Here is a 57,671-nt window from a genome sequence, read left to right as displayed (position 1 = left end):
TGATCCCGTGCGTTGATCCATACCGGCAGCAGCCTCTCGACGTTGCCGTCGTCACCGCGACGCACGCGGACCGACCGCCCGTCGCCGGCCGCGTGCCCGCCGATCTGTTCGTTGCGGTCGCGTCCCGTGGCGCCCTCCTCGAAGCTCGTGCCCCTGAGCACGGCGTTCCCGCCGAACTTGCTCCGAACCGCGAGCATGGCCCGCTGCACTTCGCGTTCACGCCGCCCCGCATCGGATGCCGGCGCGGCCGCGAACCCGCCATCGTCCGCATCGGTCTCGGCGCGGGTCTCGTCGAACAGGTCGGGCTGCTCATAGCGCACCGAACCCGGCCCGGATGCCGGTCGCACGTCGCCCACCTCCACGGTGACGCGGCGCACCATGAGCCGCGGATCGACGATGCGGTCGTACAACGCCATGACCGCACCGGCAATGGCACGGGCCGAAGAGGTGTGACGCCCCAGCTCCGCGCATCCGCCCGCCGGTTTGGGGACCTTACGCCCGTACCAGTCGGACACGTGCATCTCCACGTCATGCGGCCGTCGCACCTTACGGTCGTACCCCACGAACAGACCGACGCGGTTCGTCACCTTTCCCCCGCCCGTCAGCTCCATCGCCATGGCGTCCGCCATCTCGCGAACCACCACACGCGCCTTCTCATAGGGGTAGGCGCAGTGCAGCACCTGCCCCGAGCTCAGCGAACTTTCCCCGGGACGGTACGTTTTGATGTCCGCGATGGTGCACGGCTCCCGCCCCCATGCATGGTCGATGAGCAGCTCCGCGTTCACGCCGAAGAGCCTGTGCAACAGATCGGCGTTGTAGAACTCGTCCGTCCTCCCCAGCGAGCAGCGGGCAATGTCCCCCATCGTCTCCAAGCCGTAATCGGCGAGCCGCTTGGCATAGCCCCGCCCCACACGCCAGAAGTCGGTGAGGGGCCGGTGGTTCCACAGCAGCCGCCGGTACGACGCCTCGTCGAGCTCCGCGATGCGCACGCCGTCGCCGTCCGCGGGCATGTGCTTGGCGACGATGTCCATGGCCACCTTCGCCAGATACATGTTGGTGCCGATGCCGGCGGTGGCGGTGATGCCGGTCCGGTCCAGAATGTCCCCGACGATCATGCGCGCCAACTCGTGCGCCGTCCTGCCGAAATAGCGCAGATAGCGCGTGACGTCGATGAACACCTCGTCGATCGAGTAGACGTGGATGTCCTCGGGCGAGGCGTACTGCAGGTAGATGCCGTAGATGCCGGAGCTGACCTCCAGATAATGCGCCATGCGGGGCTTCACCACCAGATACGCGGCGCCCAGCTCCGGTGAGGCGCCAAGCCGGTCCGCATCCCACGACTCGCCGCGCAGCCGGCGCCCCGGCGCCCTGAGACGCCGCTGCTCGTTGACGGAACGCATGCGCTCCACCACTTCGAACAGCCTCGGCCTGCCCGGCAGACCACACGCCTTGAGCGAGGGCGAGACCGCCAGACAGATGGTCTTTTCCGTACGGCCCACATCCGCCACCACGAGATTCGTGGACAGCGGGTCCAAGCCCAGCGCGGCGCATTCCGCCGAGGCATAGAACGACTTCAGATCGATGGCCAGATAGGTGCGGGACCCCATCGTCGACCTCCTTTCGGGATCGGTGTGCGGACAGACGAAACGGCGGCACAGAAGTAGAACTTTTGTTCGACTTCTTGCCCACAACCATAGCACATCTCTCGAACATAAGTTCGACACGCGGAATTTTCCGCGGAAAACCCGGCGTGGCGGGGTCGTCTCGGCAAGGATGTATCCGCCGATTGGTAACGTGGAGCAGTATCGAAACGGCGATACTCCACACCACGCGATCAGAAGGAAGGATGCCGCTTATATGTCCGCCGAACTCGAAGACATTCATGAGGAATGCGGTATTTTCGGCGTTTGGGGTCACCCGGACGCCGCTCGTCTGACGTATTTCGGGCTCCACGCGCTGCAGCACCGCGGCCAGGAGGGCGCCGGCATCGTCTCCAACGACCACGGTCACCTCATCGGCCATCGCGGCCTCGGCCTGCTCACCCAGGTCTTCAGCGACGAGCGCGAGATCGAGCGCCTCAAGGGAGACCGCGCCATCGGCCACGTGCGCTACGCCACGTCCGGCTCCGGTTCGACCGACAACATCCAGCCGTTCATCTTCCGCTTCCACGACGGAGACATGGCCCTGTGCCACAACGGCAACCTGACCAACTGCCGCACCCTGCGCCGCAAGCTCGAGGACGAGGGCGCGATCTTCCACTCCAACTCCGACACCGAAGTGCTCATGCACCTCATCCGCCGGTCCGGCAAGCCGACCTTCATGGACAAGCTCAAGGAGGCGCTCAACACCGTCCACGGCGGCTTCGCCTACCTGCTCATGACCGAGACCGCCATGATCGGCGCGCTCGACCCCAACGGCTTCCGCCCCCTGTCCCTCGGCAGGATGAAGAACGGCGCCTACGTGCTCGCCTCCGAAACCTGCGCGCTCGACGTGGTCGGCGCCGAGCTGGTGCGCAACATCCGCCCGGGCGAGATCGTGGTGGTGAGCGACCACGGCTACAAGATCGTGCAGTACACGCACGAGACCCAGCTGGCCATCTGCTCGATGGAGTTCATCTACTTCGCCCGCCCCGATTCGGACATCTACGGCATCAACGTGCATTCCGCGCGCAAGCGCATGGGCGCGCGTCTGGCCGCCGAGGCGCCCGTGGACGCGGACATGGTCATCGGCGTGCCCAACTCCTCGCTGTCCGCCGCGTCCGGCTACGCCGAGGCCGCGGGCCTGCCCAACGAGATGGGCCTGATCAAGAACCAGTACGTGGCCCGTACGTTCATCCAGCCCACCCAGGAGCTGCGCGAGCAGGGCGTGCGCATGAAGCTGTCCGCCGTGCGCGGCGTCGTCAAGGGCAAGCGCGTCATCGTCATCGACGACTCGATCGTGCGCGGCACCACGTCCAAGCGCATCGTCCAGCTGCTGCGCGAGGCCGGCGCCGCCGAGGTGCACATGCGCATCAGCTCCCCGCCGCTCAAGTACCCGTGCTTCTACGGCATCGACATCTCCACCACCAAGGAGCTCATCGCCGCGAAGAAGTCCGTGGAGGAGATCCGCGACTACATCGGCGCCGACTCCCTCGCCTACCTGAGCCTCGACGGGCTGGTCGAGTCCATCGGCCTCAACGCCGACGCCCCCTACGGCGGCCTGTGCGTCGCCTACTTCAACGGCGACTACCCCACCGCGCTCGACGACTACGAGCAGGAATTCCTCGAGTCGCTCACGCCGGAGGACCGCGTCCGCCTGCCCAAGTTCGCGCTCGACAAGAGCCGCTACGAGGGCAACGAGTACTCCTGCCAGCAGGGGCTCAGGCCCGGCGAGTGGCATCCGGAGGAAACCCCCGCCGAATGAGCGGAACGACCGTCCGCACAGACGTCCCGACACACCGAACAGACCGCACCGCGGAACCGCAAGAAAGGAACACCAATGCCCAAAGCCTATGAAAACGCCGGAGTGAGCGTCGAAGCCGGCTATGAGGTCGTCAAGCGCATCAAGTCGCACGTCGCACGCACCAACCGTCCCGGCGTCGTGGGCGGCATCGGCGGATTCGGCGGCCTGTTCGACCTCGCCTCGCTCGGCTACAAGGAGCCGGTGCTGATCTCCGGCACCGACGGCGTCGGCACCAAGCTCGTCGTCGCCAAGATGGCGAACAAGCACGACACGATCGGCGTCGACTGCGTGGCCATGTGCGTCAACGACATCGCCGCCCAGGGCGCGCAGCCGCTGTTCTTCCTCGACTACATCGCCTGCGGCAAGAACGATCCGGCGCTGCTCGAGCAGGTCGTCTCCGGCGTGGCCGACGGCTGCGTGGAGTCCGAGGCCGGCCTCATCGGCGGCGAGACCGCCGAAATGCCCGGCATGTACGCCGAGGACGAGTACGATCTGGCCGGCTTCGCGGTCGGCGTGGCGGAGAAGTCCGCGATCGTCGACGGCTCCGGCATCACCGAGGGCGACGTGCTCATCGGCCTGCCGTCCACCGGCGTGCACTCCAACGGCTTCTCGCTGGTGCGCAAGGCCCTGTTCGAGCAGGCCGGCTACACCGTGGACACCAAGCTGGACGAGCTGGGCGGCGCCAAGCTCGGCGACGTGCTCCTCACCCCCACCAAGATCTACGTGAAGACCCTCAAGCCCCTGTTCAAGGCCGGCGTCGTCAAGGGCGTCGCGCACATCACCGGCGGCGGCTTCATCGAGAACATCCCGCGCATGATCCCCGACGGCCTCGCCGCCGACATCAAGCTCGGATCCTGGCCGGTGCTGCCGATCTTCGACGTGCTCGAGAAGGCCGGCGAGATCGACCACATGCCCATGTTCAACATCTTCAACATGGGCATCGGCATGGTGCTCGCCGTCGACGCGTCCCGCGCGGACGAGACGCTCCAGCTGCTCAAGGACAACGGCGAGACCGGCTACGTGATCGGCGGCATCGTCGCCGACGCGGACGGTTCGCGCATCGCACTGCACTGAGCGGCGCCCGATTCGGGCATCGCACCGAGACTTACAAGACTTCACAAGAAAGGACTGTGAAATGGGTCAGAAGGTTCTGGTCATCGGCTCCGGCGCGCGCGAGCACACCATCGCCTACACGCTGCTCAAGGCACCCACCGTCGACGAGGTGACCGTCATCCCCGGCAACCCCGGCATGGAGCGCGACGGCATCAAAACCTCGCAGCTGTCCGTGTCCAACCACGCGGCGCTGTGCGACTACGTCAAGGACAACGCCATCGACTGGGTGTTCGTCGGCCCCGAGGTGCCGCTCATGGAGGGCATCGTCGACGACTTCGCCGCCGCGGGCATCAAGGCGTTCGGCCCCAACCGCGCCGCCGCGCAGATCGAGGGCTCCAAGGACTTCGCCAAGCAGATCATGGAGCGATACGGCATCCCCACCGCCGCCTACCGCACCTTCGACGAGCTGGCCCCGGCCGAGCGGTACGTGCGCGAGCACGGCGCCCCGATCGTCATCAAGGCCGACGGCCTCGCCGCGGGCAAGGGCGTGACCGTCGCCATGGACGTGGACACCGCCGTCAAGGCGCTGGAGGACATCTTCGTCGACCACCGCTTCGGCGCGGCCGGCGCCAAGGTCGTCGTCGAGGACTTCCTCGAGGGTCAGGAGTTCTCCCTCATGAGCTTCGTGAACGGCGAGGATTTCTGGCCCATGCCCATCTCTCAGGACCACAAGCGCGCCTACGACAACGACGAGGGCCCCAACACCGGCGGCATGGGCGCCTACAGCCCCGTCCCGCAGATCGGCCAGGACGTGGTGGACACCGCCATCGAGACCATCGTGCGCCCGATGTGCAAGGCCATGGTCGACGAGGGCGTGCCCTTCACCGGCATCCTCTACGCCGGCCTCATCGCCACCGCCGACGGCCCGAAGGTCATCGAGTTCAACGCCCGCTTCGGCGATCCCGAAACCGAGGTCGTGCTCCCCCGCCTGACCTCCGACCTCAACGCCGGCATCACCGCCATCCTCGACGGCAAGACCCCGGAGTTCACGTGGACCGACAAGGGCGCCACCCTCGGCGTCGTGCTCGCCTCCGACGGCTACCCCGTCAACGTCGTCAAGGGCGCGCACGTCCCGGACATCCCCGTGGACGAGGACTCCCACGTCTTCTACGCCGGCGTCGCCGCGGGCGAGGAGCCGGGCTCCCTCGTCGCCAACTCCGGCCGCGTGCTCTTCGTGCAGGTCCACGCCGACGACATCAAGTCCGCTCAGGACAAGGTCTACGGCATCATCGACAAGCTCGACACGACGGGCATGTTCTACCGCCACGACATCGGCGCCAAGGCGCTGCGGTAGACGGACGAGTTCCGCGGCGGGAAGCCGCAAACAGGCAAAACGCGGCGGACACCAATACGGCACAGCACAAATGCCGTAGGCAAAACGCGTGACGTGGGGAGGCCGATCCGAAATGATCGGCCTCCCCACGTCATATCTCGGCTCAAGGCAATTCCGCTCAAGGCAATTCCATGGGATGGGCGCAATCCGCAGTACGGTCGCGCCCATCCCATTTTGTGAGCAATCGCCAAATCGCACGAATACGACGTACGCGACGTTTTATAATGATTGCAACTGCACAAAACCGATCAAAGGGGATTGCCGTGGGCGATTCGGAAAGCCTTCACGCTCAAGCCATAACGCACATCCGCATCAATGAACGCATCGAGCCGGTGGATCTGGAGCCGGGCGCGCCGGTGCGCGTGCGCTGGTGGCCCGAATCCGACGCCCGTCCGGGCAGGACCGCATGGCGGGTCGTCGTCTACGATCGCCCGGTCGAGGAAGGCACTGAAGGCACGGAAAACACGGAAGGCAACGCGGAGAACGTCCTGGGGAACGCCGGCGAACGGATGGCAGACGCCGTGGACGATATCGCACGCGACAACGCGGAAAACGCCGCTGCGTACGCCTCCGCCGCACAGACCTCCGCAGCCACGCCGATCTGGCGTTCCGAGACGACCGGCGAACCGTCGCTGGAACTCTCCGGTTTCGCGGCCGCGCCCTCCGCTCGCTACTGGCTCGTCGTGGAATCCACCGAGGACGGCGCCCGCCCCACCTTCCATCCCGCATCCGCACCCGTGACCTTCGGCACCGCCCCCGCCGCGGACGACTGGCAGGCCACGCCGATCTGGGCCGATCCCGCCACTGCGGCCAGCCCGTCGGGCCCAATCGCCAGCGCCGCCACCGCGGCCAGCCCATCGGCCGCGACCGCCAGCACCGACGACGGCACGCCCGCCCCCGTCTTCTCCCATCTCGCGCAGGAGTCCAGCGACGCCGGAGACGCGTTCTTCCAGCGCCCCACCATCAAGCAGACCGAGCACAACGGCCTCGGCTGGGCGTTCCTGCGCGGCGTGTTCGATCTGCCGGACGAGCCCGTCCGCTGGGCCACGCTCCACATGACCGCCGCCAGCGTCAAGCCCGGACGGCAGTTCGTCTACCGCGCATGGCTCAACGGCACGTTCGTCGGCCTCGGCCCCACGTTCCCCATCGGCGACGAGGCCCGCACCGACGGCTTCGACGTGACCGACCTCATCGTCCGCGGCGGGCGCAACGCCATCGGCGTGGTCGCATGGACGCTCGAGGACCAGCGGTTCCTCGCCCAGCTCGATCTGGGCCTCGCCGACGGTCGCACCCTGCACTTCGGCACCGACGGCGAACACTGGACCGGCATCGTCGGCAACGGCGCCTACCCCGACTCCCTGTCCACCGGCACGCAGTACTGCGAATCCCCCGCCGAGGACCTCGTCGCCTCCCGCTACCCGTTCGCACTCAGCGACCCGGACTGGATCCCAACCGCAACCCCGGACGGCGCAACCTCGTCTGCCGCAACCCCGGACGCAACGGTCGCAGCCGGCGCCGCGGACTGGCCCGCCGCCGTCGCCAAGCCCCCGTTCGCCAAGCTCGCCCCCACCCCCACCGACAAGGTGCAGGTCGGCTACGAGCCGGTGGACAGCGTGACTCTCACCGACGACAACCGCGTGATCATCGACTTCGGCCGCGCGTGGATGGGCGGCGTCCGCCTCGCCCCCGACGCCGAGCGCGGCGTGGCGTTCCGCATCCGCTACGGCGAGGTGCTCAATCCGGACGGCGGCGTGAAGTACCAGCTGAGCGCGTTCAACACCTACGAGGAGACGTGGCGCATCCCGGCCGGCTCCCCCGCCGTCGAATCGTGGGGGCTCAAGGTGTTCCGCTACGTGGAGATCATCGGTGCGGACGACGACGCCTCGCAGGCCGCGGTGCGCTGGATCGCCGCACACCCCGAATCGGTGGACGCCGCCGCGATCGAATACCCCTTCGACGAGTCCGCCGCCGGCTTCGAGGCCGACAACCGCACCCTCAACACGGTGTGGCGCTTCTGCCGCAACACCATCGAGGCGTTCAATGGCCCGATCTACGCCGACTCGTGGACCCGCGAACGCGCCGCGTACGAGGCCGACGCGTGGCTGCAGTGGCGCTCGCACCTGCTGCTCGACGACGCGCCGAGCCTGGGCGCGTACTCCGTCGACTACCTCATCGCGAACCGCACGTGGCCCACCGAATGGCCGCTGTACCTCATCCTCGCCGTGCACGACGGCTGGATGGCGACCGGCGACCCCACGCAGGCCCGCCGCGAGTACGACCGCCTCGTCGGGCTGCTGCCGGAGCGCTATCTGGACGCGGAATCCGGCCTGATCGTCAAGGATCCCGGCGATTCGAGCGTCATGGACGGCGATCTGGTCGACTGGCCGCCGGTGGAGCGCGACGGGTTCGCGTTCGGCCGCGTCAACACCGTGGTCAACGCGCTGGCGTCGCAGGCGTACGCGGACATGGCCGAGCTGGCCCGCGCGCTGGGACGGGACGATGACGCCGACCGGTTCGCGCGCACGGCCGGGCGCATGCGCGCCGCGATCCACGAGCGCCTGTTCGACGACTTCCAGGGCGCCTACGTGGATGGTCTGGACACGGGCGCGGACGGCAAACCCCTCGACCACGCGTCCGAGCACGCCTCCGCGTTCGCCCTGGCCTTCGCCGAGGTGCCGGCTGACCGCGTGACCCGCATCGGCCACTTCCTCGAGGCCAAGGGCATGGCGTGCAGCGTCTACACGGCCGCCGTGCTGCTCGAGGGCCTGTACCGCGCCGGCTTCGGCCGCCTCGCCAACCGTCTGGTCGCCTCGCACGACCGTCCGCGCAGCTGGTGGAACATGATCCTCGCCGGCGCCGGCGGCACGTCCGAAGGCTGGGACGTGTCGATCAAGGGCAACACCACGTATTCGCATCCATGGGCCGCCTCCCCCGCGTTCCTGCTGCCGCAGGGCATGCTCGGCATCCGCCCGCTCGAACCCGGCTACCGCACGTTCGCCGTGCGCCCGCAGCTCGAACCGAACCACGAGGCCGAGGCGCGCGTGCCCACGCCGTATGGGCCGATCGCCGTCCACGCCAGGCGGGGCGCCGGGAAGGACGACCCCACGGCACTCACGCTCACCGTGCCCGCGTTCGCCACGGCCGAGGTCACGCTGGACGCCTCCGCGGCGCCCGTCACCGTGGAGGGCCCGGCCCGGGTCACGCTGTAGCCAGGCAATACGGGCGGTAAAACGCGGACGGCGTCGCGCAGCCCGTGTTTCGCCGCCCGCGTTTCGCGTTCCACGGCTCCGCCCGACCAGCCCACGGCGGAATCATGGACCGACCCTTGAGCTTGCTTTCCCGCCCTGTTACCCTAGCCAGTTGGAAGAGTTTTTCGCCGGTCCAACCGGGTATTGAAGCGGGTATTGCATGATTTCGAAAGTTTTGACGGGCCTGCCGGGCGCCGACATGCGCAAATCGATTGCCATCGGCATACTGGCGGCCATCGGATCCCTGATCGAGGTGGCGATGGTGTTCATCGTCTGCTTCACGGCCGGAGACCTGCTGGGGATCGCGGTGCCGGCGTGGACGCTGCCGGTCACCGGGGACGTCGCCGCGGCGGTCGTCGCGCTCGTCGTCCTGCTGGCGGTCAAGTTCGCGCTCGGCTGGGTCGCCAACGCCATGTCCACGCAGGTGGCCGGCAGACTCAACGACGCCCTGGCCGACGCCATGTACATGGGCATGTTCCGGTCGGACCGCAACGAGACCGGCAACGCGCAGCGCGACGACGAGGCGAAGCCGCTGGCGAACCAGTCGCTCGCCATGCTGTCCGTCGAGGGCGTCAAGGCGATCATCAACTACTTCACCGGCTACGTGCCGAACTTCGTGCAGGTCATGATCATGATGCTCGTGGCCGCCGGCACGCTCATGCCGCTCAACTGGGGCGCGGGGCTCATCATCGTGGTCGGCATGGCCGCGCTGCCCATGGCCGCGAACGGCTCGCGCAAGAAGGACATCGCCGTGCAGACCAACCAGCTCAAGCAGTACGAGCATGTGGGCCTGCGCTTCGAGGAGGCCCTGCGCGGCCTCAACACGCTGAAGATCTTCCATGCCGACGAGCGCGAGTCCGAGCGCCTGTACAAGGACTCCGAGGGCTTCCGCCGCATCACCATGGACGTGCTCGCGGGCCAGCTGCGCTCCCTGATCGCCTCGGACCTCGTGATCTACGTCGCGGTCATCGCCGCCGCGTTCACCGCCGCCCTCACCGGCCACGACCGTCCGGACGGGCTCATGGTCGCCGCGATCGTGGTGATCGCCGGCGTGCGCCTGTTCGCCCCGGAGCGCCAGCTCGTCTACCTGACCCATCAGGCGGTCGTCGCCATGAAGCAGGGCAAGGCCATCGCCGCGTCCCTCGCCACCGGCGCCAACGCCGCCGAACCGACTGCGCCGGCCGAATCCACCGAAACCACCGAAACCACCGCGCCGCAGCAGCAGCCTCAGCCCGCCCAGCCCCTCAACATCAACGACGGCATCACGGCCAGGGGCCTCACCTTCGCGTACCCGAACGGCTTCACCGCGCTGAGCGACATCGATCTCGACCTGCCCGTCATGGGCCACGTGGCCGTGGTCGGCCCGTCCGGCTCCGGCAAGAGCACCCTCGTGGCGCTGCTGACCGGCGAGCGCCGCGACTACGAGGGCAGCCTCAAAATCGGCGGCGTGGAGCTGCGCGACGTGGACCAGCGCCAGCTCATCGACGTGGAGACCGTGGTCCGCGGCACCGACCACCTGTTCAGCGGCACGCTGCGTTACAACCTCGACCCGGCGGCCCGCGGCTACACGGCGCAGGAGTTCGACACCGTGCTGCGCGGCGTGGACCTCGACCGCGAGATCTCCGACCGCTCCGGCTACGACGCCAAGGTCGCCCCGCAGGGCGGCAACTTCTCCGGCGGCCAGAAGCAGCGCCTCATCATCGCGCGCGGCCTGCTGCGGCACACGCCCATCTACATCTTCGACGAGGCGACGAGCGCCGTGGACCGCGACCACGACGAAACGCTCGCCAACCTCATGACCATCCTCGCCCAGAACGCGCTGGTCGTCACCATCACGCACCGCCTCGCCGGCATCCGCAACGCCGACGAGATCATCGTGCTCGACCACGGCTCGGTCGCCGAGCGCGGCACGTTCGACGATCTCGTCTCGCGCGGAGGCCTGTTCGCCGCGGAATGGGAGGAGCAGGAACGCATCGAAAACACGGTTCAGGACAGCAATCAGACCAACAACGGGGAGGCGGCACGATGATCGCACGCATGTTCAGGCAGATTCGTCCGCTCGCCGGCGTGGAGCTCAGGGCGATCGTCTGCGGCTCCCTCGGCCATCTGTTCGCCGTGTACGCGGTGATGCTCGGCACCCTCGGCGCGGCACGCTGGTATCAGGGCCGGGACTTCTGGCTTCCGGTCGCGGCGGCGGTCGTCTGCGGTCTGCTGGCCGGACCGTGCGCGTACGGCGAGCAGCTCAACAACCACGAACTCGCGTTCCGCCTGCTGCGCGACATCCGCACGCAGGTGTTCGACACCATGCGCCGGCTCGCCCCCGCCAAGCTCAAGGAGCGCGGGCGCGGCAACCTCGTGACCATGCTCACCGAGGACATCGAACTGCTGGAGCTGTTCTACGCGCACACCCTCTCGCCCATCGCCATCGCGGCGGTGTGCGGCGTGGCCAACAGCGTGGTCTTCGCCGTGATCGACCCGAGGCTGGGTCTGACCGCGTTCGTCGCCTACCTGCTCGTGGGCCTTGCGCTGCCGTTCGCGTTCTCCGACGTCACGTTCCGCACGGCGTTCCAGGAGCGCGAGCGTCAGGGCCGCCTGCACACCGACCTGCTCGAGTCGCTCGACGGCCGCCGCGAGCTCATCGCGCTCGGCGCGGGCCGCAACACCCGCGAACGCCTGCTCGCGGACACGAACGCCATGACCGCCGCCCGCCGCCGCACCCGCGCGGTGACCGGCTTCAACTCGCTCGTCACCGACGCGCTCACCCTGCTGTGCATCATCGCGTTCGCCGGCGTGGTCTGGGCGCTCATCGGCGCCGGCGACCTCAACGACCCGGCCGTGGCGCTGGCCGCGCTGGGCGGGCTCCTCGTCTCCTTCCCGCCGCTCATCGCCGTCTCCCGTCTGGGCTCCGGCATCCAGCCCACGTTCGCCGCGGCCCGCCGCGTGTTCGCCCTCATGGACGAGACGCCGGCCGTGCGCGAGCACGAGGGCGACGAGGGTGTCAAGCTCGGCGGGTTCGCCGGCATAAGCGTGCGCGACGTCTCCTTCCATTACCCGGACAGCCGCGAGAACGTGCTCAGGGGCCTCGATCTGGAGATCCGCCCCGGCGACGTGATCGGCGTGCAGGGCGAGAACGGCGCCGGCAAGTCCACGCTCATCGACATCCTCATGCGCTTCCGCGACGCGACCGGCGGCAAGGTGCTCATCGGCGACGAGCCGATCGAGGACGTGAACACCGCGTCCCTGCGCGCCACGGAGACGCTGGTGAGCCAGGACACGTTCATCTTCTCCGACACGCTCGCCGGCAACATCGCCATCGCCCGCCCGGACGCCACGCGCGAGGAGATCGCCGACGCGGCCCACGCGGCCTGCTTGGACGAGGTGATCGACCAGTTCCCCGACGGGCTCGACCACATGCTGCTGCGCAACGGCTCGGAGCTGTCCGACGGGCAGAAGCAGCGCGTCGCCGTGGCCCGCGCGTTCCTGAGCCGCGCCCCGTTCATGCTGTTCGACGAACCGACGAGCAACATGGACGCGCTGACGGAGGGACAGGTGATGCGCGCGCTCATCGACCAGCAGCACGGCCGCGCCTACCTCATCGTCTCCCACCGCCCCGCTGTGCTCGCCCATGCGAGCCGCGTCCTGACCATGGAGCGCGGGCGTCTGGTCTGAGGCGCCGGTCCGGGATCCTATAGCCCCAAAAGGCGGCGGACGGTGTTTGCACATTGACCGGTCAATGTGCAAACACCGTCCGCCGCCTTTGCCATATACGTCCCCGCATTCCCATAAGCGTCCGGCCGGCGCGGGATGTGTGCTCACTGAGGATCGGAATGAGGCCATGAGACCGACGGCAACCCCTCGGCCGTGACCGTGATCAGCGCGCCCGACATCGTCCCGGGCATTGCGTCCGGCACACGCAGCACCGCCTGCGCGCGTCCGAAGTACGTGGTGCACGAGGCCGCCACGCCGTCGGCGGAGGCGAGCTCGTCCACCGTGATCGGGTTCGCGCTGGCCGCACCGAGCAGCTCCACGCCGGCCCGCCGCGCCCGGTCGGTGAGCGTCACCGTAAGGCGCCGGTCGTCGGCCACCCGCACCTCGCCCCCGCCGTCGGTCAGCGCAAGGTCCACGTACACGATCGCCCCGCCGCGGTGGCGTCCCATGCCCGCGTCGCCGCCGGCCGCCGGGCCCTCCGCGTACGGCGATTCCAGCCATTCCGCGCCCGTGACCGCGAGCCGCGCGTCCGGCCCTGCGGAGCGGATCGCATCGCGCGCGATCTCCCGACCGTCCGCGTCCAGCGCCACGGCGGTGAGCTCGCCCGGCTCGTACGGCAGCAGGAACTCCGCGCAGCACCGCCACACGGGCTGCTCCCCCACCACGCGGCCGTTGAGCAGCAACCGCACCGACTTGCCGCCCGAGAACACCTGCACCACGGCGGTCCGCTCCTCGAACCCGGGCCACGACCAGCTGCGCACGCCGTCGTGCCCGCGCTCGATGAACCGCATGGTCTTGTTCAGGCCGTGACGCCGGTCGTAGCCGCTCAGACGCAGCAGGTTGAGCGTGCCGTCCAGCAGCCGCGACGGCAGCGTGCGGCGCGACGGGTGCCGCCCGTGCAGCAGCGTCATGGGCCGGACGGTGATGACCGGACGCCGCAGCGCCCCGGTGACGACCATACGGTAGTAGGCCTGCGCGGTCGGGTGTCCGGTGATGTCGATCAGCCCGCTGGCGCCGAGCAGGGCCGGGTAGCGGCGGTAGGGCGCGGTGCGGATGCCGGAAAGCCCCAGCCGGTCACCGAACTGCGCGGCCCACCCGCGTTCGTCGCGCGCGCCCGCGTACGCCCATGCGCTCACGGACGCCTCGCCTATGTAGTCCCAGCCGGTCCATACGAAGTCGCCGATATGGTATGGCAGGCGCTTGATGGCGGGCCAGTTGTACGCGATGTCCTGCGGGTAGGTTTCGCTCGCGCAGAACACGCGGTGCGGATCCCGCCGATGGAAGTACGCCGGCCCCTGCTTGCAGTAGTTGAGCCCGGCCACGTCCACCTCGCGGAACACGCCGCGCGTCTGCCGTCCCATGATCCCGGTGCGCAGGGCGAGGGGCATGAGCCGGTCGATGAGCGTGAGCAGCGCCGGGCCGGAGGCGTGCTCCAACGTGGTGTTGAGTCCCGGCTCGCCCTCCACGCGCGGGTCGGCTTCGTCCGGTCCGGCGTTGGTGCGAGCGGCGAGCATGAGGGAGATGGTGTTCACGCAGTCGATGACGGGCCGCGTGCCGTCCAATTCCCGGATGCGCCGGACCATGCGGCGGGCCATCACGGCGGCGCGCGGCGACTTGGTGTCCGCGATCTCGTTGCCGATCGAATAGAGGACCACGCATGGGTGGTTGCGGTCCTTGCGCACCATCGCGGAGAGCTCGCGGTCCCAGTCGTCGCGGAAACGCCCTGCGAAGTCGTGGCTGGTCTTGTGCATCCACCACATGTCGAATGCCTCGTCCATCACGAGCAGGCCCACCTCGTCGCACGCGTCCAGAAACGCCTTGGACAGCGGGTTGTGGGCCGACCGGATCGCGTTGAATCCGGCGGCCTTGAGGATGCGCGCGCGGCGGAATTCCGCCTGATCCCATGTGGCCGCGCCGAGGATGCCGTTGTCGTGGTGCACGCAGCCGCCGTTGAGCGGCACGCGCACGCCGTTGATCCGCAGCCCGCGCCGGGCGTCGCACGTGAGGGTGCGGATGCCGATGCGCTCCACGTGCTCGTCCAACGCGGCGCCGATCGCCGGGTCCAGCAGGGTCAGCCGGCACAGGTACAGGTTCGGTTCGTCCGGCGACCAGAGCCGCGCGGACGGCACGGTGACGCGCAGTTCGCGGCCGGCCGGTCCCTCGGCCTCGATGGGCGTCGGCGCGGGGGCGGATGCCGATGCGACGGATACGGTGGCGTGGCGGCCGCGGTGGGCACGGTGACTTGAGGCGGACGGATCATGCGGAATGATCGTGGCCCGCAGTCTCAGTCCGCCGAGGTTCGGTTCCGTGGCCGCGTCGCCGCCCGTTCCCCGCCCGAGCACCGACGCCCGGATGCCGATCGACGCCGAGACGTTCCCGTCCCCGTCTCGTTCGACCGCGATGGTCCTCACGCGCACGTCGTCCGGTCGGATCATGCATGTTCCATTGCCCGCCACAGCGTTCCCTGCGCCGCGCCACAGCCACACCGGCCGGTACAGGCCCGCCCCGGAATACCATCGGCTGTTCGGCAGACGCGTGTTGTCCACCGCGATGGTGATCTCGTTCTCCCCCGCGTGCACCAGCGGCGCGAGGTCCACGAAGAAATTGCCGTAGCCGTAATGCTGTTCGGCGGCGGGCCTCCCGTTGACCGTCACCAACGCGCCCGGGTACGCGCCCTCGCATTCCAGCAGCATGCCGCGTTCGGCGTCGCCTTCGGCCACGGTGAACCGCCGCCGGTATTCGTAGTTGCCGCCCGGATAGTATCCGGTGTTGTAGGCGTTCGGCGTGCGCGGATCGCGGCGCTCGTGCACCATGGCGTCATGCGGCAGTATGACCGGCCGCCACGTCGATGTGGCCGTGCCGATCGTGCGAAATTCCCACCCCTGATTCCAATCGGAACGTTTCATAGCTCACAGTGTAGTGGCCCGCGGGGCGGCGGGCCACCGTTCCGCACGACGATCGGCGCGCGTCCGTCCGATCAGAAACGGACCGGGCCGAGCCAGCCCGGATCAGGCGCAGGGCACGTGCTCGCCATTGGCCAGCGCGCGCTTCAGCTCCGCCTTGAGCTCCTCCACCTCGTGCTCAAGCTGGCCGATCTGCTGCACCTGCCGGATGATGAGCAGGTCGCGCGGATCCGCGCTTTCGTCGCGGCGGGCCTTCATGAGCGTCATCACCTCGTCCGGATCCTGCAGCGGCTCCCATGCGGCGGCCTTGGCGAGTTCCTTCGCCGCGGCCTGCTCGTCCTTCCACGCGAGGACGCGGTCGGCGTTGCTCCGCCACCGGGCGAAGCAGCGTTCGATGCGCTTGCGGCCGATCAGCGCCGGCGGCAGACCCGCCTCGATGAACAGCTTCGTCGGCCCCTCGCCGCGCATGTTGCGCCTGAGGCAATCGCGCGCGAACCATTTCTCGTAATTGATGCGCGTCGGCGTCGCGGACTCCACGGCGGCCAGCCCCTCGAGATACGCGATCTCCTCGGGAGTGAATTCACGCTGCTGTGACATGGTTGGTCTCCGTATGTAATCGATGAACTGCGTTAACGCAGTTAGAGTGTACCCCCCCCGCGATTCTTTACCAACTTCGATCAGAAGCGTATCTTAAACGATCACATATTGAGCACTCAGCAGCATCCGTCATTCGCGATCGGCTTCGTGCCTCCCGCCATTCCATCCTTTTCGCCGCTCCTTTCCCCGGCCTTCCGCGCCCCGCCATCCCGAGCGAGGGCCGACGGGGCGCAGCCGAATGATCCTCCGGCTGCGGACGCGGCTTCGCTCGGCATAATGGCGGAATAGTGACGCCCGTCGGAAAACGCCCGGGCGGCGGTTCCCTCGATCAGCGCGCCGCCTCAGCGAATCGGTCGACCAGCGCGGACATCCAGTCGGTGAGGCTGGCGTATTCGGCGGGCATCTGCTCGGTGACCTCCACGATCGGCACGTTCGCGGCCTTGGCGGCGCCGGTGATCTGGTCGGTCGTGGCGTCGGCCTCCTGCGTGTTGAACACGAGCAGTCCGATCGACCCGCCGGCGAGCGCGTCCGTGTACTGCTTGAGGTCCGCGGGGCTCGGCTCGCTCTCGTTGGCGGAGGCCTGCGCGTAGCCGGACGGCGTGGCGTCCGTCATGCCGAGGTCGTCGGCGAGGTACCACGCCACGGATTCGGTGGCGGCGTACGGCTTGCCGGCGAGCTTGGCGGATGCGTCCCTGATCTTGGACTCCAGTGCGGCCTCGCGGTCCTTCCACGCCTTGTTGAGTTCCTCGAACTTGGCCTGATCGGCCGGGCGCGCGGCGACGTACGCCTTGGTGATCGCGTCCGCCGCGGCCTCGCGCGCCTTGGCGGAGAACCACACGTGCGGGTTGCCGCCCTCCCCCACGCCGGCGGATTCAGCCACGTCCACGAGCGCGGCCCTGGTGGACCCGGCGGCCTTGGACGCCCATGAATCGTAGTCGGCGCCGTTCACCACGGCCACGTCGGCGCCGTGGAATTTGGCGACGTCCTGGCTGGTGGGCTCGTAGTCGTGCGCTTCGACGTTGGTGTTGCTCATGATCGAGGTGACGTCGACCAGATCGCCGCCCAGCTCCTTGGCCACGGAGCCCCACTGGTTGATGCTGGCGACGACTTCGATCGGCTTGGTGGCGCCGGCCCCGCCTGCCTGCGCATCGGACGAGCCGGCCGCGTTGGCGCTCCCGCACGCGGCGAGGGCGAACAGAGTTCCCGCGGCGACGGCCACCGCGATGACGCGCTTGACGTTGAACATGAATGATTCCTTTCTCCATATCGCTTGCGGGCGGACGGGCGCGAGCACCAACCACCGCGCTGACTTGGTTTACCATAGCACGATATTGAAATTAATTATCATTAGCGTGTCGAGGGTGACGGCTCATGACGATGGAGGATGACAACAGAAAGGCTCGCTTTCCGGGAGATCGGGCCGTTTCGGGCGAAATGCGCGATTCCGTTGCCGGAGCATCGCCCGTCCGGCAGTCCGTCGGCGAATCTTTGGCGCCATTGTTCGGACGCGCCTTGGAGCGGCGGCCATCGGGAGCATAATCACCGTGATTTGTTGCCTGCCCCCGGACCACGGGGTTCCCGGCAAAGGATCGGACGGATTCCGCCGAGGAAAGGCATCGCTCCGCCAATCCGACGCCAAATTCCCCGGGAAATTTGCCCGCCCTCCCAAGCAGCCGGCGAAGCAAAACGACCGTCCGAGCCACGCAACGCAACAAAAACCGCCCGGCCCGCGAATTCCTCGCGAACCGGGCGGTTCGTCAATCAGACAGCAAAACCAACGGGACGGGCAGGCCGGACGGGCGGCCGGTCAATCGGCTGATTCAACCCGACCGGCCAAACCGCCAGCCGGTCAGACGAGCGGTTCCGCCAGCCGGTCAGCCCAGCGCCCTCTGGCAGTCCGGGCACAGGCCGAACACCTCCACCGTGTGGCTGGAGACGGTGAAGCCGTACTTGGCGGCCGTCTTGCGCACCCACGCCTCGCTCGGCGGCTCGATCTCCACCGTGCGCCCGCAGTTCGTGCACACCAGATGGTGGTGGTGCTCGTCGTCGCCGCACAGGCGGAACATCTGCTGACCGCCCAAGCGGATCGTGTCGGCCGAACCGGCGTCGGCGAGCGCGTTGAGCTGCCGGTACACGGTCGCGAGCCCGATGTGCAGGCCGTCGTCCTCGAGCTTGCGGTGCAGGTCCTGCGCGGAGATGAACTCCTCGCAGTGCTTGAGCGCCTCGCGGATGCTCTCCTTCTGCTTGGTCTGCCTTGCTATGCGTTCAATCGCCATGCCGGGGCCTTCAGTCCTGCTTTTTGTACTTCTTCAGGTCGTCCCAGCATCCGGTGGCCTCGAGCGCCTCCACGGTGGCGGCCGTGTCGTCCGTGAGCACGGTGATGTGGCCCATCTTGCGGTCGTGGCGCACCTGCGCCTTGCCGTAGTCGTGCACGTTCCATTCGGGGTGCGTGGCGATCTGCGCGCGCGTGGGCATCACGTGCTGGCCGAGCACATTGACCATGACGGCCGGGCTCAGCAGCTTCGGCTGGGGCAGCGGCCATCCGGCGATGCCGCGGATGTGCGCGTCGAACTGGTCGATGGAGCACGCCTCGATGGTGTAGTGCCCGGAGTTGTGCGGGCGCGGGGCGAGCTCGTTGACGATCACGCGGTTGTCCTTGGTGACGAACAGCTCGATGGCGAGCGTGCCGGCCAGCTCGAAGCCGCGGGCCAGGCGCAGGGCCAGCTCGTGGGCCTCGCGCTCGATCTCGGGACTCACCTCGGCGGGGGCGATCGTCATGTGCAGGATGTTGTTGCGGTGGTCGTTGCGCACGATCGGGAAGGTCACGAAGTCCCTGCCGTTGCCGGAGACGAGGATGGACGCCTCGAACGCGAAGTCGACGAAGCCCTCGAGGATGGAGGGCGGGAAGCCGCCGCCGCGGTCGCCGCGCGCGCGGATCTTCTCGAGGTCGGCGTCATTCCTGAGCACGTGCTGGCCGTGGCCGTCGTAGCCGCCGGAGCGGGTCTTGAGCACGCACGGGTAGTGCAGCTCGTCGATGGCGGCGTCCAGCTCGTCGAAGTTGTTGACGGCGCGCCACGGCGCGGTTTCGGTGCCGTGCTCGTTGATGAACGTCTTCTCGTTGACGCGGTCCTGCGTGACCCTGAGCAGGTCGGTGCCCTGCGGGGCGGCCACGAGGTGGCGCACCTCGTCGATGGCCTCGGCGTCCACGTTCTCGAACTCGTAGGTGAGCACGTCGGCCTTCTCGGCGAGGTCGTGGATGGCGGTCTTGTCGTCGTATTCGCCGACGACCTGGAAATCGGCCACCTGCGCGGTCGGGCAGTCGGGGGTCGGGTCGAGCACGCCGATGCGGAAGCCCATGTACTTGGCGGACAGGGCCATCATGCGGCCGAGCTGGCCGCCGCCGATGATGCCGATGGTCGCGCCGGGCTGGAGCATGGTGACGGCGCCGTTGGTTTCCTCAGACAAGCTGGGCATTGGATTCAGCCACCTTCTCCTTGAGTCCGTCGCGGTAGTCCTGCAGCGCCTTGGCGAGGCGACCGTCGTTGATGGAGAGGATCTGCACGGCGAGCAGGCCGGCGTTGGTGGCGCCGGAGTTGCCCACGGCCGTGGTGGCGACCGGGATGCCGCCGGGCATCTGCACGATGGACAGCAGCGAGTCCCAGCCGGACAGCGCGTGGGAGCGCACCGGCACGCCGATCACGGGCAGGGTGGTCTGGGCGGCGACCATGCCCGGCAGGTGGGCCGCGCCGCCCGCGCCGGCGATGATGACCTTGAAGCCGTTGCCGCGCGCGGCGTGGGCGAACTCGCCCATGAGCTCCGGCGTGCGGTGCGCGGAGATCACCTGCTTGTGGTAGGCGACGCCGAACTGGTCCAGTACGTCGCACGCGCGCTTCATTGTCTCCCAGTCGCTCGCCGATCCCATGATCACGGCGACTTCGGGCTTGGTTTCCTCTGCCATGGCAGCAATCCTCCGCTCAGTCGAGAACTTAATGAGAATAACTACCACTCTACAACGCGGGGATGCCGGAGCGGGCGGCCACGGCGGGGGCCGCGGCGGCCGGCCCCGGCGGAACCACGGCCTACAGCTCGACGACCACCTTGCCGAACACGTCGCCGGCGTCGAGCTTCGCGAATCCGGCCGGCGCCTGCGCAAGCCCGCTGAGGCGCGAGTCGATCGCCGGATGGATGTCGTTGTGCTCCACGAAGCGCAGCAGGCGGGCGAAGTCCTCGCGGCCGCCCATGGTGACGCCCTGCACGCGGATGTCCTGGAAGAACACGCGGGTGAGCTCGGCGCCGGGCTGGTCGCCGGTGGTGGCGCCGCACGTGGCGATCACGCCGCCGGGGCGCACCGAGCGCACGGAATGGCCCCACGTGGCCGCGCCCACGGAGTCGACCACCGCGTCGACCTTGCGCGGCAGGCGGGCGCCGGGCTCGAAAGCCGCGTCCGCGCCGAGCCGCAGCGCCTTGGCGCGCTTGGCCTCGGAACGGGAGGTGACGAACACCTCAAGCCCGGCCGCGTGCGCGAGCTGGACGGCCGCGGTGGACACGCCGCCGCCCGCGCCCTGGATGAGGATCGAGTCGCCGGGCAGCACGTTCGCCGCGCGGAAGACCAGCGAATAGGCCGTCAGCCAGCTGGTGCCGAGGGCCGCCGCCTCGCCGAAGTCGAGGTTCCCGGGCTTGGCGAACACGTTGGCGCTCGGCACGGAGGTCCTCTCCGCCAGCGTGCCCGGGTACTTCTCGGAGAGGATGGACCGCCGCTCCCCCGGCGCCACGCCGGCCCCGTCGGTGCCCACGAACGTGTAGAGCACCACCTCGCTGCCGGCCTTGAGCCCATGCCTGCCGGGGATGTCCTCGTCGAGCGTGCCGGCCGCGTCGGTGCCGAGGATCATCGGGGTCTGCTCGGCGGCGAGCCCCACGCCCATGAGGCTCCACAGGTCGTGGTGGTTGAGCGTGGCGGCCTTCACCGTCACCGTGGACCAGTACGGGCGCGCCTGGGGTTCGGGCCGCTCGCCCACCTCCAGCACGCCCAGGGGATCGTCGTGATTCACGCCAGCCGCGTACACCGCCTGCATATTCGCTCCTTCGCTTGTATGGCTTTCGCCTGTATGACCTATATGACCGTTATGGCCGTCCGACGCGCGTGGCCCCGCCCGGCTCCGCGCCGCCGCATGGGCCGCCGCACGCCATCGCGCCCTTCCCCACCATGTTCCCACCCGCCCGGAACAGCGGGCGGCATTCCGGTCGTCCGTCTGTCCGTCCATCCCATGCCGTCCACCCCTCCGGCCGGCGCACCGTCCACCCGTCCTGCCACTGCGCCGCCCATCCGTCCGTTTCCCGGCCCGCGTCCAATTGCCCGTCCGAGCCGCCCGCCCTTCCGCCCGCACCTATGCGACAGCCCGCATCATCGCATCATCGCATCGTCCGTCCATATTGCCCATTCGTTCCAATCTGCGGCCCCTGCGGCACGGATTGGAACGATCGGCCTCGAAATCGGCCTCGCGAAGAGCCGCTCTTCGGTCATTCGTTCCAATTTGCGCTTTCATCGGCGCACGTTGGCACGATCACGCGGATCACATGGATCACACGGATCACACGCGATTCGGCCCTTCGAGACGGCCGGCTCTCGTTCGCCCCCCGCGGCCGGCGGTTTGCCGGATGCGGTCCGGCGCGACGGTCGTGGAACGATCCCCCGATACGAAGATTTTGGGACGGTTCCGCCGCCACGGCCGCCGGCTCCCGGGTTTCGCCTACACTTTCGTGCAGTCGAGAAGTTTTGCAAGAGAAGGAGTTGCGCGCATGGCCGTCGGATTGGGATTGCTGGACACGATCGACTCCCCCGACGACGTCAAGCGCCTCGGCCCCGGGCAGCTGACCGAGCTGTGCGGCGAAATCCGCGAGACGCTGGTCCGCTACGGCCATCTGCACGGCGGTCACATCGGCTCCAACCTCGGCGTGGTGGAGGCCACGGTCGCCCTGCACGCCGTGTTCGACTCGCCGCGCGACCGGATCGTCTTCGACGTGTCCCACCAGAGCTACGTGCACAAGATGCTCACCGGCCGCCGGCTCGCCTACACCGACCCAGCGCGCTTCGCGGAAGTGACCGGGTTCACCAACCCGGAGGAAAGCGGGCACGACCAGTTCGTCCTCGGCCACACCGGCACCTCGATCTCCCTGGCGTGCGGACTGGCCAAGACCCGCGACATGACCGGCGGCGCGGGCAACGTGGTCGCCATGATCGGCGACGGCTCGCTGAGCTCGGGCGTGGCGTTCGAGGGGCTCAACAACGCGGCCGAGCAGGGCGGCAACCTCATCATCGTGTTCAACGACAACGAGATGTCCATCGCCGGCGACTTCGGCGGCATGTACGGGCCGCTCGCCCGTCTGCGCGCCTCCAACGGCACCGCGCAGCCCAACATCTTCAACGCGTTCGGCCTCGACTACCGCTATGTGGCGGACGGCAATGACGTGAACGCCCTCGTGGTCGCCTTCCGCGAGGTGAAGGACACCGACCACCCGGTGGTGGTGCACATCCACACCATGAAGGGCCTCGGCCTCGACGCCGGCTCCGGCAAGGACGCGCACGCGGGCGCCTCCAACACCTCCCATGCCGAACCGTGGCACTCCGACCACTGCAACCTGTCGGACGCGCACGCGCACGCCGGCCAGTGCGAGGCCAACCACTGGCTCAACCCGGATTCCGCGCTCGGACGCCCGGACGACCCGCGCAAGCACTACGGCAAGCTCGCCATGGCCGCGCTCGAGAAGCGCTTCCCCGCCGAGCCGGGGCTTACCGTGGTAGTGCCCGCCACGCCAGGTTCCAACGGCATCACGCATGCGTTCCGCGAGCGCGCCGGCGCGCACTACGTGGACACGGGCATCACCGAGTCGCACGCGGTGGCCTACGCGGCGGGCATCGCCAAGGCTGGCGGACGGCCGGTGGTGGCCACCACGGCGTCGTTCTTCCAGCGCGCCTACGACCAGTTCTTCCAGGAGGCGGCGCTCAACCGCACGCGCGTGACCATCCTCGACTTCCTCGGCGGGCTGTCCGGTTCGGACAACACGCATTCCGGCGCGTACGACCTCACCATGTTCGCCAACATCCCGGGGCTCACGGTGCTGCTGCCCACCTCGCGCGATGATTTCCTCGCCGACCTCGCGTGGGCCACTGCCCCCGAGGGCGCCGTGCCCGGCACGCACGCCGACGGCCCGGTGGTGATCCGCGTGCCCGGCTCGCCCATCCTCGACGCCGAGCGCGCGGGCGTGGAGCTCCCCCGTTGGTGTCCTTCGGGGCATGGGACCGCCGCCGTCTCCCCGCTCGACTGGCGCGTGACCCGCCGCGGCTCCCGCGTGGCGATTCTGGGCCTCGGCAACGCCTACCCGCTGGCCGCGCGGGTGGCCGACGCGCTGGGCGCGGAGCTCGGAGGCGACGTGACGCTCATTGACCCGCACCAGTGCTCGTCGCTGGACGAAACCGCGCTCGAGTCGCTGCGCGGCGGGCACGAACTCGTCGTGACGCTGGAGGACGGCCAGCTCGAAGGCGGCTGGGGCGAGAAGGTCACCGCCTACTACGCGAACCGGCGCGACGAGCGGGACGCCGCACGCAACCCGCGCGTGATCAACGCCGGCGCCACCAAGGAGTTCACCGACCGCGTCTCCCTGCCCGACCTGTGCGAGCGCTACGGACTCACCGAAGACGCCCTGCTCGCCCGCATCCGACGCGAGCTGGCGCGCGGATCCGATTTCTGACCTAACGGCCCCGGTACAACGCCGCATGCCGCCGTGCACGGCATCGCAAAACGGCGGAATCGCAACGGCGGAATCCGGCGAAAATGACGTCCTTGCCAGCCGATTAGGTCAGAAATCGCGTTCGTTCACCGGTGTCGCTAGTATGGTTCAGGTTTCGCCTCCATAGCTCAATGGATAGAGCATCGGCCTTCTAATCCGCAGGTTGCCGGTTCGAGTCCGGCTGGGGGCACTTGAAAACCCCGCGACCCGTTGGAAACACTGGGATCGCGGGGTTTCCTCATTGCAACCCCAATCGACCGAACCGGTTGGATCCAGCACAAACCCAGCACATTCAATGGCAAAAAGGCTTGTAGCGCGTGAGCCGGTTCGCCCGCCGCCTTGGCCGAACCCGACCGAGACGTTCAAAACCCCGCAAAGCCTTGGGAATATTGGCTTTGCGGGGTTTTACCGTATTTTCGCGAAATGGGCGGCGATCATCCCAGCCCGGCGATGGCCCGCAGCGAGGCGACGTGCGCCTCGAACGCCTCGGAACCGGCGTCGGTGAGCATGGCCCAAGTGACGTCGTGCCCGTTGCGTTGGCCGGGGCGTTTGCTGAGCGTCACGTACCCGTTGTCGGCGAGGACCTTGAGGTGCTTGGAGCACACCGCGTCACTGGCGCCGAGCATGTCGCGGATTGCGGCGAACTCCACCTCGCCGGCGCTATGCAGCATGCCGCAGATCCGCAGTCGCATCGGCGCATGGATCACCTCGTTGAATTGCGCTTCGGCCATGGCTCACAAGCCCCGCACGATCGCGTCGCGCAGCTGGCGGTCGTACATCCAGCCGAACACCGAGAACAGCACCACATAGGCCGCGCCGCCTCCGACCAGCTCCGCGACGGGCACCACGCCCGGACTCGCAAGCGCCGCGCCCGTCGAATATCCGGCAAGCCAGACGGGGATGCAGAAGGTGACCGCCATGGCAAGGGCCATCAGCCAGCAGGACATGGTGGGCGGCAGCATGTGGTCGTCCACCCTGCGGCGATGCGACTGCAGCGACACCGCGACGAACAGCGCCGCGGCGACGATCAGCAGGACCGCACACGCCACCGCCCTGACCACGGTGAATCCGCCCAGCGCGAGCGCGCATCCGGCGGCCGCCGCGCCGATCGCGGCCATGACCGCCACCGCGAAGGCCGGGTACGCCCACCGGGGCGCCACCACCCGAGCCGACGCGGCGCGGCGCTCATCTTCGGGCAGTTCGAGGAAACGGGCCATGGTCCACAGTTCGCCGTGCTTGTCGAACCGGCGCCGGCCGGAGTCAAACTGGTATTTGGTCATGGATCCGCCGGCCAGAATGTAGCGTCGCACCTCGTGGTTGGACAGACGGGAGCAGAGTAGGACCACCGCGGACATCGCGGCGGCCGCGGGCGCGGCGGCCCACCACGGCGCATGCAGGATCGGCAGCGCCGCGACGGTGCCGAGGCCGACGATCAGCGCCACGACCGCATAGGCCCAGGCCCTGAGCGTCGGCGGCCAGGCGAGCCAGTGGACGCCGCCCCGCTGCAACCGTCCGACGAGTGCGGCCAGCAGGCCCACCATGACGGCCATCAGCGCAAGGAACACGGCGTGGCTCCAAAAAACGGTGGCGAACGTGAATGGGGCGCCGACCATGCCCCACAGCAGCAGCGCCGCCAGTCCACAGAAGACTGCGGATATGGCGTCATACCACAGCGGCGTGGCGAATTTGCGAGCCACGGCCTCGCGGTCCGCGGCAAGGGAGGCAAGGGCGTCGACGGCGGACAGCTGCGGGCCGGGCGACGGGGGCTTCAGTTGCGCGTTCATGATGGTCTCGTTTCTTTGCACGGTCCGGCGGAGGACCGCAAACCTGATGATAATGATGAATCGAATTGGGAAATCGATGTTATGGAATCGATGGATGGGAAGGAGACGACCGGTCCGGAATCGTTCGCGGATTGCGCACCCCGTGATTGTTTCCGTTACGGAAAGCATAACACTTTCCCAATTGGAAAGTCAAATGGAGGGAAACAGAGGCGGTGGGGCCGAAGGGCCGGCAAGACCAACGGAACCGGCAAAGGACCGCCGACTTTTGCGACGCCCGCCGCGGAATTACGCCATTCCAACGCAAAAATCGCCCTTCCGTTGCCGATCAGGCGAATCGGCAAACGAAAGGGCGAACAAAACGGTCGATTCGTCGCCTTCCACCGTGGATTTCCCAACGACGGAAAGGCGACGGCCTTTCACCGGTGCTCGTACGGCAGCTTCTCCCCCGCGGTCACGCGCACGGGCAGGGTGTTGCCCAGCGGGGCGAGCGGGCAGGTGCAGTACGGCGAGTAGGCGCATGGCAGGTTGGTGACGCGGTTGAAGTCCACTTCGGTGATGGCGGCCGGGTCCTTGATGTTCAGGCCCAGCACGCGCGCCCCGCCGTAGGTTTCCCTGCCGGACGTGCCGTCGCGGAACAGCACGGTGCCATGGCCGTCGTCGTGGCCCTGGAACACCTGCAGCGTGTAGTTTTGGCCGCCGATGGCGACGGTGAGCTCGCCCACCGCCTGCTCGATGTGCTTGAGGAAATCGAGGGACGCGTCTACGGTCTCCTCGCGCAGCCGGTCGTACGGCTTGTATGAGGCCGGCACCACCCACGCGCGGTTCGGCTCGAAGTACGGGGTGCCCCGGAAGTTCACGATGAGCGGGGACTTCGGGTCGCGCACGCGCACGGCGTACTGCCGCTGTCCGCCAAGACGCTTGATCACCTCGGCCTGCTTGTCGCCGTAGTTGAGACGCGCCACGTTGGCGTCCTCCTGCCCGGGCACGGTGTACGACCGCGGCCCCACGATGTTGATGCCGTGCACGCGGATCACCTTGCCCGGCTCGGGCGTGTACGTGAATGTGTCGCCGTCGAGCCGGAACGTGCCGGGGAACGTGTCGAGCCGCGTGTCCACACCGTCCTCGAGCCAGTCGAGGCTCACAAGCGCGAGCATCTCGCGCGGCCCGGCGAGGATGCGGTCGCGCCTGGCGTGCCATTCATGCCACGCCTTTGCGAATTCCTCGTCGCTCACGTTCGCGGCGGACACGGACGGGTCGACGGTGGACACTGCGGGGACGGCGGGCGCCGTTGCGGTTGCGGTCATGGGTGTTGCACTCCTTGGGGTTGGGTTGATGATGGGTTGATGATGGGTTGGGGATGACGCCAGGCGCCCGGCTCAGCCCCGTCCGGGAATGGCGTCCAGCAGCTGCCGGGTGTACGCCTCGGCCGGATGGCGGAGCACGCGTTCGACGGTCCCGTATTCCACGAGCCGGCCGCGACACATCACGGCCACGTCGTCCGCGATTTCGGAGACGACGGCGAGGTTGTGGGACACGAACACGTAGGTGAGGCCGAGATCGCGCTGCAGACCGGCGAGCAACCGGAGAATCTGATCCTGCACGGACACGTCCAGCGCGGACACCGGCTCGTCCAGAAACACGAGCTGCGGTTCGACGGCCAGGGCGCGCGCGATGGCGACGCGCTGAGACTGCCCGCCGGACAGCTCCCCCGGCCGGGCCTTGAGCACGGTCTGCGGCAGCGCCACGCGGTCGACGAGCTCGCGGACGCGGACCTCGCGCCGGGCGGCCGTTCCGTATCCGAAGGCGCGCAGAGGCTCCTCAATGGATTGGCGGACGGTGAGCGACGGGTCGAGCGAGTCGAACGGGTTCTGCTGGACGAGCTGGAAGTTGCGGCGCGCCTGTCGCAGGGCTCGGCCGCGCAGGGCGCCCAGATCGTCGCCGAGCACGCGGACCGCGCCGGACGTGGGCTTGTTGAGGGCCAGCGCCATGGACAGCAGCGTGGACTTGCCGGAGCCGGATTCGCCCACGATCGCCAGCGTGCGCCCGCGGTAGGCCTTCAGGGAGACGTGGTCGACGGCGGTGAGGACGCCGTGCGGGGCGCGCTCGCTCACGGCGGCCCGGTATTCGCGGGTCACGTCGAGCCAGCTGACCGCCGTGCGCTCGTCATCCCCGTCATTGCCGTCGGTTGCCGATGCGCCGTCAGCCATGGCACCGTCACCCCCGTTCCCGTTGTCGATCTTCGGCACGAGGGCGAGCAGCCGGCGCGTGTAGTCGCGGCTCGGATGGGCCAGCAGCGTGGCGGTGTCGTTCTGCTCGATCGCCTCGCCGTGCAGCATGACCAGGATGCGGTCGGCGCGGTCGGCGGCCACGGCCAGGTCGTGGGTGATCATGACGAGCGTGATGCCGCGTCTGCGGACCAGCGACGCCAGCAGGTCGAGGACGACCTTCTGCACGGTCACGTCCAGCGCGCTGGTCGGCTCATCCGCCACGATGATGCGCGGGTCCCCGGCGAGCGCCTGCGCGATGAGCACGCGCTGCTTGAGTCCGCCGGACAGTTCGTGAGGGTATTGGCGGGCCCGGAGCCCGGGATCGTCGATGCCCACCTCGGCGAGCAGCCGCAGGGATTCCGCGCGCACGTCGCCCGCTTCGCGGCCACGGTGCAGGCGCACGATCTCCGCGATCTGGTCGCCGATGCGCATGGTCGGGTCGAGGCTCGACTGCGGGTCCTGCGGCACGAAGCCGATGAGGCCGCCGCGCACGGACAGCCAGTCGCGTTCGTCGGCATGGGTCATGTCGCGGCCCTCGAGCAGGAAGCGGCCCTCGACGTCCGTCCCCTGCGGCAGCAGTCCGAGCAGCGCGTTGACGATCGTGGACTTGCCGGAGCCGGATTCGCCCACGATCGCAAGAACGCTGCCGGCGTCCGCGCGGAAGCTCACATGCCGCACGGCCTCCACCGTGCGCCGTTTGGTGCGGTAGGTGACGGATACGTCGGCCACTTCGAGCGCCGGGGTTCCGGCGGATTCGGTTCGGTTGCCGTTCGCCGCGTTCATCGCTTGAGCTCCTTTTCGCTGCGGGCGGCCAGCACAGTGACCGCGAGGACGGTAAGCACCACCACCAAGCCGGGCAGCAGCGGCACCCACGAACTGGTCATGAGGTAGCTGCGTCCCTCGTTGATGAGCGATCCCCATTCGGCCGCCGGAGGCTTGGCGCCGAAGCCGAGGAAGCTCAGCGTGGCCACGGCCATGATCACGCGGCCGAATTCCAGCAGCGCCAGCGAGAACACGGGGCCAAACACGTTGCGCAGCACATGGCGGGCGATGATGCCCGCCGGGGTGACGCCGGAGACGATGGCCGCCTCGATGTAGGCGCTGGAGCATACGCGCAGGGTCTGGGCGCGGGCGGTGCGCGCGAACGTGGGGATGGAGGCCACGCCGATGGCGACGGCCACGGGGATGGTGCCGAAGCCGATGGCGGTGACGATGGTGATGGACAGCAGCAGACCGGGAATGGACAGCAGCACGTCCACGAGCCGCATGAGCACGGCGTCCGTCGCACCGCCCACATATCCGGCGATCACGCCGAACAGCACGCCGACCGCGATGGCGATGGACAGGGAGACCAGCGAGGCGAGGATGGTTGACTGGGCGCCGTACACCACGCGGGAATACAGGTCGCGCCCGAGCTGGTCGGTGCCGAACCAGTGTTCGGCGCTGGGCGGCTGAAGCATCTTCGCGGGCGCGGTGGCGTATGGATCCCGCCGGGTCAGGGCCGCGGGACGGATGGCGGCGAGGATGACCAATGCGACGAACACGCCGGCGATCAGCGTCCCCGGGTATCTGACGGACGCATGGAGCCAGCCGCCCACGCGGCGCAGCGCCCTGCGCACCGCGCTCGGGTCCGCGAGTTCGGCCGTGCCCGCCCGCGGTGCGGCGATGGTCGTTTCCGCAACACTCATGATCGCTCCTTTCCAGCGGTTCGGACGATGATGCGCGGGTCGAAGACCGGATAGATCATGTCCACGGCGAGGTTGATGACGACGAACGCGGCCGCGGCGAGCAGCACGCATCCCTGGACGACGGGGATGTCCTGCGCCTGCACGGACTGCTGGATGAGCATGCCCACGCCCTGGCGGGAGAACACGGTCTCCGCCACGATCGCCCCCGTGACGGTGGATCCGACGATCATGCCCAGCACGGTGAACGCCGGCAGCGAGCCGTTCTTCACCACGTGCCGCAGGACGAGCCGCCCGCGGCCCAGTCCGCGCGCGCGGGCCGCCGTGATGAACGGGGAGGCCAGCGCCTCGTCGAAGCCGTTCATGAGCATGCGGCCGAGCAGCGCGGCGGGCGGGATGGACATGGTGACCACGGGCAGCACCATGGTCTCCCAGCCGTCCGCGCCCATGGCCGGCAACCAGCCGAGCGAGAACGAGAACACCTGCATGAGCAGGAGCCCCACCCAGAAGATCGGCACGGAGATGGTCACGTTCGGCACGAACCCGAGCAGGCCGCGCAATGCGGGATGCCGGGTGTAGGCGGCCAAAAACGCGAGACCGAACGCCACGACGACGGCGAGGGCGATGGCCAGCAGGCTCACGCCCAGCGTCATGCCGAGGCGCGAGGCGATGAGTCCGGAGACGGATTCGCCCTGCATATAGGAGACGCCGAGGTCGCCGTGCAGCGCCGCAAGCATCATGGCCGCGTACTGCACGAGCACCGGCCTGTCGAGCCCGTACTGGTGCGCGAGCGCCGCGATCTCCTGCGCGGAGGCGTCGTCCTGCCCGCGCGACTGCAGAATGGTCTGCATCGGATCGGATGGCAGCAGGTGGAGGATGATGAACGTGAGCGTGTAGGACGCCCACAGCACCACGACCGCCTGAAGCAGCCGCCTGCCGAGGTATGCGAGGTTCGCTTTGGTCATGGCCGTCGTCCTCCGTCCGTCACTTGGCCAGCCAGGCGTCGTAGAAGTCCACCCAGGATTCGCCGATGAACCTCGCGCCCTGCAGCTTGGCGGAGTGGGCGTAGTCCTGGCTGCGTTCGTACAGCGGGAAGACGGCGTACTGGTCGGCGAGCAGCTGCTGGAACTGCTTGTAGTCCTCGGCCCGCTTGGCCTCGTCGGATTCCTGGCCGCCGGCGCGGTAGAGATCCTGCGCCTTGGTCCAGTTCGCCTCGTCGAGCGAGAATTCGCCCGTCTTGTAGCTGGCCTGATCGCTGTAGTAGAGGTTCAGGGCCGACGGATCGTTGCGGGTGTATGAGGCGATGCTGTTCAGGTCATAGTCGCCGGACTGGTCGCGGGACTTGGCGACGGCCGCGGTCGTCTGGTCGAACTGGAGGTCCACGCCGATCTGCTTGAGTTCGTCGATGACGAGCTCCACGCCGGTTTTCTTGGTCTTGTCCAGCCAGTGCAGGGTGAGCTTCCTGCCGTCCTTGTAGCGGTAGCCGTCGGGGCCGAGCGTCCACCCGGCCTCGTCGAGCAGCTTGCCGGCGGCCTGCGGATCGTACTTGGTGAGTTCCGGCGTCGCGATGGCGTCGCTGGTGGTGGCGCCGTAGAAGCCCTTGACCACGGTGTAGTCCTTGCGGATGGCCGTCGAGGCGTAGGTGGCGCGGTCGATGGCCAGCGAGACCGCCTGCCGCACGCGCACGTCGGACAGAATCCGCCCCTCGCGCACGTTGGGATACAGGTTGAACGCCTGACCGGGCAGGGCGCGGCTTTCGACCGTGCCGCCGGCCGCCTTGATCTGCGTGGCGGCGTTGTCGGTGATCTGCTGGTCGGAGGGCGCCACGATCGCATCGACCTGTCCGCTCACGAGGCTGCCGGTGCGCACGGATTCCTCCGGGATGTACTGGTATTCGATGGCGTCGAGGTAGGCGGGGCCGTCGTGCTTGGCGAGCGCGGAATTTGCCTTGTAGTCGGCGCGCTTCCTGAGCACGGCCTTGGTTTTGGGATCGTAGGATTCGAGCGTGAACGCGGCCGTGCCATACAGCTTGCTGCCCGTGCAGCGCTGTTCGGGCGTCTGCTTGAGCGATTCGGGCGCCAGCATGCCGAGCTTGGTGATGGACGTGGCGCTCAGGAACGACGGATTGGGCTCCTTGAACGAGATCTCCACCGTGTCGTCGTCCACGGCTCGCACCTGATCGAGCGTCGTCAGCGCGGTCGAGGCGGGCACGCCCGGGGTCGCCGCCGCAGACTGGATGTTCTTCACCACGGCGTCGGCGTTGAAGGCCTCCCCGTTGGAGAAGGTGATGCCGTGCTTGAGGTTGAAGGTGTAGGTTTTGCCGTCGGGGCTGATCGTCCAGTCGGAGGCGAGCCACGGCTTGATCTCGTTGGTTTCGGGATCCTGGTCCGTCAGGGATTCGACGAACTGGCGCACGATGTTGCGCGAGCCGCTCCACGAGGCCTGCGAGGGATCGATGCACGAGTAGATGTCCGGGATCTCCGCGACTTTGAGCGTGCCTCCGGAGACGGGGGTTCCGCCGGCCGCCGACGAGCGCGAGGCGGCGTTGGCGCTGCCGCAGCCGGACAGGACGAGGACGGCGGCGAGCCCCGCGGCGGACAGGGTGACGGACAGCGGGCGGCGGGAGCGGAATGATGAAGACGAATGCGTTGGCATGATGGTTTCCTTGGAAGTTGAGGCGCCCGGCTCAGTCGGTGGCGAAGCCCTGCCGGGCGATGGCGCGGACGATGGGACGGGGGCGGGTGACCGGGGTGCGGCCGATACCGGCCACGTAGTCGGTGAACGAGGAGATGGGGTTGTCGGGATTGCGGCGCAGGTAGTAGTCGCGGACCTCGCGGTCGAAGTCCGCGAGCGGGGCGAGCGGGTCGGGGTTGGCGGCGTCGTCCGGATAGACGTCGTCGAAGAACTGCGCCCCGCGCGGCGGCCGGGGCTTCAGTTCCGGCACCTTGGCCGGGTAGCCGAGGGCCAGACCGAGCACCGGGAAGACGTGCCGCGGCAGGTGCAGCAGGTCGATCACGCGCTCGAGATCGAACGTGATGGCGCCCAGGATCACCGCGCCGAGGCCCAGCGACTCGGCGGCGGTTTCGGCCGCGTGCACGGCGAGCACCGCGTCGTCGTACGCCTGGAAGAACAGGGCCGACGTGGAGAACGGGGTGTCCGCATCCACGCTCACGCCCTTGGCCCGGGCGATGCGCAGGTTGCGGTGCTCGTCGGCCGCGAAGACGTACAGCAGGGGCGCCCGCGCGATGCGCGCGTGGCCGCAGATCTGCGCGATGGCCTCGCGGGTGCGCGGGTCCTTGACGCGGATGGCGGACCATGCGCTCAGCGACTGGCTGGTGGCGGTCTGGCGGGCCGCGTCCTCGATCGCGGCGACCGTCTCCGGCGCCACGGGACGATCCTCGAACTTGCGGATGGTGCGGCGCGAGGCGAGGATGCCCAGCGTCGGGTTGTCGAGTTGGTCCGGAGGGGACGCCGGGAATGGATGGTCGGTCATGTGCTTGCCCTTCTTCTTGGAATGATTGCCTTGGAGCGGTTGCCGTATGCGGACTGCGGGCGGCGGCGCGCCGTTGCCGCGGGAGATCGTCGGGAGGATGAGGCACGGCCGCGGACCGGTCGGACATCCCCTTCCGAGGGGTCCGCCGCCGTGCTTGCCCCTCACCATACGGCACGGCGCGCGGTGCGCGAACGGCGCGGCTACAGGCGCTGCTTATAGGCCGCTCAAAGCGCCGGCGCCCGGTCCCGCAACGCCGCGGGTTGATAGCGCGCGCTCAATTTCCCCGATAGCCCCGCGCCGACCGCGCGCTGATACGATGCCGCTTGTCTCACCGCAATCCAGCACGAAGGGGAACGACCATGGCATCACCGACCGCACGCGACGCGCGAGCCGCGCACGACGACGACCTGCCCGAACCGCACGCCGGCGGGCTCACCGACTATCTGGGCATCACGATCACGCAGTGCACCGCCGACCACGTGGAGGCCACCATGCCCATCACCGAACACCATCTGCAGGGCTACGGGTTCCTGCACGGCGGCGCCACGTGCGCGCTGCTGGAGACGGTGGGAGGCGTGGGCATGCACTTCCGCTTCGATCCGGCCACCGAGCGCGTGTTCGGCGTGGACATCCACATCCGCCACCGCCGCAGCGGGGTCAGGGGCGTGGTCACCGGCATCGCGGACTTCGACCACGTGAACGGCAACGAGTACTACTACCGCGTCCGGGCCGTGGACGAGGACGGCTGCGTGCTGTCCGACGGCGTGGTGATGAACAAGAAGGTGAGCATCGACTACCTCAGGCGCCGGCGGGCCGAGCAGCTGCGCGAGGAGGAGCGGAAGGAACGGGAGGACGGGGAGCGGGACCGCGCCGCGCGAACGACGGATAGCCGCGTATAAAACCCTCGTATAGCCGCGCGGTTCCGCGGCCGGCCAAAACCTGTTATCGTCGCCATCAACGGCAAAGAAACGCCATCAGGCGCCATCCCCTCTTCGCTTGTCACCACACCCAATCAGACATCACGAGAAGGGAATGCCATGTCCGAACCGCAGCAAACCAACGACGCGAACCGCTACGACCCGTATGCCACCGAGCAGGTGCGCTACGAGGTCAAAGACCACATCGCCACCATCACGCTCGACCACGCGCCCGCCAACGCGTTCGGCTACGCGCAGTCCCGCCAGTTCGTCGACGCCTTCACCCGGGCCGACCGGGACGACGACGTGCGCGTCATCATCCTGAGGGCCGAGGGCCGCATCTTCTCCGGCGGCCATGACCTCAAGGAGTCCAAGAACCCGCCGGTCATCCCCGAGGGCGAGATTCCGCCCAAGGAGCTCGGCCCCAAAACGTTCCCCCAGCCGACCCTGGTCTCCAAGCCGGTGATCACGCTCGTGCAGGGCTGGGCGGTGGGCGGCGCCTTCTGCGTGGTCGCCTACTCCGACATCGTCATCGCCTCCCCCGAGGCCAAGTTCGGCGTGCCGGAGGTCAAGATCGGCGCGGTGGGCGGCACCGGGGGCGCCGCATGGGCCCTGCCGACGCACGTCGCCTCGTATCTGGCCCTGACCGGCGCGCCGATCGACGCCGAACGCGCGTACCAGGTCGGCTTCGTCAACGAGATCGTCCCCAAGGACAAGCTGGTGGAGGAGGGCGAGCGCGTGGCGCGGCTCATCCTCGCCAACCCTCCCATCACCGTCAGGTACATCAAGCAGTCCCTGCGCGACATCTACCCGCTGAGCCGCATCACCGAACCCGTGCGCATCAATGCCGCCCGCAACGACGTGGCTCTCAACACCGAGGACGCGCGCGAGGCCGTCGCCGCGTTCGTGGAGAAGCGGGCGCCGGTGTTCCACGGCCGCTGAGCCGCATCGCCGCGATCCCGTCATTCCCCATCAATCCAACCTCATCAATCCAGCCATCCGCGCAACCATCCATCCAAACCCACCGATCCCAAGGAAACCCAACCCATGACCGACTTCGCCCAGGAATACCGCGCCAAGCTGCGCACCGTCCCCCAGATCCTCGACCTCATCCACTCGCACGACACCATCGTCGCCGGCAGCTCCGGGGACGAGCCGATCCAGGTGCTGCGCGAACTGCACACCATCGCCGACCGCGTCGAGGACGTGAAGGTGCTGCTCTACGGCCTGCCCGAGCCGTTCGAGTTCGCCACGAACCCCGCCTACCGCGGCTCGTTCCGCACGGTATCCAGCTTCTCCGACCGCAACACCCGCGCCGCGCACGACGCCCGCACCATCAGCTTCGTGCCCTCGCACGGCCACGACGCCGTGGACACCGCGCGCCGCGGGCTCGCCGAGAACCCGGAGGTCTACATCGGGCAGGCGTCCGCGCCGGACAGGAACGGCTTCGTGAGCTTCGGCGGCGGCACCGGCAACTTCTGGCAGGCGCACAAGGCCAAGACGGTGATCATCGGCATCAACCCCAACATCCCGCACACCTCCGGCTACACCGAGCTGCACATTTCGGACATCGACTACTTCTACGAGGCCGAGGAGCGCCCGCTGCACTCCCTCGCCGACGTGCCGCCCGCCAACGACGTGGAACTGGCGATCGGGCGCAACGTGGCCGGGCTCATCGCCGACGGCTCGACCATCCAGCTGGGCGTGGGCAAGGCGCCGGCCGCCTCCGCGCAGTTCCTCGCGGACAAGAACGACCTCGGCATCCATTCGGAGATGATGCCGGGCAGCCTGCTGCCGCTCATCCAGTCGGGCGTGATCAACGGCAGGGCCAAGACGTTCCTGCCGTACAAGCACGTGGCCGCGTTCCCCGCGCCGTTCAAGGAGTTCTACGAGTACATCGACTACAACCCGAGCTTCCTGTTCCTGCCGATCAGCTACGTGAACTCGGCGGACGCGATCACACGCCACCGGCGCATGGTGTCCGTCAACTCGGCGCTGCAGGTCGATCTGACCGGCCAGATCGACTCGGAGACGCTCGGTTCCACGCAGTTCTCCGGCACGGGCGGCGCGGCGGACTTCGCCATCGGCGCGAGCCGCGCGCCCGAGGGCAAGTCGATCATCGCCATCCCCTCCACCGCCGGCCACGGCGAGGTTTCGCGCATCCAGCCGGTCCTGAGCCCAGGCTCGGTGGTCTCCATCTCCCGCAACGACATCGACTACGTGGTCACCGAGTACGGCGTGGCGGCCCTGCGCGGCGTGCCCGTGGACGAGCGCGTGCGCCGGCTCATCGCCATCGCCCACCCGAAGTTCCGCGACGAGCTGACCGAAGGCGCCGAGCGTTACCGCCTCTGGTAGGCCCACGTCGTGTCAGGGCGGGCCGATAGGCTCGGAGGCATGGGGAACAGCAACGATCGCACACGCACGCCGGAGCGTCCGGACGCCACCGATGGGGACGGGGACGCGCTGACGTTCGAGGCGGCGCGGGCCGCGTTCGCCACGGCCGGCGAGGCATGGGACCCGGACGCCTGCCGGGACTCGTCGACGCGGCTGGTCATGAGCGACCAGAACCCCTTCCGCCTCAAGGTGGCGGTGTACGGGGACGACCTCAAGGACGACCTCGCCGCGAGCCACGCCTTCGCCGGCTGCGTGGTCGACCAGCTCGACCGCGCGCTCGCCTACGTGGACGAAACCTCGCGGGACGCCGCCGCCCGACGCGCGCCCGACGATTCCGACGACCCCCATGCCATCGTCTCGCCCGTGCCGGAGCGCGCGCTGCGCGAGGCGCTCGTCAACGCCCTGATGCACCGCGACTACGCCGACTACCCCGGCGCGACCATCGTCAGCGTGCTGCCCTCCTCAATCGAGGTCGTCTCACTGGGCGGCCTGTACGGCGACCTCACCATCAACGACCTGCTCAACGGCGCCAGCCAGCCGCGCAACGCCGAACTGGCCGAGCTGTTCGAGCGGCTCGGCCTCGCGCGGAACGTGGGCCGCGGCATCCAGCGCATCATGGCCGCGTACGACGACGCGATCGACGCCCCGCAGCTGCGCGTGGCCCCGTCCTCCGTGGCGGTCATCCTGCCCCTGCTGCGCGTGGCGAAGCCGGACATCAAGGGCGGCACCGGCGCAAACGGAAACCCCGACGGCGGCGCATCCGGCCCGGACGCCGCGAACCGGGGCTCCGGCCGGGACGGGGCGAACCACACCGCGCGCAAGTACCGCTTCCCGTACCAGCAGGGCCGCTTCGTGCAGCGCATCGCCGACGGGGACGACGCCGATCAGATCGAACTGCGCCGCGTCCCCGTCGAAGTCCCGCCGACGCACGGCAGCGGAAACCCGCACGACGGCCGGCCCGCGCCGCTGCCACCCCTGTCCCTGCCGCTCGTCGCCCGGCCGGCGAAGCCGCTCACCGACCCGGCGCTGCGCCCCGCGACCAGCCGCCTCGACCACAGCCACGTTGAGGCGATGACGCTCGCCTTCATCATCGAGAGAGGCGTGCCGATCACGCGCGTCGAGATCCAGGAGCGGTTCAACCTGTCCAAGGCGCAGGTCAACTACGCCCTGCGCGGGCTCACGGCGGCGGGCAAGGTGCGCCGCGTCGGGAATTCGCGCGCCACCCGCTACGAGGCCGTCACCGTCTGAGTCCCGTCACTCCCTCGCTCCCCGAGCTCGACCAGCGTGACCGACCACGGCTTGAGGCTCAGCGCGAACCGCAGCGGACGCCCCTCGTCCACCGGCAGGCGCGACTCGTTCACGCGCCGCTGGATCCCCTGCGACGCCTCGCCCTCGTAGTCGAGCGCGTTCTTGGCGTGCGGACCGCCGTACAGCGTCTCCACGCGCAGCCTCAGCCGCCCCGCGTCCACCGCCGCCGCGGACGGGCGCACCTCGACGGTCGCCGACTCCGCGTCGCCGGACACGTTGACGATCTTCACGATCCTGCGGAACGGCTCGTCCTCGCCGCTCGCGCTCACGAACAGCCGCCCGTCCGCGTCCTCCCCGGCCGCGCCCGCCACGTCGGCCGCATAGGCCGTGCGCCCCACGTGCGCGGAAAACAGCCGTTCCGCCTCGGCGTTGACCGTGGGAGAGACGCGCGAGGGGCTAAACTCGATGAGGTTGTGGTTCCACACCTTGCCGCTCACCAGCGCGAGCAGCGGCGCGTACGACGTCATGCGCACCACGTCCGAATTGCGTTCGCAGCCGGTGAGGAACGCGGCCTCGGCGAGCGCGGAACGCCACTGGTTCGCGGCCCTCTCGGTCTGCGGCTGCGCGGCGAAGAACCCGTTGGCGGAGTATTCGCCGAAGTACACGCCGGCACCGTCGCGCGGGTAGTCGTCGAACCGGTGCGCCTGCCCGATGAACCATTCGGGAGAATGGTAGGAGTGCTCGTCCACCACGATCGCGTCGCCCGTGGCGCTCCCCCGCGCGGCCAGCAGCTCGCCGGTGGCGCCCGGCACGTGCCCAGCGGCGATCGCGCGGGCGTGCCTCCACGCGGGGCGCATGGGCAGAGAGAACGGGAACAGGCCGGCGCTCATCACGCACAGCATGTCCGGGTGGCGGTCGTGGACGGCGGAGCTGATCGCGTCGAACTTGGCCTGGTAGTCGGCGCCGAAGTTCTCGTTGCCCACGCCGATCATGTCGAGCCCGAACGGTCCGGGATGCCCCATCGCCGCGCGCACGGCTGCCCACCCGCCGTTCGCCGGGTCGCCGTTGGCGAAGTCGATGAGGTCGAGGTAGTCGCCGATCACCGCGCGGAACGCGTCGGACTCGATGGGCATGTGCTGCGGGTCCCGGTACGGCGACTGGCAGCTGATGCCGGCGAACAGCGTGGGCAGCGGCTTGGCGCCCAGGTCCTCGCACAGGCAGAAGTACTCGTAGAAGCCGATCTGGTAGCTCTGCGAATAGCTCGAACCGTCCGGCGTCTTGTACGCCCACATGTTCGGCTTCTGGCGGCGGGCGGGCAGAGCGCCCACCGTGTCCTTCCACCGGTACTCGTTGCCCGGCGTCACGCCCTCGGCGATGCACCCGCCGGGGAAGCGCACGAAGCTCGGCCTCAGCGCGGCGATCGCCTCGACCAGATCGCGCCGCAGCCGCCCGTGGCGCCACTTCAGGTCGCCGACGCCCCACGAGTCGGCGCGCATGAGGCTCACGCAGTCCAGATCCACCGTCAGCAGGTCGTCGTCCTCGCCGGAACCGCCGGCAGCGCCACCCTGCGAGGCTTCGCCGCACGGCTGGTCGTCCAGTACGTCGATGCGCAGGCGGCCGTACCGGCTGATCGTCCCCTCGAGCGTGCACCGCACCCGCGTCCAGCCGCTTCCCGCCTCCGGCAACGTCACCACCTCGGCCTCCACCAGCGCCACGCAGTCCTCGTCGATCACGCGCACGCCCAGCCGCCCGCGCCCGGCCACCGTCCGCACCAGCGCGCTGAACTCGTAGGTCTCCCCGGCCTCCACGGCCATCGCACACTCCCCCTCGCGTTCGCCGCCGCCGTTGTAGCCCAGGTTCTCGATGTACGACTTGTTGGTGTGCGAAAGCCTCGTGACGCGCACGTACCGGCTGTTGGCATGCACGGGCGGCGCCGGGCACTGGCGGGACGTGTCGATCCACTGGCCGCGCTCACCCTGCACGCGCGCGCCGCAGCTTTCCGCCCTGAGCCCCACGAACCGCCAGAACCGCAGCGGGTCGGACTCGCACTGCCAGCGCTCGCGCCCGTGCAGGTGCAGGCTGCGGTGGCGCAGGTAGACGCCGTCGAAGCTGTAGTTGTTCACCATGTTCGCGTTGAGCCCGCCGTCCACCGCATAGTTGATGTCCTCGAGGAACACGCCGTAGAGCCGCTCGGACATGGGGTGCAGGGCCCCGCCTATGGAAATCGTCGCCATGGCACCATCATTCCACGCCCGGCGGGCATATTTTCGATTCGTGTGGTGGTTTCCGGCGGCCATGCCACATATGGGCCGCGGGAAAACGGCGGAACCGCGTCATGCCCATCCGTTCCATCGCCCGGAAACCGCCACACGAATCGAAAATACGGGCGCCCGCGGAGGCCGGGCGCCACCGCCGCCCCTCCTCTCAGGGCTCGATGACCCAGCTCAGCGCCAGCAGCGCGGCCACGAACAGCACGTTGACGCCCGTGTACACCGCGAGGTAGCGGCCCTTGCGGTCGGGGTACTTCGCCACCGTGCCCTTGTAGGAGATGAGCGAGGCCATGGAGGCGATGAGCGTGCCCATGCCGCCCAGATTGGTGCCGATGATGAGCGGGCGCCACTGGTCGCAGAAGCCGGAGAGCAGCAGGGTGGTCGGCACGTTGCTGATGACCTGGCTGGACGCGATGGCCACCTCGAGCGGATGGTCGCCGACGAGCGAGGCGGCGAGGCCGGCGAATTCGGGCACGCGCTTCATGTTGCCGATGAACACGAAGAACGCGCAGAACGTGAGCGGCAGGCCCCAGTCGACGTAGCGGAACACGCGGCGGTCGGTCACGAGGAACGTCGCCGCGACGATCGCGCACATGGCCCACAGCGGCAGCACGTCGCCCACGGCGAGCAGGCAGACCACGAACAGGGCGGCGTACACGGGCGTCCTCCATCCGCCGTGGCCCGCGCCGTAGCCGGTCAGGCGGATCTCGTCGGGCTGGTGCTTGCCCCGCTCGGGAGCGAGCACGCCGCGCTCGATGCCGTTGCCGTCGAGCCCGCCGAGCCCCTCGCCCACCGGCGTGGAGTCGAAGGCGAGGCACACGCCGGCCACGATCAGCGCGGCGGCGAGGGCCGAATACGGCGCCATGATGCCGATGAACTCGAGCGTCGGCATGCCGGTGAGGGCCTTCAGGTACAGGTTGTGCGCGTTGCCGATGGGCGTGAGCATGCTGCCCACGTTGGCGGCGACGGTCATGAGCGTGGCCACGAGGATGGTGCGGTCCTCGAGCCCGGCCATGATGAGCACGGCGATGGCGAAGGGCACGAAGGTGACGAGCGCCACGTCGTTGGTGATGAGCATGGCGGAGAGGAACGGCAGCGCGACGAGCACGAGCACGAGTCCGCGCGCGGTGCTCACGCGGCGCAGCAGGCGCGAGCCGATGATGCGGAACAGCCCGATGCGCTGCATGCCGCACACCACGACCATGAGGCTCACGAGCTGGGCGATGGTGCTCGTGTGGATGTAGCCGGCATATTCGGCGTCCGGCGGCACGATGAAGCAGGAGACGATCGCCAGCACGGTCGCCACGATGAGTACGGTTTCACGCTTGAGTACCGTGACCAGCCAGCGGCGCATCAATTCCTCCATGAATTGTTCCGAACCGTCCCGGACCATTCCGGACCGTTCGGCGAAAGACTGTTTTTCTCTGCATGATAACGTCAACCGCGAAAAAACTACGTAGTCTACGAGTGTCGGGGCGGGTGCGGCGGCAACGGAAGCCCGATTTTTCACCGGGAACGGCTTCGCGGCGCCGGCGGCGGCCCAAAATCGCGCATTCCGTTGCCGCCGGGCGTCCGGGGGCCCGGCAACGCGAACCACACGACAACGCGAACCAGGCGACGGCGCGGGCCGCCGACGGACCGGCCCCTTCGCTATGCTGGGGCGCATGACGCTCACCAAGAAACAGACCAAGCAACTGCGCGCGCTGGCGAACGCGCTCAAGCCCCTCGTGTACATCGGCAAAAACGACATCACCGACGCCCTGACCAAGCAGGCCGACGAGACGCTCGAAAGCCACGAGCTCGTCAAGTTCCAGATTCAGGACGGCTCCGGCTACACCGCCAAGGAGGCCGCCGCGGAGCTGGCCGAGGCGCTGGGCGCCGAAGTCGTGCAGACCATCGGCAACCGCGCGGTGCTCTACCGCCGCTCCAAGCGCGACGACGTGGAGCACATCCAGCTCGTGCGCGAGTAACGACCGGCAGACGCGCGACTGCGCGCATCCGTCGATCCAACGGCCCGTCCTCCACCACGGAGGGCGGGCCGTTCGCATACCCGGGCCGGCCAAGCCGGCGATCCGCCCCCTCAACATGAACGCGACATAGCCGCCGCATGACGAACATGAACATTCGGGGCCCGCACGATGAAGCCCCGCACCCGGCCGACGAGTCCCCGGCGATCCCCTGCCATACTGGGTCACGTTCATACCGCGTCGGTCATGAGGCCGGCACGCCGTAAGGGGATGCCATCATGGCAATCACAATCAGCAATCTCAGCAAAACCTATTCCAACGGGTATCAGGCGCTCAAAAACATCAGCTTCGACATCGCGGACGGCGACCTCGTCTGCCTGCTCGGCCCCAGCGGCTGCGGCAAGTCCACCACGCTGAACATCATCGCCGGCCTGCTCGACCCGACCTCCGGCGACATCGGCATCGACGGCCATTCGATCATCCACGAGCATCCCAAGGACCGCAACATCGGCATGGTGTTCCAGGACTACGCGCTCTACCCGCACATGACCGTCCTCGAAAACGTCGAATTCCCGCTGCGCGTGGGCGACCACCGCAAGCCGAAGGCCGAGGCGGAGCGCATCGCCCACCGCTACATGGCCATGACCGGCATCGAGGAGATGGCGGACAAGAAGCCCGGGGCCATGTCCGGCGGCCAGCAGCAGCGCGTGGCCATCGCCCGCGCGCTCGTGGGCGACCCGAAGGTGCTGCTGCTCGACGAGCCGCTGAGCAACCTCGACGCCCGTCTGCGCCTGCGCATCCGCGAGGAGATCCGCCGGCTGGTCAAGTCCACCGGCATCACCACGGTGTTCGTCACGCACGATCAGGAGGAGGCGCTGTCCATCAGCGACCGCATCGCCCTGATGAACCAGGGCGTGATCCAGCAGTACGACGTACCCCAGCAGCTCTACCTCAACCCGGCGAACCTCTTCGTCGCCAAGTTCCTCGGCAGCCCCATCATCAACCTGTTCGACCTCGCCTACGACCAGTCGCGCAAGGCCCTGACCGGCCCCACGTTCGACATCCCGCTCGACCGCCTCGACCGCGGCCGCATGCGCGACGGGCTCGCCAGGGCGCTCGCGTCCGGCAAGGTGATCGCCGGCATCCGCCCGGAGCACTTTCTGGTGGCCGACGCCGGCCGGACGCCCGACTTCACCGTCACGATCGACTCGGTGGAGATGATCGGGCGCTACAGCGTGCTGCACTTCGACGCGGACGGCGTCCACGCCGCCTCCACGGTGGACGCCCGCTCCCCCATCCGCGACGGCGACCGGGTCGGCTACGTGATCGACTACGGCGACATCTTCCTGTTCGACGAGCAGGGAACGAGGCTGTACTGATGAGCGCCGCAACGACTTCCCCCGCCAAGACCGCCAAGGTCTCCACGGCCACCAAGGTCTCCACGGCAACCCGGCGCGGCCCGTTCTCCTACAGCGCCGAGCGCCAGCCCCGCGCATGGCTGTTCCTCGCCCCGGCGCTGTTCTTCATCGCCCTGTTCAACGTGTGGCCGCTGATCCGCATCTTCGTCATGGCGTTCCAGACCAACAGCCTACGCCGCCCGAAGTTCGCCGGCGCCGACAACTTCGCATTCGTGGTCGCGGACCCGGAGTTCCACACGGCCATCGCCAACACGGCCGTCTTCGCCGTGGTGGTGGTGCCGATGGGCATGGTCATCTCCATGGCCATCGCGCTCACGCTCAACGGGCGCATGAAGGGCGGGCGCTTCTTCGAGGCGCTGTTCTTCATCCCATACCTCACCAGCGTGATCGCCATCGGCATCGTGTTCCGCTACCTGCTCAACGGCGACTACGGCGTGCTTAACTTCCTGCTCGGCAAGGTGGGGATCGGCCCGTTCGACTTCCTCAACGACCCGAGGCTCAACATGGCCGCGCTGCTGATCTTCGGCGTCTGGTCGTGCCTCGCGTTCAACATCATCATCATGCTGTCGGGTCTGCGCTCGATCAACCGCAACTACTACAAGGTGGCGGACATGTACGGCGCCACCGGCTGGCAGCAGCTCCGGCGCATCACGCTGCCGCAGATGATCCCCATGCTCACGTTCCTCGCGATCGTGAACTTCATCAACAGCTTCAAGGTGTACACGGAGGTGTACGCCCTGTTCAACGGCAAGGCCGGCATCGGCAACAGCGCCACCACGGCCGTGTTCTACATCTTCAACAAGTTCTACGTGGATCACAAGTACGGTCAGGGCATGGCGGCCGGCGTGCTGCTGTTCCTGCTCATCCTCGCGTTCACGCTGCTTGAGAACGCGCTGCTCAAGAAGCTTTCCAAGTAAGTGACAGGCAAGTGATATCCATGAAGCACATCGGTTTGGCCCTGCGCTACGTCTTCATCGTGGCGATGGCCGTCATCACGCTGTTCCCGTTCGTCTACATGCTGTCCGGCAGCCTCATGACCTATCAGGAGAGCACGAGCATCCCGCCCACGCTGGTGCCCGCGCACGCCCAGTGGGGCAACTTCGCGGAGGCCATGCGACAGGCCCCGTTCGCCCGGTACTTCGTCAACACGGTCCTCGTGGCCGGCGCCTCCACGCTGGGCACCATGGTCACCACGGTGCTCGCCGGGTTCGCGCTCACCTGCCTGGACTTCCGGTTCAAGAAGGCGCTCATGGCGTGCCTCGTGGCGCTGCTCATGGTCCCGTACGAGATCGTGGTGTTCACCAACTACAGCACCATCGCGGACCTCGGCCTGCTGGACACCTATCCGGCGCTCACCCTGCCCTCGCTGGCGAGCGTGTTCTACATCTTCTACCTCACGCAGTACCTGACCGCCGTGCCGCGCACCTACTACAACGCGGCCAAGGTGCAGGGCTGCGGCGATCTGGAGTTCATCTGGAGGATCATGCTGCCCATGTGCCGGCCCGCGCTGTTCACCATGGGGCTGCTGCTGTTCATCGGCGGCTGGAACAACTTCCTGTGGCCCATTCTGGTGACCAACACCACGGACATGCGCCTGATCAGCAACGGCCTGAGCGCGTTCGCCTCGGAAAGCGGCACGGCCGTGCAGCTGCAGATGGCGGCGAGCGCCATCACGATCATCCCGATCCTCATCCTCTATGCGATCTTCCACAAGCACATCATCGAAGGAGTTGCCCAAAATGGCATCAAAGGCTGAATCCGGCGTTCCCGCCACACGCGGCGGGCGCAGGGACAAGACGCGCGTGACCTTCTACCGCGGCGTGCGCACGATAGGCGGCAATCTGATCGACGTGGAGTACGGCGACAGCCACGTCATGTTCGACTTCGGCTGCGCCTACGACCCCGGCGCGCCCGAGCAGCCGCGCGACCTCAACGACCTGGTGCGGCTGGGGCTCGTACCCTATCTGCCGGGGGTCTTCGACCGCGACATCCCGGTCGACGGCCATGAATGGCGCGCCGACGGGCACGCGCACGCGGCCGTGTTCCTCTCGCACGCGCACCTCGACCACACCAAGATGATCAACTACCTCGACCGCGACATCCCGCTGTACGCCTCCGAGGACACCAAGGCCGTGCTCGAGGCGATGAACACGCACGACGACTTCGACTTCCCGCCGTTCGCCCGCGAGCGCGGCGACGCCTCGGCGCCGCACACGCGCCCGATCACCGGACTGCCGTACGGCGGCGCGGTGCGCATCGGCTCGATCCGCGTGACCCTGCTGCAGGTGGACCACGACGCGTACGGCGCGAGCGGCTTCATCATCGACACGCCGGACCGCCGCATCGCCTACACGGGCGACATCCGCTTCCACGGGTTCCTCAGGGACAAGACCTACGCGTTCCTCGCCGCGGCCCGCCGCGCGGACATGCTCATCATGGAGGGCACGTCCCTCTCGTTCTCCGAACCCGGCGTGGGCGAGCCGCGCCCGGAGGTCACCGAGGCCGAGGTGTGCGACCAAATCGCCGCGCTCGTGGGCGACAACGCGCACCGGCAGGTCACGTTCAACTACTACCCCACCAACATCGACCGCATCCGCCATCTCATCCGCGAAGTGCCGCGCACGACGGTGCTCGCCGAGCACGAGGCGGCCGTCTACACGGCGGTGACCGGCGAGCGGGTCCACTGGTTCCGCGGCTCCGGGGACGCGGACCGCCCCCTGCCCGACGAGGCCGTGGAGCTCGACCCGGCGCTCGAGGTGCCGCTGGACGCGCTGCTGGACGACGAGGGCTCGTACTTCTGGCAGCTCGACGACGCCACCCGCGCCGCGCGGCAGCGGGACCTGAAGCGCGGCGGCCTGTACGTGCACACCGGCGCCGCCCCGCTCGGTCCCTACGACCCGTCCTACGCGCCGTTCTTCCAGAGCTTCGCGGACCTCGGCGTCGACGCCCGGCGCATCAGCTGCGACGGGCACGCGACCGTGGAGCGCGAGTTCGAGATCATCGACACGGTCCGCCCGCACGTGCTCGCCCCCGTGCACGGCGAGCATCCGGAACGCTACCGCAACGACTACGGCATGATGATCCTGCCCGAGCGCGGGCTCGTGGTGGAGCTGTAGCCGCGGCCTCGGCGGGCGATCCGAGGATTTCCATACACAAGAATTTCCAAACACAGGCATTTCCAATAACAAGAATCAAGGAAGCAGGAACAATCATGAAGCAATTCACCCAGGCAAAGGCGCTGGCCGCCGTCGCGGCGCTCGCCATGGCACTGGCCGGATGCGGCGCGGGATCCTCCGACAACGCCGACGAGGCGCCCGTCACCACGATCGACAAGGACGTGGAGATCACGTTCTGGCACGCCATGACCGGCGCGCAGCAGACCACCCTGCAGCAGCTCACCGACGCGTTCATGAAGGCCAACCCGAAGATCAAGGTGACCCTGCAGAACCAGTCCAGCTACGGCGACCTGCAGCAGAAGCTCACCGCCACCATGCAGAGCCCGAAGAACCTGCCCACCATCACGCAGGCCTACCCGGGCTGGCTCTCGCAGGGCTTCGAGGACGGCACCGTGGTGGCGCTGGACGACTACATCAAGTCCAGCGACAAGAACCTCGCGTTCGACGACTGGGACGACGTGCTGTCCGGCCTGCGCGACGGCGTGACCTTCAACGGCAAGATCTACGGCATGCCGTTCAACAAGTCCACCGAGGTGCTCTGGTACAACAAGACGCTGTTCGACAAGCTCGGCATCCAGGTGCCCAAGACCTACGACGAGCTCGTCGCGGCCTCGCAGAAGATCAAGCAGTCCGAGAACATCCCCGGCCTCGGCTTCGACTCCCTGTCGAACTTCTACATCACCTACCTCAAGAACAACGGCACGGAGTTCGACAAGTCGCTCGACGTCTCCGGCGCGCAGTCGCAGGCCGCGTTCGACTGGTACGGCAAGGGCGTCGCCGACGGCACCATGCGCATCGCCGGCACGGACAAGTACATGTCCGGCCCGTTCGGCAGCCAGAAGGTGGGCATGTACATCGGCTCCAACGCCGGCGAGTCCTTCGTCAAGCAGGGCGCCGCGGGCAAGTTCGAGTACGGCGTGGCCCCCTACCCGGCCAAGTACTCGCTGCAGCAGGGCACCGACATCTACATGTTCGACTCCGCCACGCCCGAGCAGCGCACCGCGGCCTTCATGTACGAGAAGTTCCTGACCAGCAAGGACAGCCAGATCACGTGGGCCGTGAACACCGGCTACATGCCCGTGCGCTCCAGCGCCATCAAGGACGACAAGTACACCAAGTCCGGCAGCAGCATCGCCCCGATCCTCGCCGACGCGACGAAGAACCTGTTCACCGCGCCGCTGTCGGCCGGCTCGCAGCAGGCCGTGGACGACACGGACTCCGCGCTGGAGGGCTACCTCGCCAACCCGTCGCAGAACCTCACCGACGTGCTCTCCCGCTACAAGGCCACGTTCGATTCCGACGTGAAGCAGTGATCGGCTGAGGAACACGCGGCTCCCCGGGCCCGGGCGCGATCCCGGCGGCCGGGGAGCCGTTTTTCGTCTTTGGAACCAGAACCGAGAACCACGGCTGAGAACCATGGTTGAATTGAATATCCGGAAAGGACCTTTGCCATGACCGTTTTATTCCCCGACCGCAAGGTGGTCGTCTTCGACTTCGACGGCACGGTGTGCCTCGGCGCGGCCCCGGTGTGGGCGTACGCCGACGCGGTGTTCGACCATATGACGGAGCCGGACGCGGAGCGCGCCCGCGGGGAGCTGGGACGCTTCCTCGACGACCCGTCCGCATTCCCCGGCTGCGAGGACGCCTACGACGTGGTGCAGCGCGCCGCAGCCCGGACCGGGGTGCCCGCCGAGACGAGCGGCGAGGCCTATCTCGCATCGCGCCACGCCCTGGCCCAAGGCGCGTTCGACGTGCGGGCGCCGGAGGGACTGGGGGCGTTCCTCGGCCGTCTGGCCGACGCCGGCCGCGCGTGCGTGCTGGTGACCAACTCGCCGCTCATCGGGCTCAAGGAGACGCTCGCGCGGTTCGGGGTGCTCGGCCTGTTCGACGCCATCCTTCCGGGGAGCGGCAAGCCCGGCGGCTGGCCCGAGGTGATCCGCCGGCTGATCGGAGACAAGGCCTCCGACACGGACGCCACGAACACCGCGGACGGGCGCGGCGAGCGGGCGCACCGGCTGCTGAGCATCGGCGACCACTGGGTCAACGACATCGCCCCGGTCGCCGCGGCCGGGTACGCGACCGCCTACATCCACGACCCCGTGCCGGGCCGCGAGCCGACGTTCTGCGCGCCCCGGCTCGCGGACATGACGCGGGACATCCTCGACCGCTTCTGACGGGCCGCCTTACCTGCCCGGCTTCTACTTGTCCGACATGGCGAACGCGTTGCGCATGAGGTTGCTGGACGTGTAGAGCACCTTGTCGAGCAGGTCGGAGGTCTGCGCCTTGAGGTAGTCGGCCATGCTCTGGTTGGCGAGCTCGAGGTCGCCGAACACCTCGCGCGGCTCGTCGCTGCGGGCCTCGTCGTTCACCTCGGCGTCGGCCTCGGCGGAATCCACCGCGGCGTCGGTCCGCGCGACGAGCCGGTGGCCGTACGTGAGCACGTTCTCGCGGTAGTGCTCGATGTGGTTGCGGTTCGCCCCGTAGTGCGGGTCGGCGAGCGCCGCGATGATGCGGTTGGTCCAGTAGAACGAGTCGGTGGTCACCTCGGCGGTCGTGTTGTTCAGGTACGCGGGCGTCTGCGTCACGTTCGCGTAGAACGGGGCGAGCGACGTGAACGGGTTGGAGCCGTAGGAGATCCACATGACCGACCGGTTCGCCTCGGAGACGTACGGGCGGATCTGCAGCGCCACGAGCTGGCCGTTGCGGTTGATGCCGATCGGGCGGTAGCGCCGGCGCGTCTCCTCGGTGCCCCGCGTGCCGTACGGGTCGTACGGGGTGCCCTCGAAGTGGGAGCTCATGAGGAAATCCACGTCCTCGATGCTCACCTTGCTCTCCGGCCGGCGGCACCACGGGATGTCGTCGGAGGTGGGCGTGTAGCGGGCGGAGGGCGAGTCCCAGTCGTCGCTCGGGTTGAGGTAGCGCTGCATGTACCAGGCGCGCGGCGTGTTGTAGATGTGGTCGCGGTCCGACCGGGTGCCGAACAGGCGGCGGGGGTTGAGGTGGTGCGGGTCGGCGTCCATGGACACGTCGAGGTGGTTGGACTCGATGAACTCGCGCATGTCCGCGCTGCACATGAACTCGCGCTGTTCGCCGAGCGCGTCCTCGAGGTCGAAGTCGTCCAGCCCGAGCTGGTTGGGGATGGCCGCGTAGCAGTCGTCGGGCACGCGGCGGGCGATCCAGTGGTGGCCGCCGATCGTCTCGACGTACCAGATCTCGTCCACGTCGGAGATCGCGATGCCGTTGGCCTCGTAGGTGCCGTAGCGCTCGAGCAGCGCGCCGAGCCGCGCGACGCCCTCGCGCGCGTTGTGCACGTACGGCAGGACGAGCGTGATGAAGTCCTCCTCGCCGATGCCTCCGGGCTGCTCGGCCTGATAGCCGGGCTCGCCGGGCTCCCCCACGGCGGGCACGAGGGCGACCATCGGGTCGGCGGCGAGCACGCGCTCGTTGACGGCGATCGTCTCGGTGGCGCTCATGGCCACGTTGCGCACGCTGGCGCCGGCCTCCGCGAGGATGCCGCGCCCGGGCAGCGCGTTGGGCACGATCGCGTACCGGCACGGGTCGTCGGGCAGGTCCTTGACCATGTGGCTCAGCTCGCTCACGTAGTGTCGGGGCTGGTCCTCGGGGCCCACCGCCACGAAGCGCTTGGGGTCGTACCTGCCGGAGCCGGAGTCGTCGTTGCGGGCCACGATCGTGGATCCGTCGTAGCTCGCGTCCTTGCCGATGAGAATTGTGGTGCATGACATGGCCTCCACTGTAGGAGCAACGGTAAACGTCGGCATCCGGCGGTTGGGACGCGGGCGGCGGCCCCGGAATCCCGTGCGATACGATGTGCGCGTGAACGAGACGAAGAACGCGACGCGGCTGGGCGGCCCCAAGGCCTATGCGATGTGGGGCATGGGACTGCTGGGGTACCTGTTCGCCGTGGTGTGCCGGTCCTCGATGTCCGCCGCGGGCATCGAGGCCGCGAACCACTTCCACACCACGAGCACGGCGCTTTCGGGGTTCCTGTACCTCCAGCTGTTCGTGTACGCGCTCATGCAGGTGCCGGCGGGCGTGTTGCTCGACCGGTTCGGCGCCCGCGCGCTCATCGCCTCGGGAGGGCTGCTCATGGCGGCCGGCCAGTCGATGATGGCCGTCGCGCCCGTCGCATGGATGGCCGTGGCGGGCCGCGGCGTGGTGGGTCTCGGCGACGCGCTCGTCTTCATCTCCGTGGTCCGGCTCATCTCGGCGTGGTTCCCGGCCCGTCAGGCGCCGCTGCTCACCCAGCTCACCTCGGTGACCGGCGGCCTCGGCCAGATCATCTCCCTGTACCCGTTCGCCTGGCTCCTGCGCCTGACCGGATGGCGGGCCGCGTTCCTCGTTTCGGCCGGCACCGGCGTCCTCGTCGCCGCCGCGATCCTCCTGTCCGTGCGCGACGATCCGCGCCAGTCCTCGCGCCATCACGAACGCCCGGAGGGCGGGCTCGCCGCGGCCGTGCGCGGGTTCGGCACGGCCCTGCGCTCCCCCGGCACGATCTGCGGATTCTTCGTGCACTTCAGCACGTGGTTCCCGATCAACATGATGAACCAGCTGTGGGGCCTGCCGTTCCTGCTCGCCGTGGAGGGCTGGTCGCGCGAGACGGCCACCGCGTACCTGGGCATGGGCGTGGTGATCAACATGGTGTTCGGACCGGTCATGGGCCGTCTCGCCGGCGTCCACCCGATCCACGGGCGCGCGGCCGTGGTGTATGCGTCCGTGGGCGCGCAGATCGCGCTGTGGACCGTGCTGTTCCTCACGCCCGGACCGCACCCCATGTGGTTCATGGTCCTGCTGCTCGTGGCCATGACGAGCGGCGGCCCGGCGTCGAACATCGCCATGGACTACGTGCGCGACACGAACCGCCCCGAGGTGCTGGGCGCGGCCACCGGCTTCGCGAACACCGGCGGGTTCCTCTCCTCCACCGTCATCTTCCTCGGCTTCGGCGTGCTGCTGGACGCGCAGGGGGCGACCGACCCGAGCCTGTACACCGACCATGCGATGCGCGTGGCGGCGCTCATCCAGTATCCGCTGTGGGCCGTGGGGCTCGTCGGATTCACGCTCATGCTGCGCCCCACGCTGCGCCTGATCCGCGCGCGCCGCGGCTGATTCCGCAGGCATCATCCTCATCATCGGAACCGTCAAAATCGGCTCATCCGCGCGCCGCGGCTGACCTTCCGCAGTCTTCCATTCCGCCGTTCCTCAGTCTCTCGTCCGCCTTATTTCCCTCCTGTTTTCGCCCGTTCGGCCCAACCTGCGCCCTCATCCGCGCAGCTTGGACCGATCATGCGAAAAAACGCCCCAATTCGAGGCCTGAAATCCCCCGTTCGGTCCAATCTGCGTGCGGACGGGCACAGGTTGGACCGAACGGGCGAAAGCTCGGGTAGGGTTGCGATTATGAGATTTCTCGGCAACGTATTGTGGATCGTTCTGGGCGGTCTGTTCATCGCCGTCGAGTGGGCGACGGTCGGGCTGCTACTGTGTCTCACGGTCGTGGGCATTCCGCTGGGCCTGCAGGCGTTCAAGATGGCCGGGCTGACCCTGACGCCGTTCGGCGCGACCGTGGAATACGGCGGCGGACTCGGATCCGCGCTGGCAAATCTGGTGTGGGTGGTGCTGGCCGGCTGGTGGCTCGCGCTGAGCTACGTGCTCGCCGGACTGGCCAACTGCGTCACGGTCATCGGCATCCCGTTCGGCATCCAGTCGTTCAAAATGGCCAAGCTCGCGCTGTTCCCCTTCGGCGCGGACGTGCGGTAGCGGCGGACCTTCCCGCTTCGCCGGCGGTCAGGCTCAGCCCTGACGGCTGATGCCTCCCTTGTGACCGGTGGCCTTGAACGGCATGAAGCCCCGGCCGCCGCCCTTGCCGCCGTTCCCGACGCGCCGCGGCACGCCCGCCCGTCCGACGCCGTCCTTCGAGACCGACGCGTTCGCGTCCCCGGCATCGGGCTCGCCGCGGAACCCGCGCTTGGCGGCCAGCGCGCGGCGCCATGCCTCGGTCTGCTGCAATATCCGTTGCGAAGAAGTCCGCTGCGAAGTCCGCCGTGATGCCTGTCGTGTCTGGGATGCGTTCATGCCATCAGCGTACCCGCGTCAGGGACGTGGCGGTCCGCCCCGCAACCTCCCTACAATGAAAGCGCTACCACACCAAGGAGGACAGCATGACCCATCTCGAACCACCCGCCATTCCCGTCCGCCGCGCCCATGACGGCCTCGAACTGCCCGCCATCGGCTTCGGCACCTACAAGGTCAACGGGTTCGCCGGCGTCGAGGCGATCAAGTCGGCGATCAACGTGGGCTACCGGCTCATCGATTCGGCGTTCAACTACGAGAACGAGGGCGTGGTCGGCCGCGCGATCCGCGAGTCGGACGTGCCGCGCGAGCGGATCATCGTCGCCTCGAAGCTGCCCGGCCGCCATCATCAGTACGATCAGGCGCGCGCCACGATCGAGGAGAGCGTGAGCCGCATGGGCCTCGACTGGATCGACCTGTACCTCATCCACTGGCCGAACCCCTCGCAGGGCCAGTTCGTGGAGGCGTGGCAGGCGCTGGTGGACGCGCAGCGGCAGGGCATCGTGCGGCACATCGGCGTGAGCAACTTCCTGCCCGGGCACATCGACCTGCTCATCCGCGCCACCGGCGTCACCCCGGCGGTCAACCAGGTGGAGCTGCACCCGTTCTTCCAGCAGGCCGAGCAGCGCGCCTACGACGACGCGCACGGCATCATCACCGAGGCGTGGAGCCCGCTCGGCCGCGCCAACCAGATGCTCAAGGACCCCACGGTCACGCGCATCGCGGCCAAGCACGGCGTCTCCCCGGTCGCGGCGATCCTGCGCTGGCACCTCCAGCTCGGCGACGTGGCCATTCCGAAGTCCATGCATCCGGACCGCCAGCGCGCCAACCTCGATCTGACCGGCTTCGCGCTTGACGACGAGGACATGCGCGACATCGCCGCCATGGACAACCCCGAGGGCTACACGTTCGGCCAGAACCCCCACTGGCACGAGGAGCTCTAGCGCCGGAGAGCCTGAAGATCCCGGAGGCTCCGGAGCATTGGGTGCGCCCGTCGCACGATTATGGCCGCGGCCCACACGACCGGCGCGACCATGATCGCCAGCGCGACCACGAGCGGCCACGGCGAGCCCGCCACGCCGGTCATGCTCGTCATCGCGGTGGAGACGTCGTACATGCCGTGGGCCACGATCATCGGCGTGATCATGCCGACCCTGCGGTACAGCATCACCGCGAGCACCGGCCACACGCCGATCGCGAACGCCGCCCAGCCGTAGTACAGGTGGAACGGCACGCGCAGCGCCACCGCCGCGCACGTCACAAGCCACCACGGCGAGCCCACCCATCTGAGGCCGACCACGGTGAGGCCGAGCAGCACGAGCTCCTCGGTCGGGCCGGCGAAGAACATGTTCGCCAAATACAGCAAGGCCGCGAACCCGTTCTCGTACCGCGTGCCGAACGGGTATGAGTGGAATGTGGTGCGCAGCAGGGCCGAGGTCGCGTCGATCGACGCGAATCCGGCCATCATGCAGAACACGTAGGCGAATCCGGCGTTCCACCAGCGAGCCCATGCGGCGCGGAAAACGCCGTTCGTGCGGTCGTCCCCGTCGCGGCCCATACCGCGATCCATGCCGCGGCCCGGCCGCACGACCGCGTATCCGCACGCCAGCCGGCGGACGACGCAGAACGCCGCCGCCCCCGCGCACGTGAGCAGCGCGTTGTCCAGCAGACGCCACGCCTGTCCGCGCACGGTGACCGTGCCGGACGTGTTCGCGCCCGAGTCGGCCACGAGCGCGCGCAGGGCCGCCCCGACGCCGTCGCCCCATCCCCACCAGTACAGCGCCGCCAGGCACGCCAGCACCGCGACGGCCGCGGGCGCGCGATGGCGTTCGAGGGGACGGATCGCCGCGTCGAGCGGGCCGGCGGTCATCGCGCCCCGGCCTCCTTCACGAAGGTCTCCAGCAGCATCCGGCTCGCCACGTCGGTCCGCCACGCGTGCTCGGGATGCCACTGCACGCCCCACACGAAGCGCTTGCCCGGCATCCACGCCGCCTCGACCAGTCCGTCCTCGCTCACCGCCATCACGTTGAGCGACTGCGCGAGCCGGCGCACCGCCTGATGGTGGCGGCTGTTCACGCCGAGCGAGCGCACGCCCAGCAGTTCGTGCAGCGGCGTGCCCTCGACGATGTCCACCCGGTGCTGGGGTTCATCGTAGGGCGGCTGCATGTCGTGGTTCACCGGCTTGGGGCGCTGGGTGGGAAGATCCTGGTACAGCGTGCCGCCGAGCGCCGCGTTCATGAGCTGCAAGCCGCGGCACACGCCCAGCACGGGCATGTCGCGGTTGACGGCGATGTCCAGCAGCGCGCGCTCCATCGCGTCGCGCTCGGGGCAGGTCCGCCCGCACTGCGCGATCGGCTCCTCGCCGTACATGGAGGGGTCCACGTCGTGCCCGCCGGAGAACAGCAGGCCGTCGCACATCACCGCCGCCTGGCTCAGCAGCGCGGGGTCGCTCGTGAGCGGCAGCATCACGGGCAGGCCGCCCGCCTCCTCGATGCCGGTCATGTACCCGGGAAGCATCCAGTAGCTGTCGCGTTCGATGTCCATCAGCGGCGTGATGCCGATCACCGGCCGCACGTCCGTCACTCGTTCGTTCATGCCGTGCACTGTAATCCGCGTTCGAGACGAGCGGGCCGGGCGACCGCACGGCCCTACTCGGCCTTCCGAGGGCGGATTACGTCCCGCGCGGACATCTATCCTCCCTTCCTAGGGCAGCCGGACCATGCGTCAAGTCACCGGAAACGGCGAAACGCCAAGCAAACGGCTTGGGAAAACGCCGTTTGCGGGATCGATGCGGAATGCCGGATGCCCTCGGAAGGGCAGGTAGATGTCCGCAAAGCGCGAAATCCGCCCTCGGAAGGCTGAGTGGCGCCGCCCGTCACACGAACACGAGCTGCACGAGCACCATGTAGAGCACGGTTCCGCCGGCGATGGACAGGAGCATGCTGCGCCGCCACCAGTGCAGCAGGATGATCGCCGCGATCGAGATGGCCTCGGGAACACCGTGTGCGCCGGACGCGAGCGACACGTCCTTGAGCGAATAGACCACGAGCAGACCGGTCATCGCGTACGGCAGCACCTTGCCGAGGTACTCCACGAGGCGCGGCGGGCGCTTGGAGTCCGGAAACACGAGGAACGGCAGGAAGCGCGTGAGGATGGTGCCGAGCGCCACCACGGCGACGGTCGCCACCCCCTGCCAGACGGTCATGGCCATCATCGCGCCGCCTCCTTGTCCTCGCCGCCCTCGTCCCCCGAGCCTACGGTCTCCGAGCCCACGCTCCCCGGATCCGTGCCATCCGCCGGCCCGTCGAGGTACGGGCGCAGCGCCAGAAACAGCACGAGCATGAGCGCCATCGAGGGGACCATGAACCGGTCCGGCCCCAACGCGATCAGGCATGCGAGCGAGGCCAGCACGCCGACCGCCGCGGGCAGGTGCCGCCCGGCGTACCGCTTCAGCCGCGCGACCGCCTCGTCGCGCGCGGCCCGCCCGGCATGTCCGCCGAACCGCCCGCGCGCGTTCCTCACCAGCCGCTTGCCGCCCATCCACTGGTCGAGGAAGATCGTCAGGAACAGCGCGGTCAGCACGAACTCGATGCCCTTGGTGCTGAACGGCAGCACGCCGCCGATCAGCCAGCCGAGCGCCGCGCCGACGATCCAGTACCAGCGGTTGAGCACGGACACGAACAGCATGAACCAGCCGCGGTCCACGCCGTCCGGGATCCGCGCGCTCGAATTGATGGCGAACGTCTCGTCGCACATGGCGAAGATGAGGTACGGCTTCTTCCACCCGATGCCGCGGAACTTGCCGAGCATGGACAGCCCGTAGAACAGGTGGCGGGCGTTGACCATGAGCGCGAGCAGGAACGCGGCGACGGGGTTGAACGCGGAGAGCAGCAGGTTCACGGTCACGAACTCCATGGACCCGGCGAAGATGAAGAACGCCATGCACACCGGCCACCAGAAGCCGAAGCCCTGCGAATGCATGAGCAGGCCGTACGAGCTGCCGAGGAACAGGAACCCCGTGGCGATGGGCACGGTGAGCGGGAACGCCGCCTTGAACGCCCGTCCGATCACGCCCTTGCGCATGCCGCACGTCCTTTCCCTCGGATTGTTCGTCGAACCCGAAACATGATAGGACGCGCGGCGGGCCGCGCCGGGCCGGATACTACCCTATGAGACGCACGAGCATCGGCAGCGCGGGCATGAGCACGGCGGCGCCGAAGATCACCATGAGCGTGCCGAGGAAGATGAACGGGCGGGTCATGCCCTCCCACGCGGGCAGCCGCCGGGCCGAGCGCACCCCGTAGGTGACGCCGGAGAGCACGAACGACAGCATGCCGAAGAGGAACAGCGGGCCGCCCACCACGAGCAGTCCCATTTGCGAGAGCAGGTTCACGTCCAGCATCGTTGCCTCCTTGAATCTTGATTGTTGCCGATGTTGCCGGTGATGGTTCCAGTGTCCGCCGACCGCCGCGCGCCCGCACTCGTGCGCCGGGATGAATCGCGGCGCCGGACGGGGCATCCGCCTCATCCTCGGGGATGATGCCCGGACATGGCGGGGATCGGCGTCCTGCGGCAGCCCCGCGACCACGTCCGTGACAAAGACCGTGACAAAGACCGCGCGCACTCCGCGACGGGCATCGCGGTCCCTTGGAATGAAGCCGATTCCCGCCATGCGTGACAGTGACCGTACGGTCAGCGTCACACGCAACGTCACGAGCCGCGCAATGTCACGGACACGGTCACGCACCGGGCCGCGCCCGCCAGCCCCGCCCCCACCCGCACCCCTGCCCCTTATACACATCTCCCAGCCCACTCCACAGGCAGAAAGCTCGGAAGCCGT

45 protein-coding genes, 1 tRNA gene and 1 pseudogene are annotated in these 57,671 nt (G+C 68.4%); 22 read left to right on the top strand and 25 right to left on the bottom strand.

Annotated features, from left to right (window positions below):
- Positions 1–86 precede the first annotated feature (86 nt).
- Positions 87–1,607, bottom strand: a pseudogene (locus DSM100685_RS06165) (Y-family DNA polymerase); the annotation flags it as partial.
- A gap of 250 nt (positions 1,608–1,857) precedes the next feature.
- On the opposite strand from DSM100685_RS06165, the gene purF reads away from it, so the two are divergent.
- The 6 genes from purF (at position 1,858) to DSM100685_RS06135 (ending at position 12,804) form a co-directional block, all read left to right on the top strand.
- Complete coding sequence (gene purF, locus DSM100685_RS06160; protein ID WP_152350481.1) at positions 1,858–3,402, top strand: amidophosphoribosyltransferase; 1,545 nt, start codon at positions 1,858–1,860, stop codon at positions 3,400–3,402.
- Between the two features lie 75 nt (positions 3,403–3,477).
- Complete coding sequence (gene purM / locus DSM100685_RS06155; RefSeq protein ID WP_152350480.1) at positions 3,478–4,515, top strand: phosphoribosylformylglycinamidine cyclo-ligase; 1,038 nt, start codon at positions 3,478–3,480, stop codon at positions 4,513–4,515.
- Between the two features lie 61 nt (positions 4,516–4,576).
- Positions 4,577–5,848, top strand: coding sequence for a phosphoribosylamine--glycine ligase (gene purD / locus DSM100685_RS06150; protein WP_152350479.1), 1,272 nt, complete (start codon positions 4,577–4,579; stop codon positions 5,846–5,848).
- A 302-nt stretch (positions 5,849–6,150) separates the two neighbouring features.
- Entirely contained in the window at positions 6,151–9,096 is a 2,946-nt protein-coding gene (locus tag DSM100685_RS06145; protein ID WP_152350478.1) for a family 78 glycoside hydrolase catalytic domain, read from the top strand.
- A gap of 238 nt (positions 9,097–9,334) precedes the next feature.
- Positions 9,335–11,164, top strand: a complete 1,830-nt coding sequence (locus DSM100685_RS06140) for an ATP-binding cassette domain-containing protein (RefSeq protein WP_163200818.1) — start codon at positions 9,335–9,337, stop codon at positions 11,162–11,164.
- A gap of 8 nt (positions 11,165–11,172) precedes the next feature.
- On the top strand, positions 11,173–12,804 hold the full coding sequence (locus tag DSM100685_RS06135) for an amino acid ABC transporter ATP-binding/permease protein (RefSeq protein ID WP_163200820.1): 1,632 nt from the start codon (positions 11,173–11,175) through the stop codon (positions 12,802–12,804).
- Between the two features lie 143 nt (positions 12,805–12,947).
- Here the strand turns inward: DSM100685_RS06135 and DSM100685_RS06130 are convergent, their stop codons facing one another.
- The 7 genes from DSM100685_RS06130 to DSM100685_RS06100 form a co-directional block, all read right to left on the bottom strand.
- The gene (locus DSM100685_RS06130) at positions 12,948–15,749 is read right to left on the bottom strand and encodes a glycoside hydrolase family 2 TIM barrel-domain containing protein (RefSeq protein ID WP_152350475.1); all 2,802 of its coding nucleotides are present in this window, start codon (positions 15,747–15,749) and stop codon (positions 12,948–12,950) included.
- A 102-nt stretch (positions 15,750–15,851) separates the two neighbouring features.
- Complete coding sequence (locus tag DSM100685_RS06125; protein WP_204314215.1) at positions 15,852–16,343, bottom strand: hypothetical protein; 492 nt, start codon at positions 16,341–16,343, stop codon at positions 15,852–15,854.
- Between the two features lie 328 nt (positions 16,344–16,671).
- Positions 16,672–17,589 (bottom strand): metal ABC transporter solute-binding protein, Zn/Mn family, encoded by a 918-nt coding sequence (locus tag DSM100685_RS06120; RefSeq protein WP_152350474.1) that lies wholly within the window; start codon positions 17,587–17,589, stop codon positions 16,672–16,674.
- A 628-nt stretch (positions 17,590–18,217) separates the two neighbouring features.
- Positions 18,218–18,619, bottom strand: coding sequence for a Fur family transcriptional regulator (locus DSM100685_RS06115; RefSeq protein WP_152350473.1), 402 nt, complete (start codon positions 18,617–18,619; stop codon positions 18,218–18,220).
- Between the two features lie 10 nt (positions 18,620–18,629).
- A complete protein-coding gene (purK, locus tag DSM100685_RS06110) occupies positions 18,630–19,817 on the bottom strand; it encodes a 5-(carboxyamino)imidazole ribonucleotide synthase (RefSeq protein WP_152350472.1) in 1,188 nt (395 codons plus the stop codon).
- A complete protein-coding gene (gene purE, locus DSM100685_RS06105) occupies positions 19,801–20,301 on the bottom strand; it encodes a 5-(carboxyamino)imidazole ribonucleotide mutase (RefSeq protein ID WP_152350471.1) in 501 nt (166 codons plus the stop codon). The genes purK and purE overlap by 17 nt, the downstream gene beginning before the upstream one ends.
- Positions 20,302–20,422: 121 nt before the next feature.
- Positions 20,423–21,415 carry a zinc-binding dehydrogenase gene (locus DSM100685_RS06100; protein WP_152350470.1) on the bottom strand — a complete coding sequence of 331 codons (993 nt, stop codon included), beginning with the start codon at positions 21,413–21,415 and terminating at the stop codon, positions 20,423–20,425.
- Positions 21,416–22,139: 724 nt separating this feature from the next.
- On the opposite strand from DSM100685_RS06100, the gene DSM100685_RS06095 reads away from it, so the two are divergent.
- Entirely contained in the window at positions 22,140–24,089 is a 1,950-nt protein-coding gene (locus DSM100685_RS06095) for a 1-deoxy-D-xylulose-5-phosphate synthase (RefSeq protein WP_152350469.1), read from the top strand.
- Between the two features lie 156 nt (positions 24,090–24,245).
- Positions 24,246–24,318 (top strand) — tRNA-Arg (locus DSM100685_RS06090).
- A gap of 244 nt (positions 24,319–24,562) precedes the next feature.
- Here DSM100685_RS06090 and DSM100685_RS06085 read toward each other — a convergent pair.
- From DSM100685_RS06085 to DSM100685_RS06050, 8 genes are all read right to left on the bottom strand, one after another.
- Positions 24,563–24,859 carry a transcriptional regulator gene (locus DSM100685_RS06085; protein WP_152350468.1) on the bottom strand — a complete coding sequence of 99 codons (297 nt, stop codon included), beginning with the start codon at positions 24,857–24,859 and terminating at the stop codon, positions 24,563–24,565.
- Between the two features lie 3 nt (positions 24,860–24,862).
- Positions 24,863–25,912: a hypothetical protein gene (locus DSM100685_RS06080; protein ID WP_152350467.1), complete on the bottom strand. Its 1,050-nt coding sequence runs from the start codon at positions 25,910–25,912 to the stop codon at positions 24,863–24,865.
- 416 nt (positions 25,913–26,328) lie between these two features.
- Positions 26,329–27,216, bottom strand: coding sequence for a DUF1684 domain-containing protein (locus DSM100685_RS06075; RefSeq protein ID WP_152350466.1), 888 nt, complete (start codon positions 27,214–27,216; stop codon positions 26,329–26,331).
- 72 nt (positions 27,217–27,288) lie between these two features.
- Positions 27,289–28,962: a dipeptide ABC transporter ATP-binding protein gene (locus DSM100685_RS06070; protein WP_152350465.1), complete on the bottom strand. Its 1,674-nt coding sequence runs from the start codon at positions 28,960–28,962 to the stop codon at positions 27,289–27,291.
- The gene (locus DSM100685_RS06065; RefSeq protein ID WP_152350464.1) at positions 28,959–29,867 is read right to left on the bottom strand and encodes an ABC transporter permease; all 909 of its coding nucleotides are present in this window, start codon (positions 29,865–29,867) and stop codon (positions 28,959–28,961) included. The genes DSM100685_RS06070 and DSM100685_RS06065 overlap by 4 nt, the downstream gene beginning before the upstream one ends.
- Entirely contained in the window at positions 29,864–30,829 is a 966-nt protein-coding gene (locus DSM100685_RS06060; RefSeq protein WP_152350463.1) for an ABC transporter permease, read from the bottom strand. The genes DSM100685_RS06065 and DSM100685_RS06060 overlap by 4 nt, the downstream gene beginning before the upstream one ends.
- A 19-nt stretch (positions 30,830–30,848) precedes the next feature.
- Positions 30,849–32,519, bottom strand: a complete 1,671-nt coding sequence (locus DSM100685_RS06055; protein ID WP_152350462.1) for an ABC transporter substrate-binding protein — start codon at positions 32,517–32,519, stop codon at positions 30,849–30,851.
- 31 nt (positions 32,520–32,550) lie between these two features.
- Positions 32,551–33,357, bottom strand: a complete 807-nt coding sequence (locus tag DSM100685_RS06050) for a nitroreductase family protein (protein WP_152350461.1) — start codon at positions 33,355–33,357, stop codon at positions 32,551–32,553.
- A 359-nt stretch (positions 33,358–33,716) separates the two neighbouring features.
- Here DSM100685_RS06050 and DSM100685_RS06045 point away from each other — a divergent pair, with 359 nt between their 5' ends.
- The 4 genes from DSM100685_RS06045 to DSM100685_RS06030 all read left to right on the top strand — a co-directional run bounded on the left by DSM100685_RS06045 (position 33,717) and on the right by DSM100685_RS06030 (position 37,916).
- Positions 33,717–34,256, top strand: coding sequence for a PaaI family thioesterase (locus DSM100685_RS06045; protein WP_152350460.1), 540 nt, complete (start codon positions 33,717–33,719; stop codon positions 34,254–34,256).
- Between the two features lie 138 nt (positions 34,257–34,394).
- Entirely contained in the window at positions 34,395–35,216 is an 822-nt protein-coding gene (locus DSM100685_RS06040; protein WP_152350459.1) for an enoyl-CoA hydratase/isomerase family protein, read from the top strand.
- Positions 35,217–35,321: 105 nt separating this feature from the next.
- Positions 35,322–36,629, top strand: coding sequence for an acetyl-CoA hydrolase/transferase family protein (locus tag DSM100685_RS06035; RefSeq protein ID WP_152350458.1), 1,308 nt, complete (start codon positions 35,322–35,324; stop codon positions 36,627–36,629).
- Between the two features lie 39 nt (positions 36,630–36,668).
- Entirely contained in the window at positions 36,669–37,916 is a 1,248-nt protein-coding gene (locus DSM100685_RS06030; RefSeq protein ID WP_152350457.1) for an ATP-binding protein, read from the top strand.
- Here DSM100685_RS06030 and DSM100685_RS06025 read toward each other — a convergent pair.
- On the bottom strand, positions 37,895–40,150 hold the full coding sequence (locus tag DSM100685_RS06025; RefSeq protein WP_152350456.1) for an alpha-L-arabinofuranosidase C-terminal domain-containing protein: 2,256 nt from the start codon (positions 40,148–40,150) through the stop codon (positions 37,895–37,897). The two genes, DSM100685_RS06030 and DSM100685_RS06025, sit on opposite strands and share 22 nt — an antisense overlap.
- Before the next feature lie 190 nt (positions 40,151–40,340).
- On the bottom strand, positions 40,341–41,540 hold the full coding sequence (locus DSM100685_RS06020; protein WP_152350515.1) for an SLC13 family permease: 1,200 nt from the start codon (positions 41,538–41,540) through the stop codon (positions 40,341–40,343).
- A 310-nt stretch (positions 41,541–41,850) separates the two neighbouring features.
- On the opposite strand from DSM100685_RS06020, the gene DSM100685_RS06015 reads away from it, so the two are divergent.
- The 7 genes from DSM100685_RS06015 to DSM100685_RS05985 all read left to right on the top strand — a co-directional run bounded on the left by DSM100685_RS06015 (position 41,851) and on the right by DSM100685_RS05985 (position 48,921).
- Positions 41,851–42,156 (top strand): YhbY family RNA-binding protein, encoded by a 306-nt coding sequence (locus DSM100685_RS06015; protein WP_152350455.1) that lies wholly within the window; start codon positions 41,851–41,853, stop codon positions 42,154–42,156.
- Between the two features lie 275 nt (positions 42,157–42,431).
- Positions 42,432–43,532 (top strand): ABC transporter ATP-binding protein, encoded by a 1,101-nt coding sequence (locus DSM100685_RS06010; protein ID WP_152350454.1) that lies wholly within the window; start codon positions 42,432–42,434, stop codon positions 43,530–43,532.
- Positions 43,532–44,488, top strand: coding sequence for a carbohydrate ABC transporter permease (locus DSM100685_RS06005; protein ID WP_152350453.1), 957 nt, complete (start codon positions 43,532–43,534; stop codon positions 44,486–44,488). The genes DSM100685_RS06010 and DSM100685_RS06005 overlap by 1 nt, the downstream gene beginning before the upstream one ends.
- 20 nt (positions 44,489–44,508) lie before the next feature.
- Entirely contained in the window at positions 44,509–45,327 is an 819-nt protein-coding gene (locus tag DSM100685_RS06000) for a carbohydrate ABC transporter permease (protein WP_152350452.1), read from the top strand.
- Positions 45,311–46,687, top strand: coding sequence for an MBL fold metallo-hydrolase (locus tag DSM100685_RS05995; protein ID WP_152350451.1), 1,377 nt, complete (start codon positions 45,311–45,313; stop codon positions 46,685–46,687). Before DSM100685_RS06000 ends, DSM100685_RS05995 begins: the two co-directional genes overlap by 17 nt.
- 95 nt (positions 46,688–46,782) lie before the next feature.
- Entirely contained in the window at positions 46,783–48,060 is a 1,278-nt protein-coding gene (locus DSM100685_RS05990) for an ABC transporter substrate-binding protein (RefSeq protein ID WP_152350450.1), read from the top strand.
- A gap of 138 nt (positions 48,061–48,198) precedes the next feature.
- Positions 48,199–48,921 carry an HAD family hydrolase gene (locus DSM100685_RS05985; protein WP_152350449.1) on the top strand — a complete coding sequence of 241 codons (723 nt, stop codon included), beginning with the start codon at positions 48,199–48,201 and terminating at the stop codon, positions 48,919–48,921.
- 24 nt (positions 48,922–48,945) lie between these two features.
- Here the strand turns inward: DSM100685_RS05985 and DSM100685_RS05980 are convergent, their stop codons facing one another.
- Positions 48,946–50,490 carry a C69 family dipeptidase gene (locus DSM100685_RS05980; RefSeq protein ID WP_152350448.1) on the bottom strand — a complete coding sequence of 515 codons (1,545 nt, stop codon included), beginning with the start codon at positions 50,488–50,490 and terminating at the stop codon, positions 48,946–48,948.
- Between the two features lie 91 nt (positions 50,491–50,581).
- Between DSM100685_RS05980 and DSM100685_RS05975 the strand changes: the two genes are divergently transcribed.
- Entirely contained in the window at positions 50,582–51,871 is a 1,290-nt protein-coding gene (locus tag DSM100685_RS05975; protein ID WP_163200822.1) for an MFS transporter, read from the top strand.
- Between the two features lie 288 nt (positions 51,872–52,159).
- Positions 52,160–52,519, top strand: coding sequence for a YccF domain-containing protein (locus tag DSM100685_RS05970; RefSeq protein WP_152350446.1), 360 nt, complete (start codon positions 52,160–52,162; stop codon positions 52,517–52,519).
- A gap of 33 nt (positions 52,520–52,552) precedes the next feature.
- On the opposite strand, the gene DSM100685_RS05965 is transcribed toward DSM100685_RS05970, so the two are convergent.
- A complete protein-coding gene (locus DSM100685_RS05965) occupies positions 52,553–52,834 on the bottom strand; it encodes a hypothetical protein (protein ID WP_239512605.1) in 282 nt (93 codons plus the stop codon).
- A gap of 86 nt (positions 52,835–52,920) precedes the next feature.
- Here DSM100685_RS05965 and DSM100685_RS05960 point away from each other — a divergent pair, with 86 nt between their 5' ends.
- On the top strand, positions 52,921–53,775 hold the full coding sequence (locus DSM100685_RS05960) for an aldo/keto reductase (RefSeq protein ID WP_152350445.1): 855 nt from the start codon (positions 52,921–52,923) through the stop codon (positions 53,773–53,775).
- Here the strand turns inward: DSM100685_RS05960 and DSM100685_RS05955 are convergent.
- The 5 genes from DSM100685_RS05955 to DSM100685_RS05935 form a co-directional block, all read right to left on the bottom strand.
- Positions 53,772–54,701: a CPBP family glutamic-type intramembrane protease gene (locus DSM100685_RS05955; protein ID WP_152350444.1), complete on the bottom strand. Its 930-nt coding sequence runs from the start codon at positions 54,699–54,701 to the stop codon at positions 53,772–53,774. The two genes, DSM100685_RS05960 and DSM100685_RS05955, sit on opposite strands and share 4 nt — an antisense overlap.
- Positions 54,698–55,426, bottom strand: coding sequence for a gamma-glutamyl-gamma-aminobutyrate hydrolase family protein (locus DSM100685_RS05950; protein ID WP_152350443.1), 729 nt, complete (start codon positions 55,424–55,426; stop codon positions 54,698–54,700). The genes DSM100685_RS05955 and DSM100685_RS05950 overlap by 4 nt, the downstream gene beginning before the upstream one ends.
- Before the next feature lie 280 nt (positions 55,427–55,706).
- On the bottom strand, positions 55,707–56,042 hold the full coding sequence (locus DSM100685_RS05945) for a branched-chain amino acid transporter permease (protein ID WP_152350513.1): 336 nt from the start codon (positions 56,040–56,042) through the stop codon (positions 55,707–55,709).
- Complete coding sequence (locus tag DSM100685_RS05940) at positions 56,042–56,914, bottom strand: AzlC family ABC transporter permease (RefSeq protein ID WP_152350442.1); 873 nt, start codon at positions 56,912–56,914, stop codon at positions 56,042–56,044. The genes DSM100685_RS05945 and DSM100685_RS05940 overlap by 1 nt, the downstream gene beginning before the upstream one ends.
- Before the next feature lie 79 nt (positions 56,915–56,993).
- A complete protein-coding gene (locus DSM100685_RS05935; RefSeq protein ID WP_152350441.1) occupies positions 56,994–57,233 on the bottom strand; it encodes a hypothetical protein in 240 nt (79 codons plus the stop codon).
- Positions 57,234–57,671 lie beyond the last annotated feature (438 nt).

Source organism: Bifidobacterium avesanii (assembly GCF_009299475.1).
Classification (GTDB): domain Bacteria; phylum Actinomycetota; class Actinomycetes; order Actinomycetales; family Bifidobacteriaceae; genus Bifidobacterium; species Bifidobacterium avesanii.
Note: the sequence above shows the minus strand (reverse complement) of the source record. Positions and strands in the feature narration are given on the sequence as shown.

Coding starts and splice junctions, on each gene's coding strand:
- DSM100685_RS06130 (WP_152350475.1), bottom strand. CDS start 15,749: ATGAAACGTTCCGATTGGAATCAGGGGTGGGAATTTCGCACGATCGGC.
- DSM100685_RS06010 (WP_152350454.1), top strand. CDS start 42,432: ATGGCAATCACAATCAGCAATCTCAGCAAAACCTATTCCAACGGGTAT.
- DSM100685_RS06050 (WP_152350461.1), bottom strand. CDS start 33,357: ATGACCGACCATCCATTCCCGGCGTCCCCTCCGGACCAACTCGACAAC.
- DSM100685_RS05990 (WP_152350450.1), top strand. CDS start 46,783: ATGAAGCAATTCACCCAGGCAAAGGCGCTGGCCGCCGTCGCGGCGCTC.
- DSM100685_RS05940 (WP_152350442.1), bottom strand. CDS start 56,914: ATGCGCAAGGGCGTGATCGGACGGGCGTTCAAGGCGGCGTTCCCGCTC.
- DSM100685_RS06065 (WP_152350464.1), bottom strand. CDS start 29,867: ATGAGTGTTGCGGAAACGACCATCGCCGCACCGCGGGCGGGCACGGCC.
- DSM100685_RS06140 (WP_163200818.1), top strand. CDS start 9,335: ATGCGCAAATCGATTGCCATCGGCATACTGGCGGCCATCGGATCCCTG.
- DSM100685_RS06120 (WP_152350474.1), bottom strand. CDS start 17,589: ATGTTCAACGTCAAGCGCGTCATCGCGGTGGCCGTCGCCGCGGGAACT.
- DSM100685_RS06045 (WP_152350460.1), top strand. CDS start 33,717: ATGGCATCACCGACCGCACGCGACGCGCGAGCCGCGCACGACGACGAC.
- DSM100685_RS06100 (WP_152350470.1), bottom strand. CDS start 21,415: ATGCAGGCGGTGTACGCGGCTGGCGTGAATCACGACGATCCCCTGGGC.
- DSM100685_RS06115 (WP_152350473.1), bottom strand. CDS start 18,619: ATGGCGATTGAACGCATAGCAAGGCAGACCAAGCAGAAGGAGAGCATC.
- DSM100685_RS06015 (WP_152350455.1), top strand. CDS start 41,851: ATGACGCTCACCAAGAAACAGACCAAGCAACTGCGCGCGCTGGCGAAC.
- purM (WP_152350480.1), top strand. CDS start 3,478: ATGCCCAAAGCCTATGAAAACGCCGGAGTGAGCGTCGAAGCCGGCTAT.
- DSM100685_RS06055 (WP_152350462.1), bottom strand. CDS start 32,519: ATGCCAACGCATTCGTCTTCATCATTCCGCTCCCGCCGCCCGCTGTCC.
- DSM100685_RS05965 (WP_239512605.1), bottom strand. CDS start 52,834: ATGAACGCATCCCAGACACGACAGGCATCACGGCGGACTTCGCAGCGG.
- DSM100685_RS06070 (WP_152350465.1), bottom strand. CDS start 28,962: ATGAACGCGGCGAACGGCAACCGAACCGAATCCGCCGGAACCCCGGCG.
- DSM100685_RS06080 (WP_152350467.1), bottom strand. CDS start 25,912: ATGAACGCGCAACTGAAGCCCCCGTCGCCCGGCCCGCAGCTGTCCGCC.
- purE (WP_152350471.1), bottom strand. CDS start 20,301: ATGGCAGAGGAAACCAAGCCCGAAGTCGCCGTGATCATGGGATCGGCG.
- DSM100685_RS05985 (WP_152350449.1), top strand. CDS start 48,199: ATGACCGTTTTATTCCCCGACCGCAAGGTGGTCGTCTTCGACTTCGAC.
- purD (WP_152350479.1), top strand. CDS start 4,577: ATGGGTCAGAAGGTTCTGGTCATCGGCTCCGGCGCGCGCGAGCACACC.
- DSM100685_RS06020 (WP_152350515.1), bottom strand. CDS start 41,540: ATGCGCCGCTGGCTGGTCACGGTACTCAAGCGTGAAACCGTACTCATC.
- purK (WP_152350472.1), bottom strand. CDS start 19,817: ATGCCCAGCTTGTCTGAGGAAACCAACGGCGCCGTCACCATGCTCCAG.
- DSM100685_RS06005 (WP_152350453.1), top strand. CDS start 43,532: ATGAGCGCCGCAACGACTTCCCCCGCCAAGACCGCCAAGGTCTCCACG.
- DSM100685_RS06135 (WP_163200820.1), top strand. CDS start 11,173: ATGTTCAGGCAGATTCGTCCGCTCGCCGGCGTGGAGCTCAGGGCGATC.
- DSM100685_RS05955 (WP_152350444.1), bottom strand. CDS start 54,701: ATGACCGCCGGCCCGCTCGACGCGGCGATCCGTCCCCTCGAACGCCAT.
- DSM100685_RS06075 (WP_152350466.1), bottom strand. CDS start 27,216: ATGACCGCAACCGCAACGGCGCCCGCCGTCCCCGCAGTGTCCACCGTC.
- DSM100685_RS06030 (WP_152350457.1), top strand. CDS start 36,669: ATGGGGAACAGCAACGATCGCACACGCACGCCGGAGCGTCCGGACGCC.
- DSM100685_RS06025 (WP_152350456.1), bottom strand. CDS start 40,150: ATGGCGACGATTTCCATAGGCGGGGCCCTGCACCCCATGTCCGAGCGG.
- DSM100685_RS06085 (WP_152350468.1), bottom strand. CDS start 24,859: ATGGCCGAAGCGCAATTCAACGAGGTGATCCATGCGCCGATGCGACTG.
- DSM100685_RS06125 (WP_204314215.1), bottom strand. CDS start 16,343: ATGTCACAGCAGCGTGAATTCACTCCCGAGGAGATCGCGTATCTCGAG.
- DSM100685_RS05950 (WP_152350443.1), bottom strand. CDS start 55,426: ATGAACGAACGAGTGACGGACGTGCGGCCGGTGATCGGCATCACGCCG.
- DSM100685_RS05995 (WP_152350451.1), top strand. CDS start 45,311: ATGGCATCAAAGGCTGAATCCGGCGTTCCCGCCACACGCGGCGGGCGC.
- DSM100685_RS05935 (WP_152350441.1), bottom strand. CDS start 57,233: ATGCTGGACGTGAACCTGCTCTCGCAAATGGGACTGCTCGTGGTGGGC.
- DSM100685_RS05960 (WP_152350445.1), top strand. CDS start 52,921: ATGACCCATCTCGAACCACCCGCCATTCCCGTCCGCCGCGCCCATGAC.
- purF (WP_152350481.1), top strand. CDS start 1,858: ATGTCCGCCGAACTCGAAGACATTCATGAGGAATGCGGTATTTTCGGC.
- DSM100685_RS05945 (WP_152350513.1), bottom strand. CDS start 56,042: ATGGCCATGACCGTCTGGCAGGGGGTGGCGACCGTCGCCGTGGTGGCG.
- DSM100685_RS06000 (WP_152350452.1), top strand. CDS start 44,509: ATGAAGCACATCGGTTTGGCCCTGCGCTACGTCTTCATCGTGGCGATG.
- DSM100685_RS06040 (WP_152350459.1), top strand. CDS start 34,395: ATGTCCGAACCGCAGCAAACCAACGACGCGAACCGCTACGACCCGTAT.
- DSM100685_RS06035 (WP_152350458.1), top strand. CDS start 35,322: ATGACCGACTTCGCCCAGGAATACCGCGCCAAGCTGCGCACCGTCCCC.
- DSM100685_RS05970 (WP_152350446.1), top strand. CDS start 52,160: ATGAGATTTCTCGGCAACGTATTGTGGATCGTTCTGGGCGGTCTGTTC.
- DSM100685_RS06060 (WP_152350463.1), bottom strand. CDS start 30,829: ATGACCAAAGCGAACCTCGCATACCTCGGCAGGCGGCTGCTTCAGGCG.
- DSM100685_RS05980 (WP_152350448.1), bottom strand. CDS start 50,490: ATGTCATGCACCACAATTCTCATCGGCAAGGACGCGAGCTACGACGGA.
- DSM100685_RS06095 (WP_152350469.1), top strand. CDS start 22,140: ATGGCCGTCGGATTGGGATTGCTGGACACGATCGACTCCCCCGACGAC.